The 57,413-nt window shown below is 72.5% G+C and carries 48 protein-coding genes (1 of these 48 running past the window's edge); 30 read left to right on the forward strand and 18 right to left on the reverse strand.

What is annotated here, in order from left to right; genetic code table 11:
* Positions 1 to 15 precede the first annotated feature (15 nt).
* The 5 genes from ACIQRW_RS14630 to ACIQRW_RS14650 all read left to right on the forward strand — a co-directional run bounded on the left by ACIQRW_RS14630 (position 16) and on the right by ACIQRW_RS14650 (position 6,046).
* A complete protein-coding gene (locus ACIQRW_RS14630; RefSeq protein ID WP_403759455.1) occupies positions 16 to 1,302 on the forward strand; it encodes an MFS transporter in 1,287 nt (428 codons plus the stop codon).
* A 287-nt stretch (positions 1,303 to 1,589) separates the two neighbouring features.
* Positions 1,590 to 2,072, forward strand: a complete 483-nt coding sequence (locus ACIQRW_RS14635) for a DUF6643 family protein (RefSeq protein WP_403759212.1) — start codon at positions 1,590 to 1,592, stop codon at positions 2,070 to 2,072.
* Between the two features lie 131 nt (positions 2,073 to 2,203).
* Positions 2,204 to 2,797 (forward strand): MOSC domain-containing protein, encoded by a 594-nt coding sequence (locus ACIQRW_RS14640; protein WP_403759215.1) that lies wholly within the window; start codon positions 2,204 to 2,206, stop codon positions 2,795 to 2,797.
* 45 nt (positions 2,798 to 2,842) lie between these two features.
* Positions 2,843 to 3,448, forward strand: a complete 606-nt coding sequence (locus ACIQRW_RS14645; protein WP_403759218.1) for a hypothetical protein — start codon at positions 2,843 to 2,845, stop codon at positions 3,446 to 3,448.
* Between the two features lie 168 nt (positions 3,449 to 3,616).
* Entirely contained in the window at positions 3,617 to 6,046 is a 2,430-nt protein-coding gene (locus ACIQRW_RS14650; RefSeq protein ID WP_403759221.1) for a right-handed parallel beta-helix repeat-containing protein, read from the forward strand.
* Here ACIQRW_RS14650 and ACIQRW_RS14655 read toward each other — a convergent pair.
* Positions 6,013 to 8,463: a hypothetical protein gene (locus ACIQRW_RS14655; RefSeq protein ID WP_403759224.1), complete on the reverse strand. Its 2,451-nt coding sequence runs from the start codon at positions 8,461 to 8,463 to the stop codon at positions 6,013 to 6,015. The genes ACIQRW_RS14650 and ACIQRW_RS14655 overlap by 34 nt on opposite strands.
* 265 nt (positions 8,464 to 8,728) lie before the next feature.
* On the opposite strand from ACIQRW_RS14655, the gene ACIQRW_RS14660 reads away from it, so the two are divergent.
* The 5 genes from ACIQRW_RS14660 (at position 8,729) to ACIQRW_RS14680 (ending at position 14,530) form a co-directional block, all read left to right on the forward strand.
* The gene (locus ACIQRW_RS14660) at positions 8,729 to 9,589 is read left to right on the forward strand and encodes a DeoR/GlpR family DNA-binding transcription regulator (RefSeq protein WP_403759227.1); all 861 of its coding nucleotides are present in this window, start codon (positions 8,729 to 8,731) and stop codon (positions 9,587 to 9,589) included.
* A gap of 65 nt (positions 9,590 to 9,654) precedes the next feature.
* Positions 9,655 to 10,101, forward strand: coding sequence for an SRPBCC family protein (locus tag ACIQRW_RS14665; protein ID WP_403759230.1), 447 nt, complete (start codon positions 9,655 to 9,657; stop codon positions 10,099 to 10,101).
* Between the two features lie 151 nt (positions 10,102 to 10,252).
* Positions 10,253 to 12,283 (forward strand): hypothetical protein, encoded by a 2,031-nt coding sequence (locus tag ACIQRW_RS14670; protein WP_403759233.1) that lies wholly within the window; start codon positions 10,253 to 10,255, stop codon positions 12,281 to 12,283.
* 104 nt (positions 12,284 to 12,387) lie between these two features.
* The gene (locus ACIQRW_RS14675; RefSeq protein WP_403759236.1) at positions 12,388 to 13,989 is read left to right on the forward strand and encodes an SDR family oxidoreductase; all 1,602 of its coding nucleotides are present in this window, start codon (positions 12,388 to 12,390) and stop codon (positions 13,987 to 13,989) included.
* Positions 13,990 to 14,050: 61 nt separating this feature from the next.
* Positions 14,051 to 14,530: an SRPBCC family protein gene (locus ACIQRW_RS14680; protein WP_403759239.1), complete on the forward strand. Its 480-nt coding sequence runs from the start codon at positions 14,051 to 14,053 to the stop codon at positions 14,528 to 14,530.
* A 21-nt stretch (positions 14,531 to 14,551) separates the two neighbouring features.
* Here ACIQRW_RS14680 and ACIQRW_RS14685 read toward each other — a convergent pair whose 3' ends face one another.
* Entirely contained in the window at positions 14,552 to 15,685 is a 1,134-nt protein-coding gene (locus tag ACIQRW_RS14685) for a PLP-dependent cysteine synthase family protein (protein ID WP_403759242.1), read from the reverse strand.
* A 235-nt stretch (positions 15,686 to 15,920) separates the two neighbouring features.
* Between ACIQRW_RS14685 and ACIQRW_RS14690 the strand changes: the two genes are divergently transcribed.
* Positions 15,921 to 16,238 (forward strand): hypothetical protein, encoded by a 318-nt coding sequence (locus ACIQRW_RS14690; RefSeq protein ID WP_026290322.1) that lies wholly within the window; start codon positions 15,921 to 15,923, stop codon positions 16,236 to 16,238.
* Between the two features lie 257 nt (positions 16,239 to 16,495).
* Positions 16,496 to 17,014 (forward strand): ATP-binding protein, encoded by a 519-nt coding sequence (locus ACIQRW_RS14695; RefSeq protein WP_403759245.1) that lies wholly within the window; start codon positions 16,496 to 16,498, stop codon positions 17,012 to 17,014.
* A 34-nt stretch (positions 17,015 to 17,048) separates the two neighbouring features.
* On the opposite strand, the gene ACIQRW_RS14700 is transcribed toward ACIQRW_RS14695, so the two are convergent.
* Both ACIQRW_RS14700 and ACIQRW_RS14705 read right to left on the reverse strand, forming a co-directional pair.
* Positions 17,049 to 17,342 carry an SHOCT domain-containing protein gene (locus ACIQRW_RS14700; protein ID WP_403759248.1) on the reverse strand — a complete coding sequence of 98 codons (294 nt, stop codon included), beginning with the start codon at positions 17,340 to 17,342 and terminating at the stop codon, positions 17,049 to 17,051.
* A 227-nt stretch (positions 17,343 to 17,569) separates the two neighbouring features.
* On the reverse strand, positions 17,570 to 18,784 hold the full coding sequence (locus tag ACIQRW_RS14705) for an ROK family protein (protein WP_403759251.1): 1,215 nt from the start codon (positions 18,782 to 18,784) through the stop codon (positions 17,570 to 17,572).
* 239 nt (positions 18,785 to 19,023) lie between these two features.
* Here ACIQRW_RS14705 and ACIQRW_RS14710 point away from each other — a divergent pair, with 239 nt between their 5' ends.
* From ACIQRW_RS14710 to ACIQRW_RS14720, 3 genes are all read left to right on the forward strand, one after another.
* Entirely contained in the window at positions 19,024 to 20,154 is a 1,131-nt protein-coding gene (locus ACIQRW_RS14710; protein WP_403759457.1) for an MFS transporter, read from the forward strand.
* A gap of 123 nt (positions 20,155 to 20,277) precedes the next feature.
* The gene (locus ACIQRW_RS14715; RefSeq protein ID WP_403759254.1) at positions 20,278 to 20,643 is read left to right on the forward strand and encodes an SCO4225 family membrane protein; all 366 of its coding nucleotides are present in this window, start codon (positions 20,278 to 20,280) and stop codon (positions 20,641 to 20,643) included.
* Positions 20,644 to 20,677: 34 nt separating this feature from the next.
* Positions 20,678 to 21,430 (forward strand): maleylpyruvate isomerase family mycothiol-dependent enzyme, encoded by a 753-nt coding sequence (locus tag ACIQRW_RS14720; protein ID WP_403759257.1) that lies wholly within the window; start codon positions 20,678 to 20,680, stop codon positions 21,428 to 21,430.
* A gap of 40 nt (positions 21,431 to 21,470) precedes the next feature.
* Here ACIQRW_RS14720 and ACIQRW_RS14725 read toward each other — a convergent pair whose 3' ends face one another.
* The 3 genes from ACIQRW_RS14725 to ACIQRW_RS14735 form a co-directional block, all read right to left on the reverse strand.
* Positions 21,471 to 22,136, reverse strand: a complete 666-nt coding sequence (locus tag ACIQRW_RS14725; protein WP_403759260.1) for a response regulator — start codon at positions 22,134 to 22,136, stop codon at positions 21,471 to 21,473.
* Complete coding sequence (locus ACIQRW_RS14730) at positions 22,133 to 23,443, reverse strand: sensor histidine kinase (RefSeq protein WP_403759263.1); 1,311 nt, start codon at positions 23,441 to 23,443, stop codon at positions 22,133 to 22,135. The genes ACIQRW_RS14725 and ACIQRW_RS14730 overlap by 4 nt, the downstream gene beginning before the upstream one ends.
* 96 nt (positions 23,444 to 23,539) lie before the next feature.
* Complete coding sequence (locus ACIQRW_RS14735; RefSeq protein ID WP_403759266.1) at positions 23,540 to 24,241, reverse strand: TetR/AcrR family transcriptional regulator; 702 nt, start codon at positions 24,239 to 24,241, stop codon at positions 23,540 to 23,542.
* Positions 24,242 to 24,387: 146 nt separating this feature from the next.
* On the opposite strand from ACIQRW_RS14735, the gene ACIQRW_RS14740 reads away from it, so the two are divergent.
* Positions 24,388 to 24,843 (forward strand): nitroreductase/quinone reductase family protein, encoded by a 456-nt coding sequence (locus tag ACIQRW_RS14740; protein WP_403759269.1) that lies wholly within the window; start codon positions 24,388 to 24,390, stop codon positions 24,841 to 24,843.
* A gap of 54 nt (positions 24,844 to 24,897) precedes the next feature.
* On the opposite strand, the gene ACIQRW_RS14745 is transcribed toward ACIQRW_RS14740, so the two are convergent.
* Complete coding sequence (locus tag ACIQRW_RS14745; RefSeq protein WP_403759272.1) at positions 24,898 to 26,112, reverse strand: geranylgeranyl reductase family protein; 1,215 nt, start codon at positions 26,110 to 26,112, stop codon at positions 24,898 to 24,900.
* Positions 26,113 to 26,307: 195 nt separating this feature from the next.
* Here ACIQRW_RS14745 and ACIQRW_RS14750 point away from each other — a divergent pair, with 195 nt between their 5' ends.
* Complete coding sequence (locus ACIQRW_RS14750; RefSeq protein ID WP_403759275.1) at positions 26,308 to 27,672, forward strand: dipeptidase; 1,365 nt, start codon at positions 26,308 to 26,310, stop codon at positions 27,670 to 27,672.
* Positions 27,673 to 27,781: 109 nt separating this feature from the next.
* Positions 27,782 to 28,471, forward strand: coding sequence for an MBL fold metallo-hydrolase (locus ACIQRW_RS14755; RefSeq protein WP_403759278.1), 690 nt, complete (start codon positions 27,782 to 27,784; stop codon positions 28,469 to 28,471).
* Between the two features lie 18 nt (positions 28,472 to 28,489).
* Here the strand turns inward: ACIQRW_RS14755 and ACIQRW_RS14760 are convergent, their stop codons facing one another.
* The 5 genes from ACIQRW_RS14760 to ACIQRW_RS14780 all read right to left on the reverse strand — a co-directional run bounded on the left by ACIQRW_RS14760 (position 28,490) and on the right by ACIQRW_RS14780 (position 34,665).
* A complete protein-coding gene (locus ACIQRW_RS14760; protein WP_403759460.1) occupies positions 28,490 to 29,527 on the reverse strand; it encodes an NUDIX domain-containing protein in 1,038 nt (345 codons plus the stop codon).
* A gap of 554 nt (positions 29,528 to 30,081) precedes the next feature.
* Positions 30,082 to 30,600: a pyridoxamine 5'-phosphate oxidase family protein gene (locus ACIQRW_RS14765; protein ID WP_403759281.1), complete on the reverse strand. Its 519-nt coding sequence runs from the start codon at positions 30,598 to 30,600 to the stop codon at positions 30,082 to 30,084.
* Positions 30,601 to 30,839: 239 nt separating this feature from the next.
* A complete protein-coding gene (locus ACIQRW_RS14770; protein WP_403759284.1) occupies positions 30,840 to 32,066 on the reverse strand; it encodes a putative PEP-binding protein in 1,227 nt (408 codons plus the stop codon).
* A complete protein-coding gene (locus ACIQRW_RS14775; RefSeq protein WP_403759286.1) occupies positions 32,067 to 33,968 on the reverse strand; it encodes an FAD/NAD(P)-binding protein in 1,902 nt (633 codons plus the stop codon). It lies immediately after the preceding gene.
* Positions 33,969 to 34,116: 148 nt separating this feature from the next.
* Positions 34,117 to 34,665 (reverse strand): carboxymuconolactone decarboxylase family protein, encoded by a 549-nt coding sequence (locus ACIQRW_RS14780; protein WP_403759289.1) that lies wholly within the window; start codon positions 34,663 to 34,665, stop codon positions 34,117 to 34,119.
* Positions 34,666 to 35,323: 658 nt separating this feature from the next.
* Between ACIQRW_RS14780 and ACIQRW_RS14785 the strand changes: the two genes are divergently transcribed.
* Positions 35,324 to 36,127, forward strand: a complete 804-nt coding sequence (locus ACIQRW_RS14785; protein ID WP_403759292.1) for a TIGR03084 family metal-binding protein — start codon at positions 35,324 to 35,326, stop codon at positions 36,125 to 36,127.
* A gap of 499 nt (positions 36,128 to 36,626) precedes the next feature.
* On the opposite strand, the gene ACIQRW_RS14790 is transcribed toward ACIQRW_RS14785, so the two are convergent.
* Together ACIQRW_RS14790 and ACIQRW_RS14795 are read right to left on the reverse strand one after the other, a co-directional pair.
* On the reverse strand, positions 36,627 to 38,282 hold the full coding sequence (locus ACIQRW_RS14790; protein WP_403759295.1) for an FAD-dependent oxidoreductase: 1,656 nt from the start codon (positions 38,280 to 38,282) through the stop codon (positions 36,627 to 36,629).
* Positions 38,279 to 38,869: a DUF5987 family protein gene (locus ACIQRW_RS14795; RefSeq protein WP_403759298.1), complete on the reverse strand. Its 591-nt coding sequence runs from the start codon at positions 38,867 to 38,869 to the stop codon at positions 38,279 to 38,281. Before ACIQRW_RS14795 ends, ACIQRW_RS14790 begins: the two co-directional genes overlap by 4 nt.
* Positions 38,870 to 39,179: 310 nt before the next feature.
* Between ACIQRW_RS14795 and ACIQRW_RS14800 the strand changes: the two genes are divergently transcribed.
* Positions 39,180 to 39,959 (forward strand): helix-turn-helix domain-containing protein, encoded by a 780-nt coding sequence (locus ACIQRW_RS14800; protein WP_403759301.1) that lies wholly within the window; start codon positions 39,180 to 39,182, stop codon positions 39,957 to 39,959.
* Between the two features lie 466 nt (positions 39,960 to 40,425).
* Here the strand turns inward: ACIQRW_RS14800 and ACIQRW_RS14805 are convergent, their stop codons facing one another.
* Positions 40,426 to 40,854 carry an SgcJ/EcaC family oxidoreductase gene (locus tag ACIQRW_RS14805; RefSeq protein WP_403759303.1) on the reverse strand — a complete coding sequence of 143 codons (429 nt, stop codon included), beginning with the start codon at positions 40,852 to 40,854 and terminating at the stop codon, positions 40,426 to 40,428.
* A 572-nt stretch (positions 40,855 to 41,426) separates the two neighbouring features.
* Between ACIQRW_RS14805 and ACIQRW_RS14810 the strand changes: the two genes are divergently transcribed.
* From ACIQRW_RS14810 to ACIQRW_RS14855, 10 genes are all read left to right on the forward strand, one after another.
* Positions 41,427 to 41,894, forward strand: coding sequence for a thioesterase family protein (locus ACIQRW_RS14810; protein ID WP_215103025.1), 468 nt, complete (start codon positions 41,427 to 41,429; stop codon positions 41,892 to 41,894).
* A 154-nt stretch (positions 41,895 to 42,048) separates the two neighbouring features.
* Positions 42,049 to 43,032, forward strand: a complete 984-nt coding sequence (locus tag ACIQRW_RS14815; protein WP_403759306.1) for a DUF1702 family protein — start codon at positions 42,049 to 42,051, stop codon at positions 43,030 to 43,032.
* A 91-nt stretch (positions 43,033 to 43,123) separates the two neighbouring features.
* Positions 43,124 to 44,092: a DUF1702 family protein gene (locus ACIQRW_RS14820; RefSeq protein WP_403759309.1), complete on the forward strand. Its 969-nt coding sequence runs from the start codon at positions 43,124 to 43,126 to the stop codon at positions 44,090 to 44,092.
* Between the two features lie 12 nt (positions 44,093 to 44,104).
* Positions 44,105 to 46,036, forward strand: coding sequence for a CRTAC1 family protein (locus ACIQRW_RS14825; protein ID WP_403759312.1), 1,932 nt, complete (start codon positions 44,105 to 44,107; stop codon positions 46,034 to 46,036).
* Positions 46,033 to 47,187 (forward strand): enediyne biosynthesis protein, encoded by a 1,155-nt coding sequence (locus tag ACIQRW_RS14830; protein ID WP_403759315.1) that lies wholly within the window; start codon positions 46,033 to 46,035, stop codon positions 47,185 to 47,187. Before ACIQRW_RS14825 ends, ACIQRW_RS14830 begins: the two co-directional genes overlap by 4 nt.
* Entirely contained in the window at positions 47,184 to 53,024 is a 5,841-nt protein-coding gene (locus ACIQRW_RS14835; protein ID WP_403759317.1) for a type I polyketide synthase, read from the forward strand. Before ACIQRW_RS14830 ends, ACIQRW_RS14835 begins: the two co-directional genes overlap by 4 nt.
* Positions 53,021 to 53,569, forward strand: coding sequence for an NADH-dependent FAD reductase SgcE6 (gene sgcE6, locus ACIQRW_RS14840; RefSeq protein WP_403759320.1), 549 nt, complete (start codon positions 53,021 to 53,023; stop codon positions 53,567 to 53,569). The genes ACIQRW_RS14835 and sgcE6 overlap by 4 nt, the downstream gene beginning before the upstream one ends.
* Positions 53,566 to 54,915, forward strand: coding sequence for a cytochrome P450 (locus ACIQRW_RS14845; RefSeq protein ID WP_403759323.1), 1,350 nt, complete (start codon positions 53,566 to 53,568; stop codon positions 54,913 to 54,915). The genes sgcE6 and ACIQRW_RS14845 overlap by 4 nt, the downstream gene beginning before the upstream one ends.
* Before the next feature lie 30 nt (positions 54,916 to 54,945).
* Positions 54,946 to 55,227 carry a hypothetical protein gene (locus tag ACIQRW_RS14850; protein ID WP_403759326.1) on the forward strand — a complete coding sequence of 94 codons (282 nt, stop codon included), beginning with the start codon at positions 54,946 to 54,948 and terminating at the stop codon, positions 55,225 to 55,227.
* Positions 55,228 to 55,249: 22 nt separating this feature from the next.
* The gene (locus tag ACIQRW_RS14855; RefSeq protein WP_403759329.1) at positions 55,250 to 56,287 is read left to right on the forward strand and encodes a carboxymuconolactone decarboxylase family protein; all 1,038 of its coding nucleotides are present in this window, start codon (positions 55,250 to 55,252) and stop codon (positions 56,285 to 56,287) included.
* A 70-nt stretch (positions 56,288 to 56,357) separates the two neighbouring features.
* On the opposite strand, the gene ACIQRW_RS14860 is transcribed toward ACIQRW_RS14855, so the two are convergent.
* Positions 56,358 to 57,278 carry an oxidoreductase gene (locus ACIQRW_RS14860; RefSeq protein WP_403759332.1) on the reverse strand — a complete coding sequence of 307 codons (921 nt, stop codon included), beginning with the start codon at positions 57,276 to 57,278 and terminating at the stop codon, positions 56,358 to 56,360.
* Between the two features lie 27 nt (positions 57,279 to 57,305).
* A protein-coding gene (locus ACIQRW_RS14865; RefSeq protein WP_403759335.1) for a carboxymuconolactone decarboxylase family protein crosses the window boundary here: on the reverse strand, positions 57,306 to 57,413 show its end. 444 nt of this gene lie beyond the right edge of the window; the window shows 108 of its 552 coding nt (coding positions 445-552); its start codon lies off the right edge, out of view — the gene reads right to left on this strand; its stop codon occupies positions 57,306 to 57,308.

Raw genomic sequence — 57,413 nt, forward strand, 5'->3', positions numbered from 1 at the left:
CGGCGCATTCTGGCCGTGCTGGTACTGGCCCAGATCATGAGTGGTGCCGGTCTCACCGCGGGGATAACCGTCGGGGCCCTGCTCGCCGAGGAGATGCTCGGCTCCACCGGCCTCGCGGGAGTACCGAGCGCGCTCTTCACCGCGGGGGCCGCACTCGGCGCGCTCGGCATCGGCCGGCTCTGCACCCGCTGGGGCCGGCGCCCCGGACTGGCGCTGGGCTACGCGACCGGGGCGCTCGGCAGCGTCGGTGTCGTGGTGGCCGCCGCCACCGGCAGCGTGGCGCTGCTCTTCCCGGCCCTCGTGGTGTACGGGATGGGTACGGCGACCGGCCTCATGGCGCGCTACGCCGGCGCGGACCTGGCCTCCCCCGCCCGCCGCGGCCGGGCCGTGAGCGCGGTGCTCTTCGCCACCACCCTGGGCGCGGTGACCGGGCCCATGCTGGTGACGCCGGCGGGTGAGGTCGCGCACGCCTGGGGCGTGCCGCGTCTCGCCGGGCCCTTCCTGCTGGCGGCCGCGGCGTTCGCCGCCACCGCGGTCGTCCTCGCCTGCCTGCTGCGGCCCGATCCGCTCCGGCTCGCCCAGGAGCTGGCCGTCCGGGCGGCGGGCGGCCCGGACGAGGGCGCGGACGCCGGCGAGGAGGGTGACGCGGGTACGGACGGGCCCCGCGCCGGGGCCGCGGCGCCCGCCGGGCGTCACGACATCGCCGTCGGCACCACCGTGATGGTCCTGGCCCAGGTCGTGATGATCGGGATCATGACGATGACGCCGGTGCACATGCTGGCGCACGGTCATAGCGCCCAGGCCGCGGGGCTCGTGATCTCCCTGCACGTCGGAGCGATGTTCCTGCCCTCCCCGCTCACCGGGCTGCTCGTCGATCGGATCGGCAGACGATGGGTGGCCCGCGCGTCCGGACCGCTGCTGCTGGCGGCAGGGGCACTGGCCGCCCTGTCACCCGCGGGCTCGACGCCCGCGCTCGGCGCCGCTCTCGTACTCCTCGGCCTGGGCTGGAACTTCGGGCTGATCAGCGGCACCGCGATCGTCACGGACGCCCTGCCCCCGGACCGGCGCGCCACGACCCAGGGGCTGGTGGACGTGGGGCTCGCGGCCGCCGGAGCGGCCGGAAGCCTGGCGTCCGGCCTGGTCGTCGCGTGGGACGACTACCCGGCACTGGCCCTGATGGGTGGGCTGGCAGCCCTGGTGGTGCTGCCGGTGGCCGGCCGGTCCCCTCGCCGCGCACCGCGCACGGCCGGTACCACCGGGCCGGGCGGGTGGGGGCAGTGCCAAAAGCCTTACGAGGGCTGAGGGAAGGCAGGGCCTTTCGGGCCGGCGGACGATCTCCGTGACGTCGAACCGTGCGCATCGCGCTTTGGCCAAACGCTATTCGCTTGCCTCCCGGATGCTTCGACGCCGTTCCCCTTCACGGTCGGGAGCGCGGGGCCGAAGCCCTCGCCCACCAGCGGAAAGGTCCCTCCTGTTAACGAAATCTTTAACGATGCTTTGGCGGGCCGGCCGCACAGAACCAGCGTAAAACGGATAACCCAAAGATTGGGGCTCCCCATACAGCACATCGTGGGCTTAACTTAGGTGGCATGACGTCCCCCCGCTCCACCTTCGGCGGCGGCTACTACGCCGCGTCGTTCCCCGACACTCCGATCTACGACTCCTTGGTCGCGGAGCGGGGAACCCCTCAGATCGCCCCCATCCGGGTTCCGGCCGCCTATGACACCGGCAACAGCTACCTGCCGGCCCTGCCGTCGGCGCTGCCCGCCCTGCCCGCGGCCCCGTCGCAGCAGACCGGTTACGGCTACCCGCAGCAGCAGCCGATGCCGCAGTACCAGCAGGCTCCGGCGCAGCACGCGCCGATGCAGCCCGCCCAGCTGCAGCACGCGCCCGCGCCGTACATCCCGCAGCAGCCCTCGGCGGTCCGCGGTTATCCGCAGCAGCCTCAGCAGCCTCGGCCCGCCCCCGCCACCGGGTACGAGTCGATGCGCCCGGCCTCGCCGCGGCCCGCGCCGGCGCAGTCGCCGTACGAGGACCCGTACAACCGTCCGTACCAGAGCCGGGGGTACTGAACCCGCGACTCCGTGCGACGAGGTGCGCCGGGGGACGCACCGGGTAGCAGCCGCATCCAAGGCATTTGGGTGTCAGTTGGTGCCCGAGAATCCACGCGTACGGGGTCAGAGGTTGCTGGCAGGATGGGCGCATGAGCTTTCCCGTGCTCCGTTCGGCCCACGTCTATCCGGTGAAGTCGCTTGCCGCCCGCGCCTGCGACCTGGTCGCCGTCGAGCCATGGGGACTCGACGGCGACCGCCGCTGGATGCTGGTCGACAAGGCGGCCAGGGCCGTCACACAGCGTCAGCAGCCGTCCATGGCACGGATCTCGGCCGCGCCGCTGCCGGGCGGCGGCGTGCTCCTGTCCGCGCCGGGCTTTCCGCCCCAGCGCGTCGAGGGGCCGGACCCCGGACGCATGATCACCGTGGAGCTGCACCGGGACACCGTGGTGGTGGAGGAGGCGCCGGGCGACGCCCATGACTGGCTGAGCGCGGTCCTCGGCACGGAGGTCCGGCGGATCGCCATCGGCGAGGTCGCCTTCACGGTGGCCAAGCCCTGCGGCCGCTGTGTGACCACGACGACCGACCAGCGCACCGCCGAGCGGGGCAGGGAACCGCTGCTCACGCTGGCCCGCCACCGGCGGTTCGGCAGGCAGTTGGTCTTCGGCCAGAATCTGGTTCCCGAGGGGACGGGAGTGATCAGGGTCGGGGACCCCGTCCGGATCCTCGACCTCCACGACGGATAGACGGACAGATCGACCCGATCGACAGAAGGGGCAGGGGGGACGGGCGTGTGGGTGCTGTGGGCACTGCTGCGCGGGCGGGGCAGTCCGCTGCGCCGTGCCACCGACCGCCGCGAGGCCTGGGTGGCGCTCGGGGCGCTGCTGCTCCTCGTGGTCGGCGCCCCGGCCGCGGGCTGGGCGGGCGGGACGGTGGCCGACGCCGCCCTCCAGCGGTCGGTGCGGGCCCAGCACGAGGAGCGTCACCCGGTCGACGCGGTCGTGGTGGGCCCGGCGGGGCGGGAACGGTTCACCGGTGATCCCGAGGGCGGCGTCGAACGGGCCGCGCGCACCTGGGTGGTGGCGTCCTGGGAGGCCCCGGACGGCAGTCCGCGCACCGGAAAGGTGGCCACCGAGTCACGGCCGGGCGGCCCGGGGTCCCCGGTGCGGATCTGGACGGACGCAGCGGGCCACCCGGTGCCGCCGCCGATGGACGGGCGCACCGCCCGGACCCACGCGGTGCTGGGCGGCATCGGCACGTTCCTGCTCGCCGCCGCGTGCGTCGAGGCGGGCCGCCGGCTGACCGTGCGACGCATGGTGCGGCGGCGGTACGCACGGCTGGACCGGGAGTGGGCCGCGGCCGGTCCGGACTGGGGCAGGGCCGGAAAGGGCGGCTGACCACGGCCTCCCCCGGCCGGGAGCGGACGGGGGGAGACATCGCTCCGCGGGGCGGACTCGTCAACTCCCGCCCCTCACGCGCGCTACGGTGGTCCGACCCCGTCCGCCTCCCCGGCGACGGACGGACCCGAGGCATCGCACAGCACGAGGTGGGGGCAGAGCAACGCCATGGCACAGGGCACGGTCCAGGTGACGCACACCGGCACATCGCGATGGCGCCGCCGCACGGGCGAGTACGCCTCCCTCTCCGCGGCCCTGGAGGCGGCAGCCGACGGCGACGTCCTCACCGTCGCGCCCGGGACCTATCGGGAGAACCTCGTCGTCCATCGCGCGGTGACGCTGCGCGGCCCCGAGGGTTCGGTCGGTTCCGTGCGGATCGCGCCGGTCGACGGCGTACCGCTGACCGTGCGCGCCTCCGCGGTCATCCAGGACCTCCATATCGAGGGCCAGGACTCGGCGGCCCCGGCGCTGCTGGTCGAGGACGGCACGGCGGAGCTGACGGACCTGCGGATCGTGACGCGGTCCGCCGCGGGCATCGAGGTGCGCGGCGCGGCCCGGCCCACCGTGCGACGCTGCACGGTCGACAATCCGGCCGGGGTCGGCATCGCCGTGCTGGACGGTGCGGGCGGCGTGTTCGAGGAGTGCGAGATCGTCTCCGCGGGCCAGTCCGGGGTCTCGGTCCGCGACGGGGGGCATCCGCGCCTGGACCGCTGCCGGATCCACCACGCGTCCGGGGCGGGGATCGGCGTCACCGGCGAGGGCAGCGGCCTGGAGGCGTTCGGCTGCGAGGTGTACGAGATCAAGGGCAGCGGCATCCAGGTCACCGCCCGTGCCTCGGCCCACCTGACCGACTGCACCGTGCACCGCACCTCCGCGGACGGCGTCACGCTGGACACGGACGCGGTGCTCACCCTCGCCGACTGCGACATCCACGACATCCCGGAGAACGCCGTCGACCTGCGGTCGCGTTCGGTGCTCACGCTGACCCGCTCCACCGTCCGCCGCTTCGGCCGCAACGGGCTCTCGGTCTGGGACCCGGGGACCCGGGTCGACGCCAACCAGTGCGAGATCCACGACAGTACGGGCGACTACCCGGCGGTCTGGGTCAGCGACGGCGCGACGGTGATACTGGACGCCTGCCGGGTGCACGACGTGCCCGACGCCCTCTTCGTCCTCGACCGGGGGTCGCGCGCCGATGTCGTGGACAGCGACCTCACCCAGATCCGCAACACCGCCGTCTCCGTGAGCGACGGGGCGACCGCCCAGCTGGACGACTGCCGGATCCGGGAGGCGTCCACGGGCGCCTGGTTCCGCGACCACGGCAGCGGCGGCACGCTGAACAACTGCACCATCGACGCGGCGCAGACCGGGGTCATCGTCACCAAGGGCGCGGACCCCACCATCGAGCGCTGCACGGTCACCTCGCCGGCCGAGGCCGGGTTCTACGTGTCGGCCGAGGGCCGGGGCACCTTCGACAGCTGCCGGGTGACGGGCAGCGAGGGCTACGGCTTCCACATCATGGACGGCTGCCGCACCACGCTCACCCGCTGCCGCACCGAGCGATGCGCCCGGGGCGGTTACGAATTCCCCGAGGGCGACAACGGCGCCGCGACCGGGCCGGTGGCCGAGAACTGCACGAGCGACGAGAGCGGTCTGCGTACGGCGTCGGCCCCGCCGCCCGCGGTGCTGACGGCCACCCAGGCGACCCCCGGTCTGCTGGGCGCACTGCCGGGGCAGCGCGCCGTCGAGCCCGCTCCGGAGCCGGTCGCCCCGGCCGAGCCGGCTCGGGACTCCTCGGCGGTCCTCGGTGAGCTGGACGCGCTGGTGGGCCTGGACAGCGTCAAGCGCGAGGTGCGGGCGCTGACCGACATGATCGAGGTGGGCCGCCGCCGCCAGGAGGCCGGGCTCAAGGCCGCGTCCGTCCGCCGGCACCTCGTCTTCACCGGCTCCCCCGGTACGGGCAAGACCACGGTCGCGCGGCTGTACGGGGAGATCCTGGCCTCGCTCGGGGTGCTGGAGCGCGGTCATCTGGTCGAGGTGTCCCGGGTGGACCTGGTCGGGGAGCACATCGGCTCGACGGCGATCCGGACCCAGGAGGCGTTCGACCGGGCGCGCGGCGGCGTGCTGTTCGTCGACGAGGCGTACGCCCTCTCCCCCGAGGACTCCGGCCGGGACTTCGGGCGTGAGGCCATCGACACGCTGGTGAAGCTGATGGAGGACCACCGGGACGCGGTGGTCGTGATCGTCGCGGGCTACACCCACGAGATGGAGCGGTTCCTCACCGTCAACCCCGGGGTGGCCTCGCGGTTCTCGCGGACCATCACCTTCCATGACTACCTCCCCGAGGAGCTGCTGCGGATCGTCGAGCAGCAGGCCGAGGAGCATGAGTACAGCCTGGCGGAGGGCACCGGGGAGGCGTTGCTGAAGTACTTCACGGAGCTGCCCAAGGGCCCCGCCTTCGGCAACGGCCGCACCGCCCGTCAGACCTTCGAGTCGATGGTGGAGCGGCACGCGGGCCGGGTCGCCCAGCTCGCCGAGACGAGCACGGACGACCTGACCCTGCTCTACCCGGAGGATCTCCCCGAGCTGCCCTTCTGAAGGCCCGCCTCCGCCTGCCGGGGGACGAGCGGGCCCAACTCCGCCAGGAGATCGGCCCGCGCCTCGGCGAAGACCGGGTCGGCCTGGTAGTCGGAGTGCCCGAGGATCGGTTCGGGCAGCGGGAGCTTCGTGGTCCGCCCGTAGGCCAGCGGGTCCTTCAAGGGGCCCCGGTCGACGCCCGGGTCGGGGTCGGCGCAGATGCGGACGGGGCCGCCGATCGGGTCGGTGTCCCGCCACAGATTGCGCCAGCAGTGCACCGAGCGGTGCAGCCCGAGCAGCGGCTCGGGGCCGAAGTAGGCCGGGAACCACCGCCCGTACAGCCGCTCCAGGGGTGAGCCGTAGGTGAGCAGCGCGACCCGGCGGCGGGTCGTGTCGGGCAGTTGCCAGACGGCGGACGCGGCGAGCACGCTGCCCTGTGAGTGGCCCGAGATGACGAGCCGGCCCCGGGGCGTGGTCGTCGTCCAGGCGGACATCCGGGAGGCGAGGTCGGGAACCGCGCGCTCGGCGTAGCACGGGGGTGCGAAGGGGTGGGCGGCGCGCGGCCAGAAGGTGCCCACGTCCCAGAGGATGCCGATGGTGCGGCGGGCCGAGGCGTCCTTGTAGGCGCGGCGGCCACCGGCGACGAACAGGACGAAGCCGAAGCCGATCAGCCAGGAGCCGGTCGACTGCGCGGCCTCGGCGAATGATTCGATGAGCGGCCAGCTCCCGTCGGCGGCCCGGCCCGGCACCTCGTCACTGCGCCAGGAGCCGACGATCGCGGCCGCCCCGAGCAGCAGGGTGGCCCCGGAGACCACGCCGACGATCCAGGGCGCCGAGTCGGTGAGGGCGGCGGTCGCGCGGATCCGCGCGATGCGGCGGGTACGGCCCTCGTCGGGGGGTTCGGGGGCGTACTCCGCCTCGATGAGCGGGCCCAGCAGGCGGGCGGTGCGCGTGGTGCGGACGATCAGCACCAGGACCGGGACGAGCAGGAGCAGCAGGAGCACCGGGATGACGGAGGCCTGCCAGCTCAGCAGGACGGGGGGCCCGGCGATGTCGGTGCCGTGGCCCATGCCCGGGCTCCCCGGGCCGTCGAGCCAGTCGGCGACGCGCTGGGCCACTCCGCCGGTCATCACTCCGCCGAGGGCGCAGGCGAGCATCGCGACCGCGGGGCCGCCGAGTCCGTGCAGGACGGTGCGCGGTTCGGGGGTGCGCCGGTGGAGACCCTGGGCGACCAGGGCGAGGGCGACGACGAGGACGCCTTGGCCGAGGGTGAGGAGCCGGAAGGCGGTCTCGCCGGGCAGACTGCCCGAGGACTGCCAGTCCGGGCGCGACCAGGAGGCGTACACGACGGCGAGGGCGAGCAGGGCGAGCGCGGAGCCGGGCAGATAGGTGATGAGGGCGGCGTCCAGCTTGGTGTCGCGGGTCCGTTCGCTGCGGCCCCGGCTGCAGACGACCCGGACGACGACGAGCGCGCACAGGACGATCCCGCCCTCGACGGCCGCGCCGAGGAACGGGGGCACCGGGCCGTCGGCGCTCCGGTCGTGTCGGGCGGCGGCGCCGGCGACGGCCGCGGCGACGGTCAGGAACCCGGCCGCCGTGTGGGCGGCGCGGAGCCGGGCGACGATGCGGCGGCCGTACCAGAAGCCGGGCCTGCCGAGCGCGGGGCGGATCGGGGCGGGCGGGCGCGGGGCCCCGTCGGTGTCCGGGTCGGGTGCGTCGGGACCGTGGGCCTCGTGCACCCCTTCGGGGTCGTGGGCGTCGACGTCGATGTCACCTTGGTCCAGGGGGCGTTGGGACTCGTACGCGCTCCAGGTCCGGTTGGACAGGTACCACAGGAGCCCCACCAGGGCCGATGGCACGACGGCGGCCAGGGCGAGGCGGCGGCCGGGCTGCGACCACCAGCCACCCTGCTGGGCCGACAGGAAGCCGAGCCAGGAACGGCGTTCGGAGCAGGCCTCGGCGCCCGCGCACTGCCAGGCCAGCAGGTCCAGGGCGACTTCGCAGGCGGCCGCCGTGAGCAGCACGGTGAGGCTGAGCGCGACGAGCCGCACCAGCACGCCGTACAGCCGGACCGCGCGGGTGCGGCCGGTGGCGGTGGGGCGCATCCAGTGGGCGAGGTTGACCACCATGAACGGCAGGAGCAGCAGCCACAGGGCGCGGGAGCCGTTGCCGGAGGTGAGGCCGGACCAGCAGTACGCCTCGGCGACGGGCTCGTCCCGGTAGCGCTCGGGGTGCTTCTCGCCGTGGGCGTCCTCGGTGCGCCGGTACACGGCCGCGGTCTCGTCCCCGGTGACCCGGACGGTACGGGGGTCGCCCAGCATCTCCTGCGGGGTGGCGCCGCCGACGCCGTGGACGAGCAGTTCCAGTGCGGCCCCGGTGTGCTGCGCGGACGGGGAGGAGGGCGGGGACGGGGGCGGGGGCAGGGCGGCAGGAGCCAAGGGGGAACTCTCTCTCGGGCGCGTCGGCCTCGCGGCCGACGGAGACGTGCTCAGGAGCGGATGGTGCGGGGCCGGGACGCCGTGCGCTCCGGGCGTGGTGTCCCGCCGGTCGCGAAGTCCCAAGGATTCCGGGCGCGGGGCGGGTGCGTGAAGCGGTCTCACGGAATCTCCCCAGGTGATACGCCGGACATGCCTGCGTGGCAGGATGAGCGTGTCGCGCAGACCGCTGCGGACCGTACGGCAGAGGGAAGGACCGGACCCGGCGTTGAGCGAGAATCAGAACCTGCTCGCGGAGCAGCGACGTGCGCTGATCCTCGACGAGGTGCGCAGGCGTGGTGGGGTCCGGGTCAACGAGCTGACCCGCAAGCTGAACGTCTCCGACATGACGATCCGCCGGGACCTGGACGCGCTGGACCGCCAGGGCGTGATCGAGAAGGTCCACGGCGGCGCGGTCCCGGTCGTCGAGGCGAGTACGCACGAGCCCGGGTTCGAGGCGAAGTCGGCGCTGGAGCTGAGCGCCAAGGAGGACATCGCGCGGGCGGCGGCGGCGCTGGCGGTGCCCGGCAGCGCGATCGCGCTCTCGGGCGGGACGACGACCTTCGCGCTGGCCCGGCATCTGCTGGACGTGCCGGATCTGACGGTGGTGACCAACTCGGTGCGGGTGGCCGACGTGTTCCACGACGCGCAGCGTCCGGCCGGGGGGCGCGGCGCGCGGCCCGGGGCGGCGACGGTGGTGCTGACGGGCGGGGTGCGCACTCCCTCGGACTCGTTGGTCGGGCCGGTCGCTGACCGGGCCATCGGCTCCCTCCACTTCGATGTGCTGTTCCTCGGCGTGCACGGGATCTCGGCCGAGGCCGGGCTCTCGACGCCCAACCTCGCGGAGGCGGAGACCAACCGCCGTTTCGTCCGGGCGGCGCGCCGGATCGTGGTCGTGGCCGATCACACCAAGTGGGGCACGGTGGGCCTGAGTTCCTTCGCGGCGCTGGAGGAGGTCGACACGTTCGTCACGGACGCCGGTCTGGCTCCACGGACGCGCGCGGAGATCGAAGAACATCTGCCGGGTCTGCTGGTGGCGGGCGACCCTCCCGCCGGGGCCGCCGACGCTTCGCCCGCCACCGAGGGCTGAGGCGGGGCGCCCCGGATTCCGTTCGGCTCGGCGCGGGTCCGCCGGACACCCCATAGGATCGTGGTGTGGCCGTCTTCCGGATCGAGCGCTTCTCCCCTCTCCCCGCAGCCGAGGCCTGGCGCCGGGTGACCGACTGGGAACGGCACGGCGCGCAGGTGCCGTTGACCGCGATCTCGGTCCCGACCGGACTGCCCACGCAGCTCGGGACGGTCTTCGTGGCGCGTACGGGGCTGGGCCCACTGGCGTTCGACGATCCGATGGAAGTGGTGCGGTGGACGCCGCCCGCCGGGGGCCGGGCCGGGGTCTGCCGACTGGAGAAGCGGGGGGCCGTGGTGCTGGGCCGGGCCTCGATCGACGTGCTTCCCACGGATTCCGGTTCCCATGTGGTCTGGGTCGAGGAACTGCGGGTGCGGCTGGTGCCCCGGTGGGGTGATCCGCTGCTCGCCTCCACCGGACGGCGGATGTTCGGCAAGGTCCTGGACGCCCTGCTCGCCTCCCCCGGCGACCGGTAGGACCGCCTGGCCGGAGCAGGCGGACCTCGGCTTCTCCGCGAAGATCGCCAACGACCGGGTGGCCGATTCGGTACGGGTGATGTGACCGTCACACGATTGACTCGTTTGTCGGTATGACATCCCCGCCACGGCCCCGGAAGGCACCCATTTCATGCCGATCCATCAACCGCAGCAGCGGACCGACGCACACCCCGACCGCACGGGCGTGCAGCAGGCCGAGGCCGCCCTCGTGGAGCACTATCCCCGCCTGGTGCGGCTGGCCTACGTCGTCCTGCCGCCGGCGCTCGGGCGGCACCGCCGGGTCCTGGCGGCGCACGCCGTCGTCCAGCGGGCCCTGCCCGCCGCCGGGAGCCGCGTGCGGAACCCGCGCGTACCCGCCCAGTCCCGCCGGTCGGACGCTCCGGAGGACACGGAGCCCGCGCCGGAGGACGTCGGGCCGGAACAGGGCCCCTCGGGCGCCGCGTACGGGTGGATGCGGCTGCGGGTGCTGCGAGCGGCGCTGGCCCACGAGCGGCGGCCCCCCTGGTGGCCCGGAAGGCTCCCGGCTCCGGCCGCGCTGCGTCCGGCCGTGCCGGTGGTCTGGGGGCTGCGGCTCTTCCCCCGGGCGGGCGGTGTCGATGAACTGGCCCTGGACCGGGCCCTGTCCAAGGTGCCCGGGGCGGTCCGGGCGGCGTTCGCCCTGCAGCTGCTGGAGGGGCTCGACGAGTCCGGCGCGCGGGAGCTGCTGGCCGGAGCGGCGGTGGCGGATCCGGCGGACGCGGTGCGCCGGGCGGCCCGGCTGGGGAGGCCGGACCGGGCCCTTGCGCAGGCGATGCTCAGGTCCGGCGAGTTCGACCCGTGCACGGTCCAGACCCGCCCGAGCGACCTGCTGCGGCGCAGGCACCGGGTGCGGGCGGTGGCGGTGGCCGCGGCGCTGTGCGCGGTGGCGGGAGGCCTGACGTTCGCCGTCGACGCGGGGACGCGGCCCACGGGCGACGACCGGAACCCGGCCGGCGCCGCGGCCCCGGCGCTCGATCCGGCAGGGCTGCTGCGGACGTCGTCGGAGCGGTGGGCGGACACCTCGCGCGTCGACTTCACCGCCTGGCCCGCCCGGGGCGGGCGCACGGGCGACGGCGAGCTGCTGGGCCGGGCGCTGCGGACCTGGTCCCGTCCGCCGGGCACGGTCCGGGTGTCCACCACGCCGGGCACGGTCGCGCTCCCGCCCGCGCAGCCGCCCCGGCTGCTGTTCGCGGGTGAGGTGGACGGGGCGGCCGTGGTGCTGTTCCACGACGGCGGGGTCCGGGTGGTGAGGTACGCGGAGCCGTTGTCCGGGTCCGGCGGAGCGGCGCTCGACTTCGCGCGGACCGACGACGCGGACGTGACGACGGGCGCGGCCGTCGTCGTCAGCCGTACGGGCGACAGCGCGCGGTTCCTGCTCGCCCCCTGGATCGCCGGGTCCACCACCCGGGACCTGCTCGCGCCGAACACCCCCGGGCAGCCGCTGGAGGTCGGGCGGGACGGGGTCACCGCCCCGGTGCCCCGGCCCGCCGCGGGCGGCGCGTGCGACTCCTGGCCGGTGCTCCAACTGCGTTCATCCGGACGGATCGTGGAGAAGCACGCCTTCCTGGTGACGGATCTGGGCGACCTGGCTCCGGCGCATCTGACGTACACCCCGAAGCCCGGCCGGGGCGCCCCGGCCCGGCAGCCGCGCGAGGCGACGGGCGCCGATGCGCTGCTCGCCTGGGCGCGTACGGCGTGTTCCCTGCGGACCCTGTCGGGTTCCGGTGTGCGGGCGGTCAACAACTGGGCCTTCGCCGAGCAGAAGCTGCCCGAGGGCGGGGCTTCGGCCGGCTGGCTGTGCACCCGGGCCGACACCTGGCGGGGCCCCGGCCGGGTGCTGGTGCAGTTCCTCGGCCCCGCGGCCTCGCCCACGGACCCGGCCGCGGTGGTCGCCGACCGCGACGACACGGCCCTGTGCAGCAGGTTCGGGCAGCACGTCCTGGCGGGCACCCACTGGAAGGCGGCCTCCGGCCGGTGGTACGTCCTGGCGGCGGGAAGCCGGGCGGTGACCCGGATCGAGGCGACCGGGGCGGTGCGGGGAGCGGCGGGCGGGCCGACGTTCGCGGTGCGGGCGCCCCGTGACGCCGATGTCGAGCTGACGGCGTCGCTGCGCGGGGGCGAAACGCTGGCGGCGGTGCGCTGAGCGGGTGCGAGGGCCGGGGGCCGTCGCCGTACCGATGGCGTCGATGCCGCCGTACGGAGCCCCCCGACCGGTCGTACCGGCCGTCCGGTGCCAGACTCGGACAGGTGACGGATCTTGACGACGCCTCTGACGGCGGCTCCGGCGACCTGAATCCCTCCGATGGCCCGGACGGCCCCGGCGGCCCCGAGAGCGCGCGTCCGCGCGCTCTGGTGACCGGGGCGACCGGTTACATCGGCGGCCGGCTGGTGCCCGCCCTGCTCGATGCGGGGCACCGGGTGCGCGCCCTCGCCAGAACGCCGCAGAAGCTGCGCGACTACTCCTGGGCGGACCGGGTCGAGGTGGTGCGCGGCGATGTGACCGACGCCGCGTCCCTGGCGGAGGCGATGCGGGGCGTCGATGTGGCGTACTACCTGGTGCACGCGCTCGGTTCCGGTTCGGACTTCGAGGAGACCGACCGCAGGGCGGCCCGGACCTTCGGCGAACAGGCGCGGGCGGCCGGGGTGCGCCGGATCGTGTACCTGGGTGGGCTCACGCCGGCCGGGGTGCCGGAGAAGAACCTGTCGCCGCATCTGCGCTCGCGGGCCGAGGTGGGGCACATCCTGCTGGACTCCGGGGTGCCGACGGCGGTGCTGCGCGCGGCGATCGTGATCGGCTCGGGGTCCGCCTCGTTCGAGATGCTGCGGTATCTCACCGAGCGGTTGCCGCTGATGATCACCCCGAGCTGGGTGCGGACCCGGATCCAGCCGGTGGCCGTACGGGATGTCGTCAGGTATCTGGTGGGGAGCGCGAAGCTGCCCGAGGAGGTGAACCGGGCCTTCGACATCGGGGGCCCGGACGTCATGACGTACCGGGACATGATGCAGCGCTACGCCCGGGTGGCGGGGCTGCGGCGACGGCTGATCCTGCCGGTGCCGGTGCTCACCCCGACGCTCTCCAGCCGCTGGGTCGGTCTGGTCACCCCGGTGCCCAGCTCCATCGCCCGGCCGCTCACGGAATCGCTGCGTCACGAGGTGGTGTGCCGGGAGCACGACATCAAGGAGTACGTCCCCGATCCGCCGGACGGGCCCATCGGCTTCGACCGGGCGTTGCGCCTGGCCCTGAAGCGGATCCAGGAGGCGCGGGTCGACACCCGCTGGTCCAACGCCTCGGTGCCCGGCGCGCCGAGCGACCCGCTGCCCACCGACCCCGACTGGGCGGGCGGCAGCCTCTACCGCGACGAGCGGGAGATGGCCGTGCCGGTCGGGCCCGAGGCACTGTGGCGGGTGATCGAGGGCATCGGCGGGGAGAACGGCTGGTACTCCTTCCCCCTGGCCTGGGCGGTACGCGGCTGGCTCGACCGGCTCGTCGGCGGGGTGGGGCTGCGGCGCGGCCGCCGGGACGCCCAGCGGCTGCGGGTGGGCGACTCGCTGGACTTCTGGCGGGTGGAGGAGATCCTGCCGGGCGAACTGCTGCGACTGCGGGCCGAGATGCGGGTGCCGGGCCTGGCCTGGCTGGAGCTGTCGGTGCGCCGCGACGACCGGGGCCGGACGGTGTACGGGCAGCGCGCCCTGTTCCATCCGCGCGGGCTGTTCGGCCACGCGTACTGGTGGAGCGTGTGGCCCTTCCATTCGGTGGTGTTCGGCGGGATGGCTCGCAACATCGCCGAGGCGGCCGCGGCCGAGGAGGAACGGCGTGCGTCGATGGCCGACAGTGGTACAGACAGCTGACGGTCCTGCCGCTAGGGTGTGCCCGGCCCAACACGCCGCAGACCGCCGGGAGGTGCACGCGATGGCACGCCTACTCCGTACGGTGGGGCGGGAGTTCGTCGATTCCGCGCCGATTCGTCTGGTGTTCGCCGCCGAGGTGTCCGCGCCGGTGGGCGTGGTGTACCGCGCGCTCGCCGAGGATGTCGCGTCCTGGCCGTCCTGGTTCACCGCCGTCACCCTGGCAACGCCCACCCGTGAGGGGGCGGGCCGCGAGGTGCGGCTGCGGGGCGGGGTCCGGTTCCGCGAGACGATCGTGGCCGCCGAACCGGACACGTGCTACGCCTACCGGGCCGACGAGTCCAACGCACCGGGGCTCCGGGCCCTGTTGGAGGAGTGGCGGCTCACTCCGGAGGGGTCCGGCACCCGGGTGCAGTGGACCTTCGCCGCCGACGGAACGGGGCTGTTCCGTCTGGTGCTGAGCCTCGGGCGGGCGGGGGTGGGCCGGTCCTTCCGGGACGCCGTGCGCCGCCTGGACGCGCGGCTGGCGACGACGGCGCCCTGAGCTGCGCGGCCGGGGCCGGCCTCAGCAGGGCCAGGTTCCGGTGGTGAGGAAGTCATCGATGGCGGCGGTGTACGGGGCGATGTCCAGGCCCTGTTCCTCCAGCCACGAGTCGGAGTAGTACTTGTCCAGGTAGCGGTCACCCGGGTCGCACAGCAGCGTGACGACGCTCCCGCGCTCACCCTGCCCCACCATCTCGGCGATCAGTTTGAACGCGCTCCACAGTCCGGTGCCCGTCGACCCGCCCGCCTTCCGGCCGATGGCGCGCTCCAGGGCGCGGACGGCGGCGACGCTGGCGGCGTCGGGCACCTTCATCATGCGGTCGATGGCGCCGGGCACGAAGCTGGGCTCCATACGCGGGCGGCCGATGCCCTCGATGCGCGAGCCGCAGTCGCTGGTGGCGAGCGGGTCGTGGTTGGTCCAGCCGTCGAAGAAACAGGAGTTCTCCGGGTCGGGCACACAGATGCGGGTGTCGTGCTGGAGGTAGTGGACGTAGCGGGCGATGGTCGCCGAGGTGCCACCGGTCCCGGCGGTGGCGACGATCCAGGCGGGCTCCGGGTAGCGCTCCAGGCGCAGCTGCTGGTAGATCGACTCCGCGATGTTGTTGTTGCCGCGCCAGTCGGTGGCGCGCTCCGCGTAGGTGAACTGGTCCATGTAGTGCCCGCCGGTCTCGGCGGCGAGGGCCGCGGACTGTTCGTACATGGTGCGCGAGTCGTCCACGAAGTGGCACCGCCCGCCGTGGAATTCGATGAGCCGGGTCTTCTCCGGGCTGGTGGTGCGCGGCATCACGGCGATGAAGGGGACGCCGATCAGTTTGGCGAAGTACGCCTCCGACACGGCCGTCGAGCCGCTGGACGCCTCGATGACCGGCTTGTCGGGCCGGATCCAGCCGTTGCAGAGCCCGTACAGGAAGAGCGAGCGGGCGAGGCGGTGCTTGAGGCTGCCGGTGGGGTGCGTCGACTCGTCCTTGAGGTAGAGGTCGATGCCCCACGCCTCGGGCAGCGGGAAGCGCAGCAGGTGGGTGTCGGCGGAACGGTTCGCGTCGGCCTGGACCTTGCGGACGGCCTCCTTCAGCCAGGCCCGGTACTCCGGGTCGCTGCGGTCGACGTCCACGGTCGCCCTGGCCCCGTGCCCGGCTGCGTGCTCACTGGTGTCCATGGGCCTGCTCCTGTTGGTCGTCGATCCGATGCTCGCGCCCCCACGATATGCACCTCACCTGCGCAAACGGTCACTTTGATGGTCCATAGCGCTGCCTTTGACCACCGCCTGCGGGGGCGGCGGCGACGGGCGGTGCGGGTGGGGGCCCGTCGTGTTTCCGGGCCCTCTGGCGGTCCGGCCCGCGCCGGGGCACACTGCACAGCAGGGAGTGGTGTCGAAGGGGGGCGAATCCGCCATGACGGACGTCGAGTTCAGTGCTTCGGGGGTCAGGATCGAGCGGTTCACCAGGTCCCTGACCAGGGCTGGTCAGGTGGTGGTGAAGGACGGGCGGCTGTCGCTGCTCACGAGCAACGGGCGGGAGATCGACAGCGCCCCGGTGGGCTCGGTCAGCGCCCGCAAATGGTGGTTCATCGCGGCGGATTCCGTCATCGCCCGGGTGAACGGGGTGCGCTACCGGTTGACGATGGGGCAGCGCAGCCGCAGACGCGACGGGGCGGCTCCACTGCGGCGCTTCCTGGAGGCTCTGCGCCACGCGCGCGGCCGCCGGGACTGACCGGGCCGGCACGGGCCCGGCGGGCCGGTTCGCCGGCCGCCGGGCTCCGCCGCGAGTTGCGGAGCCGTATCCCCTGGGCCACGCTGGTCCCATGTCACTGAAGGTGCACCCTCGGTGACAGAGTGATCCGCTCCACGGATCGGATCGCGCGACACGAGCAGACACGACAAGAGCAGAGCGGGTTCGGCAGTCAGTCGTCCGCCGGCTCCGTTCGTTTCTCTTCTCTTCTTCCGGACCTATTTCGGGGAGTCGCAGCCGTGATCAGCGAGCCAAGCAGGCACTGCACGGTGGAGCTCCAGGCCCTGCCGTCGCGGATCGGTCAGGTCCGCAGAATCATTTCGGCGCAACTGCGCTACTGGCATCTCGATCCTCTGATCGACCAGGCGGCCCTGGGCGTCACCGAGCTTCTCACCAATGTTCACCGGCACGCACAGCCGGACAAGTCATGCACCGTCGACATCGAGCTGCTGCTCGACCGTCTGACGGTCTCCGTCCACGACCACGATCCGCGCCTGCCCACGGTGAACGAGGCGGACTCGTTCGCCACGTCGGGCCGGGGTCTGGCCCTGATCGCCGCCGTCAGCGAGAGCTGGGGCGTGCGGCCGATCGGCTCGGCCGGGAAGGCCGTCTGGTTCACCCTGCCCGCGGCCACCGGCGCCTCGACCCTGCCACCGCTCGCGGTCTACGGGTCGATGACCGACGGACCGTTCGGGGCCGTGACCATCACCCCCGACAACATCGTGGCCGTGCCCGCCCGGTCGGCCGTCGTCGGCTGACCGGGCTAACCGGGCGGGGCGGGGCGGAAAAAGGTCACGCCCTGCCGCCGCCCGCGGCCGGGCCGAACTGTTCGTCCAGCACCGACATCCGGCGCCAGTACTCGTCCTCGTCGATCTCCCCCGCGGCGAAGCGGCGGCCGAGCAGCGCGATCGGTGAGGATGCGCCGGGGCCGCCCCGCGCAGCACGGTCGGCCGCCCACGGGCCTCGGCGTCCGCGCCACACGGTGCGGCGCAGCAGGGTGACGATCCCGATGACGACCGCCGCCCATACGAGCGGGAAGAGCAGGACCCAGGGACCGGGTCCGCCGGAGTGCGCCAGGGTGTTCATCTCGGTCAGCTCCCTCGTTCACGGAAGGGCACGGTGCCTTTCCGGTCACTTTCGAGCCTGCCCGAGCACGGTGCTCCGGGGCGTCGTCCCCCCGGCGGCCGTACGCGTACTCCCTCGGGAGCAGCCGGAGCCCGTGCCGCGCCCGGCCTCCAGCAGCAGGCCGGGATGGCAGCGGCAGCGGCAGCGGCAGCGGTGAACGGTGCGCCGACGGCGGGGACCTGCGGGCGTCAGACCAACGCCGCGAGCGGGTCGTCGAGGACCGGCTGCCAGGCCAGTTCGGCGGCGCCCACCAGGCTGTTGTGGGCCAGGGTGCACGGCAGGATCGGCACGCTGCCGCTGCGCCCCCACAGGCTCCGGTCGGCGACGACGGCGCGCAGCCGCTCCGGGTCCGCCTCCAGCAGGTCGCGGTGGAGCCCGCCGAGGATGATCCGGTCCGGGTTGAGGATGTTGACCAGTCCGGCCAGCCCCAGGCCCAGGCGGTCGATCAGCGCTTCGGCGGCGTGCCGTACGGCAGGGTCGCCGTACTCCGTACGGAGCAGGTTTCCGGCCTGCTTGAGGAGGGACTCCTCGGGACCCGGTTCGCGGCGGGCGGTGGTGAGGAAGGCCAGCGGGTCGGTCTCCACGTCGAGGCAGCCGCGCCCGCCGCAGTGGCAGGGCCGCCCCTCGGGGTTCACGGTGAGATGCCCGACCTCCAGCGCGAGACCCGAACTCCCGCTGTGGAGGCGGCCGTCGAGGACGAGGGCCCCGCCGACGCCCCGGTGGCCGGTGGCCACGCACAGGAGGTGCTGGGCGCCGCGGCCCGCGCCGTGCCGGTGCTCGGCCAGCGCGGTGAGGTTGACGTCGTTGCCGGTGAACGCGGGTCCGGTGATGCCCGCTTCGCGTACGCAGGCGGCGAAGATGTCGCGGACCGGGGAGCCCGCGGGCCAGGCGATGTGCAGCGGATTGAGGGCGGTGCCCTCCGGCTCGGCGACCGCGGAGGGCACCGCGAGCCCGGCTCCGACGCAGCGCAGCCCGCTCTCGCGCAGCAGCCCCGCCCCCGCTTCCACGACCTCGCCGAGCACCTGTGCGGGGTCGGCCATCACCGCGACGCAGCCCGGCGAGGTGGCGACGATCCGGCCGCCGAGCCCGACGAGCGCGGCCCGGAAGCCGTCGGCGTGCACCTGGGCGGCGAGGACGACGGGGCCGGTCTCCAGGACGGACAGCCGGTGCGAGGGTCGGCCCTGGGATCCGGCCGCCGACCCGGGGCTGGAGTCGACCCGGATCAGCCCGAGTGCCTCCAGTTCCGCGGCGACCGCCCCGGCGGTGGCGCGGGTGACGCCGAGTTCGGAGGTGAGCACGGCCCGGGTGGGGGCGCGTCCGGTGTGGACCAGTTCCAGGGCGGGCCCGAGCGCACTGCGGCCCCTCTCCAACTTCGTCCGGGTGGTGGTCGCCTTGCCGTTCATGGGGGCGAGTCTCCCATGATCCGAAGGCGCCCCGGACGCCCAGGGCCTGCCCGGGGATCCCGTCCCGGCCACGGCCGGGCCCCCGCGACGTAAGGCGTGCGGCGGTGTTGCGCCCGTCGCCGGAGCGCCCCTATGCTGAGTTTGTGCCGCAACTAAACAAACTGCGGACGGCCCTTCCGGGGGGACCTGGCGGAGACACCGCCCCACCCTCGTCGGCCCGCCTCCGTACCGCGCTGACCGTGTTCTTCGCCCTCGACGGGTTCCTCTTCGCCGGCTGGGTGGTCCGTATCCCGGCCATCAAGCAGCAGACCGGAGCCTCCGCCTCCACCCTCGGCCTCGCCCTGCTCGGCGTCTCCGCCGGGGCGGTCATCACCATGATGCTCACCGGCCGGCTGTGCCGCCGTTACGGCAGCCATGCCGTCACCGTGGTCTGCGGCGTCCTGCTTCCCCTGAGCATCGCCCTGCCCGCCCAGACCCACTCGGCGCTCTCCCTCGGCCTCGTGCTGCTGGTGTTCGGAGCGGCGTACGGCGGGATGAACGTGGCGATGAACAGCGCCGCCGTCGACCTGGTCGCCGAACTGCGCCGGCCCGTGATGCCGAGCTTCCACGCGGCGTTCAGCCTGGGCGGCATGGTCGGCGCCGGGCTCGGCGGGCTGGTCGCGGGGGGCCTGGCCGCCTCCACGCACCTCTTCCTGCTGGCCGGGACCGGTCTGCTCGTCACCGCCTTCGCCGGACCGGCCCTGCTGCGCCACCGTCCGACCCCCGCCGCTCCGCAGCCCGTCGACCGGAGAGCGCCGAAGCAGCGGCTGTCGCCCCGGGCCCGCCGTGTCGTCGTGCTCTTCGGCGTGATCGCCCTGTGCACGGCGTACGGGGAAGGGGCCCTCGCCGACTGGGGCGCGCTGCACCTGGAACAGGACCTGGGCGCGCACCCCGGGCTCGCCGCCGCCGGCTACGCGCTGTTCGCCCTGACGATGACGGCGGGCCGGCTGACCGGGACCATGCTCCTGGAACGGCTCGGCCAGACCCGCACCCTCGTCCTCGGCGGCGCGACGGCCTCGGCCGGAATGCTGCTGGGCTCTCTGGCGCCGACCACCTGGCTGGCGCTGGCCGGGTTCGCGGTCACCGGCCTCGGGCTCGCCAACATCTTCCCCGTCGCGGTGGGGCGTGCGGGCGAACTCGCGGGACCGAGCGGAGTCGCCGCGGCGTCGACGCTCGGCTACGGCGGGATGCTGCTCGGCCCGCCCGCGATCGGCTTCCTCGCCGACTGGTTCTCGCTGCCGCTGGCCCTGACGACGGTCGCCCTGCTGGCCGCGGCGGCGGCCGCCCTGGGCTACGGAGCGCGCAACGCGACGACGGACGCGCACACCTGATCACCCGCACACCTGGTCGATTGAGTAGCCGTACTCAAACAGGACCCGCTCCCCCGGCGCACGATGGAAGCCTCGACCGAGCAGGATGCAGAGCGAGCAGCAGCAGCAGCGGGGGAGCACACCATGAAGCGCCTGACCGACCACCCGCACCTGAACACCCTGGTCCGGCTGACCTTCCGCAACCCCGCTTCCCTGATCTACCTCGGGCTGGTGCTCGCGGCGACGCTGTTCGTCGCCGCGGACACCCTGTTCGTCGCCCACGAGGACGCCTCGTTCTCCGGCGTCTGGCTGTTCCTCCTCGCGGCCCCGACCATCTTCCTGTTCTTCCTCGGCGGCTCCCTGGCGGGCGCCGAGGCCGGCGGGCCCGCGTGGTTCCTGGTGCTCGGCCTGGTGGTCTCGGTCCTCGTCCAGTCGCTGGCCCTGGGCTGGTTCGTCCGCCTGGTGCGCCGGGCCGGGTCGGCCGGTTCCGCGCACCCGCAGGGCGTCTGAGGGCCGAACAGGGGGGCCTGGCACAATCGCCGCCATGCAGATCGCCGAGCACATCGCGTCGTTGTCCGAGGAAGGGCGGCTGCTCGCGGCCGCCGCCGAGCGGGCCGGATCGGGAGCATCGGTACCGACCTGTCCCGGCTGGCAGATACGTCATCTCCTGCGGCACACCGGCATGGTGCACCGCTGGGCGGCGGCGTTCATCACGGAGGGCCACACCACCTACCGGCCGGACGGCGGCGAACCCGCCCTCGACGGCACCGAACTCCTGGACTGGTTCCGCGAGGGGCACCGCCATCTGGTCAGGTCCCTGGAGGAAGCCCCCGCCGACCTGGACTGCTGGACCTTCATGCCGGCCCCCTCGCCCCTGGCGTTCTGGTCCCGCCGCCAGCTCAACGAGACGACCGTGCACCGCGTGGACGCCGAGTCGGCGCTCGGCGGTCCGCTGACCCCGGTGTCCGCGGACCGGGCGGTCGACGGCATCGACGAGCTCCTCACCGGGTTCCACGCCCGGCCCAAGAGCAAGGTGCGTTCCGAGAAGCCCCGGACGCTGCGGGTGCGGGCCGTGGACACGGAGGCGACCTGGACGGTACGGATCTCCCAGGATCCGCCCCAGGCCGTGCGGTCGGAGACCGGGACCGAGCCGGGCGACAGCTTCGACTGCGAGCTGAGCGGTACGGCGGAGGGGCTCTACCTCACCCTCTGGAACCGGTTGCCGCTCAGCGCCGTCACCCTGCGCGGCGACCGCTCGGTGGCCCGGATCTGGACGGACAACTCCGCCGTCACCTGATCGGCGCCGCCGGGCCGAGAGGCCGGGTGCGCCTCTCGGCTCAGCCGAGCCAGCCGGGGCGCACCAGCCCCGATTCGTAGGCGAGGACGACGAGTTGGGCCCGGTCGCGGGCACCGAGCTTGACCATGGTGCGGCTGACGTGGGTCTTCGCGGTGAGCGGGCTGACGACCAGTCTGCGGGCGATCTCCTCGTTCGACAGGCCGATGCCGACCAGTGCCATCACCTCCCGCTCCCGTTCGGTGAGCCGGGCGAGCGAGGCGGCGGCCGTCGGCACCTTGGAGCGGGCCGCGAACTCCGCGATCAGCCGGCGCGTCACGCCGGGCGAGAGCAGCGCGTCCCCGCCGACCACCGCCCGCACCGCGCGCAGCAGTTCCTCCGGCTCGGTGTCCTTGACCAGGAAGCCCGACGCCCCGTTGCGGATGGCCTCGAAGACGTACTCGTCGAGTTCGAAGGTGGTGAGCATGACCACCTTCACCTCGTTCAGGTCCGGGTCGCCGGTGATCCGCCGGGTGGCGGCCAGTCCGTCCAGGCGCGGCATGCGGATGTCCATCAGCACGATGTCGGGGCGCAGTTCACGCACCAGGCGGACCGCCTCCTCGCCGTCGGCGGCCTCCCCCACGACCTCGATGTCCGGCTGCGCGTCCAACAGTGCGCGGAAGCCCGCCCGTACGAGCAGTTGGTCGTCGGCGAGCGTTACGCGGATCACGGTGTCTCCTCGGAGGGCTCCGGCGGGTTCCGGCGGCGTCGGTCGCGGTCCGGTGGGGTGAACGGCAGTTCCGCGAGGACCCGGAAGCCGCCGTCCGGGCGGGGTCCCGCCTCGATCGTGCCACCGAGGGCGGCGGCCCGCTCCCGCATCCCGACGAGTCCGTTGCCGCCTCCGCCCGCGTCGTCCCCGGTGGCGGGTCCCTCGTCGTCGACGCGGAGCCGGACGCGCCCGGAGCCGTAGCCGATGTGCACCAGGGCGGTGCGGGAGCCGGAGTGGCGGACGACGTTGGTCAGGGCCTCCTGGACGATGCGGAAGGCGGCGAGACCGGCGCCGGGCGGGACGGCGGCCGCATCGCCCTCGCTCTCCACGGTGACGGTGAGCCCGGCGGACGCCGCCTGTTCGACGAGCTCGGGAAGCCGGTCCAGGCCGGGGGCCGGGGAGGTGGGGGCGTCGCCGGGCGTCCGGAGGTTGGCGAGCACCTGACGTACCTCGTCGAGCGCCTCCTTGCTGGCCCCCTTGATCGTGGTGAGGGCGGTCCGGGCCTGTTCCGGGTCGGAGTCGAGGAGCGCGAGCCCGACCCCGGCCTGCACGTTGATGACGGAGATGGAGTGGGCCAGCACGTCGTGGAGCTCGCGGGCCATGCGCAACCGTTCCTCGTCGGCCCGCCGCCGCTCCGCCGCCTCGCGCTCCGCACGGGCGGCGGCCCACTGCTCACGGCGCACCCGCAGCAGTTCGGCGGCGGCCACGACGGCCAGGACCCACGCGGTGATGAACCCCTGCTGCGTCCAGGGCGCGGCTTCGTCGCCGCCCGGCGGCAGCCACCGGTACAGCCAGTGGGAGACCAGAACGTGCCCGGCCCACAGCCCGCCCAGCGACCACCAGGCGGCCTTCCGGTACCCGGCGACGATCGCGCTGAAGCATCCGACGGCGACGGCGACGAACACCGGCCCGTACGGATAGCCCGCCGCGAGATAGACCAGCGTCGCCGCGCAGGTGGTGGCCACGGCGGCCACGGGGCGGCGGTGGCGGAAGAGCAGCACGACGACCGCGACGAACAGCAACAGCCGGGCGGCCACGTCCAGGGGCCGGCGGTCCTGCCCGTGCTCGGCGAAGCCCGTGCCGACCATGACGAACACCAGCAGCGCGGCCGTCGACACCCAGGGCAGCCCGGCGGCCGTCCGGGAACGCGCGCCGGACAGCCACGCCGGTGGGCCGCCGCCCCGCCGGTCCGGCCGTCCGGGAGGCCGGCGGCCCGGGAAGCCGCAGGGGTGACCGCCGCCCCGGTCCGGCGGTTGCTGTTCGTCCATGGCGGCCACGCTAGACGGCGGACGGGTGCGGGGGCGTCCGCCGTGCGTGGTGATCACCCGTACTCCGTGGGGAGTACGCAGCCGGGGAAGGCGGCCCTAGGGAGAGTCCGCGCGCAGGCCGACCGAGCGGGCCAGGTCGCCCACGGCCTGCCGGAACAGCGGCTCGCGCGCCTCGACGACCCGGTTGAACTGGCCGAACAGCTCGAAGGAGATCAGGCCGAACAGCTGGGCCCAGGCGGCGACCAGGGCCGCCACGGCGGCCGGAGGCACGTCCGGGGCGAACTCGGCGGCCATCCGCTCCGCGTCGGACCGCAGCTCCGGGGCGAGGGAGGGTACGGCGAGGTCCTCGGTACGGGACGCGGTACGGACGATGTCGATGAAGACCAGGCCCACCCGGGACGCGGGCCCCACCGTGTCCATCGGGGCGATGTAGCCGGGGACGGGCGAACCGTAGATCAGCGCGTACTCATAGGGGTGGGCGAGTCCCCACTCCCGTACGGCACAGGCCACCGCGATCCAGCGTTCGGCGGGCGGGACCGTCCCCGCCCGCTCCCCCGCCGCCTGCTCCGCGACCGCGCCGATCGCGTCGAACGCGTCGACGATCAGCGCGGTGAGCAGGTCGTCGCGGCTGGGGAAGTAGCGGTAGAGCGCGGAGGAGACCATGCCCAGCTCCCGGGCCACGGCCCGCAGCGAGAGCTTCGCCGCGCCCTCCTCCGCGAGCTGCTTCCTGGCCTCGTCCTTGATGGCCGCGGTCACTTCGATGCGGGCGCGTTCCCTGGCCCCTCGGATGGTGCTCATGCGATCAGTCTGCCACGCGTGGGGAGCACCGACCAGAAACGAGAGCGAGCATCAACGATGAGAGCAGTGCTCTTGCATCGAGTGGCAATCCAGCGCACACTGCTCTCAAGCGAGAGCACCGCTCTCCTATGTCCTCGGGAGTCCCCATGCCGCAGCAGGCCTACTACCTCCGGGCGAGCTCCGCCGCCCACCGCTTCAACAGAATCGTCGGATGGCTGGCCCGGCACGGCATCAGCCTGATGGGCTCGGCCGAGCTGTCGGTGCGCGGGCGAAAAAGCGGCCGACTGCAGCGCATCCCGGTCAACGCGCACGCCTTCGAGGGCGAGCGGTACATCGTCTCGGCCCGGGGGCACTCGCAGTGGGTGCGCAACATGCGCGTCGCGGGTGGCGGAGAGCTGCGGCTGGGGCGCAAGGTCAGCGGCTTCACCGCCGTGGAGATCGCCGACGACGCACAGAAGGCCCGGATCATCCGGGCCTATCTGGAGCGGTGGGGCTGGGAGGTCAACCAGTACTTCCAGGGGATCACGGCGAAGTCCACGGACGCCGAACTGCTGGCGGCCTGCCCCGACCACCCGGTCTTCCGCATCACGGTCGAGGCATGACCGCGCCCCCGTGGCCGTACGAGCGATGGGGGCGCGGTCGCGACGAACGGGGCGCTAGCGATCCATCGCGGACAGCGCCCGCTGCGCCAGCGGGTGCGTACGGACCAGCTCGGCCAGCGACGTCGTTCCCCGGGTGATCCCGGCGAACGCCTTCCACGCCGGGCGGAAGCCGGTCAGCACCGCGTGCAGCATCCCCGGGCGGCGCTCGAACAGCTTGAGCATGCGGCGGCCGACGCTCATCTCCACGCCGAGACCGGCCTTGATGGCGAAGGCGTAGTTGAGGGCCTGACGGCGGGCGTCCACCGCGTCGTGCGACTCGGCGATCCTGACCGCCCACTCCCCCGCGAGCCGGCCCGAGCGCAGCGCGAAGGAGATGCCCTCACGGGTCCACGGCTCCAGCAGTCCGGCCGCGTCCCCGCAGACCACGACCCGGCCGCGGGAGAGCGGCGAGTCGTCGCTGCGGCAGCGGGTGAGATGCCCCGAGGAGACGGCCGGCTCGAACCCGGCGAGGCCGAGGCGGGCGATGAAGTCCTCCAGATACCGCTTGGTGCCCGCGCCGTCGCCGCGCGCCGAGATGACGCCCACGGTGAGGGTGTCCCCCTTGGGGAACACCCAGCCGTAACTGCCCGGCATCGGTCCCCAGTCGATGAGGACCCGGCCCGCCCAGTCCTCCGCGACGGTGACCGGAACCGGGATCTCCGCCTCCAGGCCGAGGTCGACCTGGTCGAGCTTCACCCCGACATGGGCTCCTATCCGGCCCGCGCTGCCGTCCGCGCCGACGACCGCCCGCGCGAGCACCGTCTCGCCGTCGGCCAGCACCACGGCGACCGTCCGCCGGTCGGGCACGGCGGGACCGTGCTGCTCGACCCGCACCACCGACGCCCCGGTGCGCAGTTCGGCCCCGGCCTTCTGCGCCTCCTCGACCAGACCGGCGTCGAACTCCGCGCGGTTGATGAGCCCGAAGAGCATGCGTCGGGAGCGGCGGGTGCGCGACAGCTTGCCGTTGAGCGAGAAGGTGACCGCGTGGATGCGGTCCTTCAGGGGCAGTTCGAACCCCGGCGGCAGGGAGTCCCGCGAGAACCCGATGATTCCCCCGCCGCAGGTCTTGTAGCGCGGCAGTTCCGCTTTCTCCAGCAGCAGGACTCTCCGGCCCGCCACGGCTGCCGCGTACGCCGCCGATGCGCCGGCCGGTCCGGCGCCGACCACGACGACATCCCACACGGACGACTCTTCCGGCTCACGTCCGGCGTCTGCGTTCTCGCTGCTCACGATGTGCTTCTGCTCCTGATCCGACCAGTGGCCCCAAGCTGCTCACGGCATCCTACGGCGCGTTCCGGCCAAGCCCTCCTGTGGGAGGATCGGCCATGATTTCGTCGTACATGCGTCGCCTCACAGACGGCGTCGCACACGGTCGCGTACACACCGCGCCCTACCCATAACGTCGCACCCACGAGGAGCGTGCCCATGACCGCCCGTCCGATTCCCGAGACCGTCGCCTCGCTGATGCCCCGCGCCCGGGAGGAGCTGGCCGAACTGGTGGCGTTCCAGTCGGTGGCGGACCCGGCGGTGTTCCCCAGGAGCGAGTGCGAGGGCGCGGCGAACTGGGTCGCCGACGCCCTGCGCGCCGAGGAGTTCACGGACGTCGCCCTGCTGGACACCCCTGACGGCACGCAGTCCGTCTACGGGTTCCTGCCCGGTCCGGCCGGGGCTCCGACCGTGCTGCTCTACGCGCACTACGACGTGCAGCCGCCGCTGGACGAGTCGGCGTGGATCTCCCCGCCGTTCGAGCTCACCGAGCGCGACGGCCGCTGGTTCGGCCGGGGCGCGGCCGACTGCAAGGGCGGGTTCATCATGCACCTGCTCGCGCTGCGCGCCCTCAAGGCGGACGGCGGCGTACCGGTCTCGGTGAAGGTGATCGCCGAGGGCTCCGAGGAGCAGGGCACCGGCGGTCTGGAGCGGTACGCGGAAGCGCACCCGGAACTGCTCGCGGCCGACACGATCGTCATCGGCGACACCGGGAACTTCCGGGTCGGGCTGCCTACGGTCACCGCGACGCTGCGCGGGATGACGATGCTGCGGGTGCGGTTGGACACCCTTGAGGGGAACCTGCACTCGGGGCAGTTCGGCGGCGCGGCCCCGGACGCGCTGGCCGCGATGATCCAGCTGCTGGCCTCGCTGCGCGCCGAGGACGGGACGACCACGGTCGACGGGCTGACCGGCGACGCCGACTGGGACGGGCTCCAGTACCCGGAGGCGGAGTTCCGGCAGGACGCCAAGGTGCTGGACGGGGTGGAGCTGATCGGCACGGGCACGGTCGCGGACCGGATCTGGGCCCGTCCCGCCGTCACCGTCATCGGCATCGACTGCCCGCCGGTCGTCGGCGCGACGCCGTCCGTGCAGGCGAGCGCGCGGGCGCAGATCAGTCTGCGGGTGCCGCCGGGCCAGGACGCCGCCGAGGCGACGAAGCTGCTCACCGCCCACCTGGAGTCCCGCGCCCCCTGGGGTGCGCGGGTGCGGGTGGAACAGGTGGGCCAGGGCCAGCCGTTCCGCGCGGACATGACCAGCCCGGCGTACACGGCGATGGCGGACGCGATGCGGGACGCGTACCCGGGCCAGGAGATGCAGTCCTCCGGGATGGGCGGCTCCATTCCGCTGTGCAACACGCTGGCGGGCCTCTACCCGGAGGCGGAGATCCTGCTGATCGGGCTGAGCGAGCCCGAGGCGCAGATCCACGCGGTGAACGAGAGCGTGTCGCCCGAGGAGCTGGAGCGGATGTCGGTCGCCGAGGCGCTGTTCCTGCGAAACTACGCGGAGTCGAAGAAGGTCTGACCTGCTGAGGCCGCCCCCGGGGCGGCCCGGATCGCCGCTATGCCCTCGGCGAAGTCGCCCGAAGCGTAGATCCGTGCGGCGGACGTCCGCCGCTGCGTACGTTCGCCGCATGGATCTCGTCGAGGTACTCCCCCAGTTGCACATGTTCCGCTTCCGGATCGGTCAGGCCTATCTCTGGCGCGACGGGACGGAGCTGACCCTGATCGACGCGGGTGACGTCGACTCGGCCGCCGCGGTCGAGGACGCGATCCGCACGCTCGGCCTCGACCCGGCCGGGATCCGGCGCATCGTCATCACCCATGGCCACCGCGACCACTACGGGGCCGCGCAGGGGCTGGCGGACCGGCACGGCGCCGAGATCATCGCCCACGCGCTGGACGCCCCGGTGGTACGGGGCGAACGCCCCGTACCGGAGCCGGACCTGCTGGACTGGGAACTGCCGCTGTGGGAGCACGGGCTGACGTGCCCCGAGGCCCCGCCCACCCGGGTCGACCGCGAGGTGACCGGCGGCGAGGTGCTGCTGTTCGGGGACGGGGCACGCGTGGTCCACGCCCCCGGTCACACGGCGGGCTCCATCGCCCTTCATCTGCCGCGCCACGGCGTGCTGTTCACCGGGGACACCGTCGCCTCCGTGGAGCGGCGGGTGATGCTCGGCGTGTTCAACGTGGACCGGGCCGGGGCGGCGGCCACGTTCCGGCGACTGGCCGCGCTCGCGCCCCGAACCGTCTGCTTCGGTCACGGCGACCCGCTCACCGAGAACGCGGCCGCGGCGATGGACGCGGCGGCGAACGGCGTGTGAGCGGCGCCCGGGCGCCGCTCAGCCCACCGGCACCCCTGCCTCCAGGTTCAGCACCGTCGACCGCTCGCGCGCCCGAAGGGCCCAGCGCAGCCGCTCGTACCGGGTGGGCGGCAGCATCCCCGCGGCCTCCTCCTCGGTGACGAAGCGCCAGCCGCGCAGCTCGGAGCCGGGCAGCAGCAGCCGGCCGGCGTCCTCGGAGCGCAACAGTCCGCCGTCGAAGAGGAAGCGCAGCCCGCCGTAGCCGGGCGGGCGGGGCGACTCCCAGTCGACGAGCAGCAGGGTAGGAGCCCGGTCGAGGTGGAGGCCTATCTCCTCGGCGACCTCACGGATCCCGGCCTGCGCGGGAGCCTCGCCCGCCTCCACCACCCCGCCGGGGAACTCCCACCCCGGTTTGTACGTGGGGTCGACGAGCAGCACCCGGTCCTGCTCGTCGAAGAGCAGCACTCCGGCGGCCACCGTCTCGCCGGTCGGCTCCGGGCTCTGGACGATCGGGCACGGCGCGGCGTTCCCGGTGCGCACGGCGTCCGCGATCCGCTCGGCGGTCTCACGGGGCGTGAGGGCGCTGTTGTCGACCACGTGCGCGTCCTCGGTGATCCAGTCGAGGGCGTCGCGGTACGGGCCGATGTGCTCGTACGCCCACAGGCGCACCCGCTCGCTCTGCTCCTCGTCGCCGGGGAACTCCTCGCGGCCCGCGATCCGGCTGCGCAGGATCGTTTCCTCAGGTGAGAGCGCCACATGCCGCACGGGAATGCGCCGGGAGGCGAGCCCTCCGAAGATCTCGTCGCGGTACTCCTGCCGCATCAGGGTCATGGGCACCACCAGCACCCCGGGCACCTCGGCGAGCAGCGCCGCCGCCGTGTCCACCACGAGCCGCCGCCAGATCGGCAGGTCCTGGAAGTCGGTGACCTCGGCGAGCCTCTTCTGCGGCAGCAGACTGCGCAGCCCCGCGCCGGTGACCTCCGGGTCGTACAGCGTGCTGTTCGGGATCAGATCGATCAGTTCGCCCGCGGCGCTGGTCTTGCCCGCACTGAACGCACCGTTGATCCAGACGACAATCACTAGTACTCCAGGATGGGAAGGCCGCTGAACAGCGGCGGATCGGGTTTCGCCGGTTCGTCCGGGAGAGGCAGGGGGAATGAGGGTGTCCACAGCCCGGCTGCCACCACCCACTTCTCCCAGACTCCCTGGAGATACCCAACGATCCGCTCTTTCCATCGCGAGGGTCACCCCGGGGCGTCCGCGATGTCGGTGGGGAGCCCGGAGGGCGGCTACGCTCCGCCTGGTGCGTGTGATCGCAAGGCGCTGGGATGGTCGCGCAGTGGAGCTGCCAGGGCGTTGCGGCAACGCCGCCAGTGCGCCGGACGCTGCGCGGCAGACGGCAATGCGACGGGCGACGCGGGTGACCGCGACCGTCGGCAACGCCGCGAGAGTGCGTGCCAGGCGTGGCGGGCCGGACGAGACCTTGCGGACACGACCTGGGTCGGTCGGGGAGGCGCGGAGTCATCAGGCACGCTAGCAGCGTACGTGCAGCGGTCTGCGGAGACTCCGGCCCCCGCGCCGCTACAGCTCGGTCGCGCCGGACAGACCATCCATAACCGCTGTTCAGGAGATCAGTGCTGAAAGCGATAGCGGGTCTGGCTGTACAACTCACCCTTCCCGAAAGCGAATCCGACCGCCGGGTCGATGCGGTACAGCTGGACGTCGCCGGCGCGAATGGTGTCACCGAGGCCGTGCCAGGTGCCGTCGGGGCTCGTCAGCAGGTCACCGTACTTGCCCTCGTAGGCGTCCGCGGCGGTGCCGCGCTCCGCCGGATCGCTCACCAGCTCGGCCCGTCCTTCGACAGTGATGTCGAGACCGTCCAGGACGTTCGTACCCGTGGTCATGACGCAATGGTGGTTGCCCTGGAGATTGCGCGCCTTGCGCTCCTGGTCACCGGTCGCGAAGTACAGAGCCCCGCCGTGCCAGACGGCCAGGAGCGGTGTCACGTGGGGCCGGCCGTCGGGGCGGACGGTGGACAGCCAGAACAGGCGCGCCTGCTCCAGCTCACGCAGCGCGGTCTCCCAGGGGGTCGCGTCGGCGCGCGCGTCGCTGAAAGGTCCGATCTCGGCAATGGGGTCACGGTCGGTCATGGAAGCTCCTCAAGGGGTCAGGCGGATAGCGGTCGGTCACGATCCGCCGACGACGCCGAACGCGGTCCGATGACCGGGAACCAGCGTATGCGGCGCGGCGGTCCCGGGCCGGGATGCGCGTGCCCGGCGACGACGCCGTTGGAGACGGCTACGCCGAGGGCGGTGCCAACCGCACCGGCGCCTCGCGCGGCGCGGCGGCCTGACGGCAGTCGATATCCGGCTTGCGTCGGTTGTCGCGGTCAGGTGCGGGTCTGGGACCGCAGGAGCAGTTGCCGGAGTTCGGCGGTGCACATCATGTAGCCGTCGGGGGTCGGCAGGTTCTCGAGGTAGTGGTCGAGATCGGATGCCAGGGAGAAGACCCGCACCGGGGTGCCCGCGGCGCGGGCGGATTCCACGACCCTGCGCACCCCGTCCATGACGGCCGGGTGGCGGGTGTTGTAGGAGTCGGCGACCAAGTGGTTGCCACGGTCCGCCGCCAGGTAGAACTGCACCAGGTCCTTGATGCCGACGAACAGTTCGCTGACGCCCGCGGCGCACATCGCCGGGGTGGCGTGAACGGCGGAGGGCGTCTCGATGAACGCGGACAGGGGCACGCCGTGCGGCAGGTCGAGGTGTGCTCGGAGCTGGGCGAACTCGGTCTCGTCGCGGACGAACGGCACCGAGAGCGCCACCCTGTCGGCTTGATCGCCGAGGTGTTTGCGCAGCGTGGACAGGACGACGTGCAGGGCGTCGCGGTAGGCGACGGAGCGCAGCAGCCAGCGTGCGCCGTGCAGTCCCATCTCGGGATTCGGCTCGACCGCGACCTGGGCGATCTCGCTGACCTCGGCCGCGTGGTCGGAGCGCAGGTCGAGCATCCGCAGGATCAGTCGCTGGCCGGGCAGGAGCGCTTCGACGAAGCCGCAGAGCCGCCCTCCGATGGCCTGTCCGTAGGCGGTGATGCCGGAGGTGCCGCCGGCCATGGCGTCGAGCGGGCTCAGGCCCAGCGCGAGGCAGAGGAACTCCTCGCGGATGAAGAAGGACTCGACCCGTTCGGCGTTCGGCCCGGAGGCGTTGATGGTGGTGATGTCCTGCAGGTCGGCGATGACGGCGCACGCCGAGCCCAGGTCGTCCATCGGGGACCTCCCGGTGCCGGGCCGCGCGGATGTCTCCGGTCCGACGACGATCGACGCACTCTCCAGGTACAGCGTCACCTCGCCGACCAGGTCGGCGAGGTCCGCCTCGTCGACGCGGAGGACCGGTATCCCCCTGCCGCGGCACAGGGACTGCATGTGGCCGGTCAGTCCGCCGGATCCGCAGACCACCGCGCGTGCGGCCACGATGGCGTCGTACATGCCCGCTTCGAGGAAGGGGGTGACGAGGATGCTGCCCTCGTGTGGAACTCTTGTCCGATTACAGGTGCCCCGCAGCACGTTCTCGGTGCCGCCGACCAGAAGAAACCCCAGAATCCGTCGCCTGTTCCCGTTCAACTAGCCCTCCGGATTGTCGACGTTCCCGATCCCCAGTTGTCGACGTAGCTGCCGTGGCGTCACGGAGACGTCGTTGAGCCGTTCCGCGGCGACCCGGTTGACGACCGCGCGCATCAGGCGGTCGGGCCGGGACACAGCTGTCGGGAGTGCCGGAAGACCGCCCATGGAGAGGATGCTCGCGGTCAAGTGGGAGTCGAGTGCTTCTCTCTCCCCGCGTTCGCGCGTGGCCAGCCTCCGTACCTCCAGTACCACAGCCTCCTCCAAGGCCGCCCGGTCCGCTTCCTCCGTATTGCTGGCATAGCTGCGGTAGTGGGGGTGCAGGGCCGCGATGTCGCTCAGACCCTCCTGCCGCAGTTCCACCTGCTCCGTCACATGGGCCGCGACGGAGACCGAGTGGTTCTTGATGGCGGCGAGGTTGAACGCGAACGCGCCCGTCCGGCCGTGTCGGACGATCTCGTCGCCTTCCCGCAGTACGCCGATCGCGGAGACCGGGCCGGACGGTCGCCCGTCGGCGCCCAGCAGCGTCCCGCACGCGTCGACCTTCAGGCCGCGCCCGGTGCGCTCGTGAGGGGTCGCGATACCTTTCCGCAGAAGTGCCCGCCACAGCGGCTGTCCGACCTTGGAGTAGTCGGACTCCCTGGCGAAGTTGGACACCACGAGATCGGCCTCGACGCCGTGGCTGCCGTGCTGCCCCGCGACCGAGACCAGCAGCCGCCCCGACCCGGTGGGAGTGATGGCCCGCACCTTGCCGACGACCAGTTCCAGCGGCCCGTCCGGTGACCGCAGCGCGTGCTCGATGACCGCCATCGTGTACTCCACGGCGCCGACGCGCAGTGCCGCGATGGTGGTGGCGAACTCGTCCAGCAGGCAGCGCAGTTCCTCATCGGGGATACGCTCGATGATCTCGGGGAGGTGCGGCTCCCATGCCTTGGCGACACGTTCGGAGACGATGGCGGAGGCGATGCCGGGGTGCCTCTCGCGGACCGTCGAGCACGCCGTCCGCCACGCGGCCCTGCCCCGTGCCAGGAACTCCTCGCGGTCGCGGTAGGGCTCCATCAGAAGCTCCGGGCGGGGCAGGCTCACGACGGCGTGTTCGTGCGTGCTGGGATAGGTGCGGAAGATCGTTCCGGACTGGGAGATGAGGTGGATCCGCCCGGTGTGGCCGTTGCGCAGCAGCAGTCCTGCCGAGTCGTACGCGCTCAGTACGGATCCGACGATGGCGACGGTGGCGTCGGGCGGGAGCTGGAAGAGCGTGCGGATTCCGGCCGCGGAGTACGGGTTGCGTACGAAGGAGGGATGTCCGGAGACCTCGGCGGCGAAGGGCGGATCCTTGAGTTCGAGGCCGGTGGCGAGGACCACGTGGTCCGCGCCGATCACCTTCGTGTCCGGGAGCGGACCGGAACGCAGGCCGTCGAGCCCGGCCCCGGAGAGGCCGCGCACGGTCAGCTCGTAGCCCCGGTCGCACGCCTCCATGTCGAGTGCCTCGCCGTCCGCTTCGACGAGGACGACGCCGGGGCAGGACTCCCTGCTCGCTTCGGCCAGCCGGTCGTCGAGGTAGTCCTGGAAGATGCGGCGGGGCGCCGGGCCCTGCTCGGTGAATGTCTGCCCGACCCAGTGCCGCGGCCAGTCCCGGCGATCGGCCTCCTCATTGGCCCAGCCGATGAAGTCGAGGACGTCCTCGCGGAATACGGACATCCGGCCGGCTTGGATGTTGAAGACGTGGTCCCAGGGGTTGCCGTCACGGTGGTAGGCGACTCCGGCGGAGCGGTAGTCGGGGCGGCGTTCCAGCAGCACGATCTCGAGCGGTCTTCGCGCGAAGTGGAGCAGCCGGATCGCCGTCGCGGTGCCGGCCAGGCCGGCACCCACGACGAGCACTCTGGGGCGCGCGCCCGTTCGATTCATGTGGCCTCCCCGCTGAACCGGGGGCGCCCGGCGGTGCCGTCCCCCACCGGTGCCGTGTGCTGACCGGATGTCGTGCGACAGAACGTGGACGCGACCGTGCGAACGGCCGCGCCCCCGGGCCGGCCCGAGCCGGCGGCCGGTGGTGTCGTCAGCCGTCGATACCGGGGGCTGCCGGGACGTCGAGTTCCGTACCCGCGTAGTGGTTGAAGTAGTTGGTGTAGAGGTTCACCGCCACGTGGGCGAACACCTCGGTCAGCTGGGTGTCCGTCCACCCCTGGGCCACAGCCTCGTCCCATGCCGCGTCGGACGCCTCGCCGATCTCGCCGGCGACCTCCCTCGCGACCTGGACCAGGGCGTCGAGCCTCGGATCGTCGCCGCGCACTCCGCGGCGGATCGCCACGGTCTGCTCCTCCGTGAAACCCGCTGCTCTCGCCGACACGGTATGTGCGGACTGGCAGTACGCGCAGGCGTCGACCGCTCCCACCGCCAGAGCTATCGCCTCGCGGGTGCGGGCGTCGAAGGTGCCGTGCTCGGCGATGGCCGTGCTCATCGCCGCGTAGGTCTCCAGGACCACGGGCGAGTGGGCCATCCCTCCGTGGATGTTGAGCACCCTCCCGAATCGCTTCTCCAGGCGGCGCAGAGTCTGACCGCCGGGCGCGGGCGCGCTGTCGACGGTGTGGACAGGAATCCGCGGCATGGGAATGCCTCTCCTCGCAGTGGTGGGAGTTCCTCGTCGGCGCAGTCTGCCGAAGCGGCGGAACCGGCGGGCGATCACGGCTGACTTTCGGCCACACCCTTGGCCCTCCGGGCGGCCCGACTCGGTGAGGAGTGGGCCGAGCAGCCGGCCCTCCGTGGGGGTGCCGAGGGCGTGGCCGGGGGGTGGCGAACGCGCCGATCGACCCGACGGGGCGCGTACGGCGGGAGGAGGCGAGGTCTCGGCCGCTGCTTCCAGGGTCGCGTGACGTCCCTTACGGGTTGGGCATGTTGACGGAAACACACCCCTGCCCGGCGGCGTTCGGAGGCCGCCGCCGTCCTGGCGGAGGGGCTTCCGGGCTGGTCGCGGGGGCTGCTCGCCGACGCGGTCGCCGGAGGGCGGTGGACGGCTTCCCCCGGCGTGCCCCACCGGTGGATGTCTTCGGGCCACGCCCTCGTGTCGCTGCCGCGCCGACCGACTCCGGATTCTGCCTTCTCCCACTGGGCGCTCGGGCCTCCTCGCACCGGCCCTCGCGGTGACCGCGACCGCACGTCACCGCGCTCAGCACGCTGGGAGAAGACACCGAATCCCCGCTGGACCAGGCTGGATCCAGTATCCGCGACACTGATCGCAGACCCCCGAGCAGAGACGAGAGCGAGCGATGTCCGACTTGGCGAACGTGCTCAAGGACCTGGCGGCGGCGGGAGACGAGACCGACCGAATGGTGGCCGACCTCGACGACACCCAATGGGCGCTGGACACCCCGGCCCCCGGCTGGACGGTCACCGACCAGATAGCCCACCTCGTCTTCGTCTATCGGCTCGCCGGTACGGCGGCGGCCGACCCGGAGGCGTTCCGGGTCATGACCGAGAAGGCTTCCGGCGACTTCGACGGAGCGGTCAACGCCGCACTGGCCGCCTACACCTCCGACAGCCCGCAGGCTCTCCTCGAACGCTGGCGCGCCGAGCGCGCGGCCACCATCGAGGCGCTCGCCGCCGTCCCCCCGGGACAGGTGGTGCCGTGGCTGGTCAACCCGCTGCCGCCGGCCGTGCTCGCCTGCGCCGGCCTCATGGAGACCTTCGCCCACGGTCAGGACATCGCCGACACCATCGGCGTGCGCCGCGATCCGGCCCCGTGGCTGCGCCATGTGGCCGGATTCGCCGTGCTGACCCAGGCCTTCGGCTACCAGGCACGGGGCCTGACCCCACCCACCGAGCCCTTCCGGTTCGAACTCACCTCTCCGACCGGCGAGCTGTGGGAGTTCGGTCCCGCTGAGGCGACCCATCGGATCACCGGTCCTGCCCATGACTTCTGCCTGCTCGTCACCCGGCGTCGCCACCGCGACGACCTTGCCCTCGCTGCCACCAAGGGTGAGGCGGACCACTGGCTCGACATCGCGCAGGCCTACAGGGGCCCGGCCGGAGAGGGCCGCAGGCCCGGCCAGTTCTCCGACACGTCCCGGTGAGAGCCGGGGGCCCGTGACGGCCCCGTCGAACAGGGGTAAGTGAAACAGCTCCCCCTCGACGCCCCCGCCGAGAATGCCGCGTGCCCGGTCCCGTAGCGGCTATGGGACCGGGCCCGCCTGCGTCGTCTCCGCCCCCCGTGCTCCCGTCGAGCGGCTCCCGCCCCGACCGCACTCCCCCGTGCTCCCGTCGAGCGGCTCCCGCCCCGACCGCACTCCCCTTGTCGGCCGTCCGCCGCAGAGCCCGTCCGGGGAGAGCGTCCGCTCCTCCGCAAGGGGCCACGGGCCGAGGACTTCTCATGGCGTGCTCGACACCGTGCCGGGACAACGACCACATGGTGGCCGTTGTCCCGGCACGGTTCCGGGGGGGGGCGGTCTCTGCCACCGGGCGGAACCCCTGTCAGAGCGTCGGCAGGCGCTCGTCGATGGGGCACCGTGTCGTGCGGCCGGGGTGGGGGGTGGCCGGTACGGCATCGTTCTGCTGTCCGTCTCCCGGGCAACGCTATTTGCGCGTGAGGAAGGGCAGTTGCGTTCGTACGCCGGCCCGGCCGGAGGCGTCTCCGTCCGGGGTGGGGGCGCCGTAGGTGACGTCGACGCCCCGGTCGCGGGCCGCCTGGACGATGCCGGGGATGGCCCGTTCGGCGAGCGCGGAGATGGTGAGCGCCGGATTGACGGTGAGGGCGCCCGGCACCGCGGAGCCGTCCGTCACGAAGATGCCGGGGTGGCCTCGCAGTTCGTGCCGGTCGTCCAGGGCGGAGGTGTGCGGGTCGTCGCCGATGCGGCAGGAGGCGAGCGGGTGGACGGTGTAGGCGCCCACCACATCGTTGGTCCAAGGCGTCACGCGGGCCAGTCCGTCACGTTCCAGGATGTCCTTGACGACCGCGTCGGACTCGTCCCAGCCGCGCAGGGTGTTGGCGGTGGGCCGGTAGGAGATGGGGCCGCGGCCGAGCATCTGCTGGGAGATCCGGACGGCGTTCCCGGTCGGCGGCGGCGGGCCGAAGACGCCTTCGTTGTCGTCCTCGATCATCGTGAAGATGGTGAGCCAGGAGCGCCAGCGCCGGACCATCTCGGTCTTCTCCGCACCGAACCAGCTGGGTCCCTCGGCGTCGGGCACCTGGGCCAGGATGGTGCCGAAGCCCGGCGGGAAGTAGAGCTGTTCGAGGGAGAACCGGGAGTGCTCGGGCAGATTGCCGTCGAGGTTGTCCCAGCTCGCCACGACCGGGCCCTTGCCGATCTGGTTGGCGAGATAGGCGGTGCCGTCGCCGCGGTCCAGGCCCAGCAGGTCCCGGGCGCGCTCTTCGTTGATCACGGCGTTGTTGAGCCGCTCGCCGTTGCCGGAGAAGTAGCGTCCGACGGCGTGCGGCATCACGCCGAGGTCGTCGGCGGAGCGCTGCAGGATGACCGGAGTGGCGCCGGCCCCCGCGGCCAGGATGACGATCTTCGCGTCGATGACGCCGCTGCCGTTGCTCAGGCGGTAGTCCGTGTCGTCGATGGTGTTGAAGTGCACCCGGTAGCCGCCCCCGTCCGTGCGGGTCAGCTTCTGCACCTCGTGCAGCGGCCGCACCTCGGCACCGTGGGCACGTGCGGCAGGCAGGTAGTTCAGCAGGAGCGAGCGTTTCGCGTCGAAGCGGCAGCCGGCCATCATCCAGTTGCAGTTGGTGCATTTGGAGTTGTCCACGGCGGTGGGCACGGGATTGGCGGTCCGGCCGGCGTGGTCGCACGCCGCGGCGAACAGACCGCCGGCGTAGCTGACGTCGTCCCAGCTCTGGGTGGATATCGGCAGCGCCTCGCTGACCACGTCGTACCAGGGGTCGAGGGTGTCACGGCTGATCGCCGCCGGCCACATCCGGCGGCCGATGCTGCCGGTTCGGTCGAACACGAAGCGGGGGGCGCGGGGCATCGCGGCGAAGTAGACGACGCTGCCTCCGCCGACGCAGTTGCCGCCGAGCAGGCTCATGCCGTCACCAACGGTGAAATCGAAGATCCGGGTGTAGGAGGAGCCGAGGAGGAAGTCGTGCTCGAAGTCGTTGGATTCCAGCCACGGTCCCCTTTCCAGCACGGTCACCTTGGCCCCGCCCGCGGCCAGGTGGTAGGCCGCGATGGCTCCGCCGAATCCGCTGCCCACAATCAGGACGTCGGTCTGCTCGATAGCGTTCACGCCAGGCTCCCGGAGGGGGTGGTGTCGGGGTGGAGCCGGGCGAGGGGGCGGCCGTAGGAGAACTCGGAGAAGCGCCACTGCCCGTCATCGGAGGGAGGTGCGAAGCCCAGGGCGGCCAGTCCCGGGTGCCCGTCGGCGATCGCGTCGGCGGTGTGCAGGTGGGCACCGGTGTCAAAGGCCATGTTGCTGAACAGGGCGAGGCTGACCCACAGGTCGCGTTCGGGGTGGCCGGGTGCGGTCAGGATGACCACCAGTCGGGTGCGCTCGGCGTAGGAGAGTGCCACGAAGGGCGGGACCTCGGGGTCCGGCTCGGCCGGCTCCCCGGCGGCGTCCGGCCGGCTCTGGGCCTGGAGGGCCGCGGCGTGCGCGTTGAGGGCGTCGGCGAAGTCGTCCAGGGATTCGGACATCCCGGTGGCGGCGGTACGGAGCAGTTCGAGGGCTCCGGCCGCCACAGCCCCGGGCCCCGGTACGACGCCGGCCACGGCCCGGTCCTCCTCGTTCCGTTTCGCTCCGGGAACTATGGTGTCGGCGAAGGCCTCCAGTGTGCTGCTTTTGTCCTGATTTAACTTTGGCTGGTTAGAAGGCATTCCTTCTCCATTTCGGCGTGCGGGCCAGGCGTGAACTCGGCGGAGACGCGGCGAGCAAGGGAACCTCTCCGTGCATCGATCCTCGACTGCCGGGATGATCAAAGCATCTCCGACATTGCTGCAACTCCGCACACCTAAAGGATTCCGCATATGCCCATGGGCCGTTCACGGCAAACATCGATCGCATGGTTGCCCAGCCCCAGACCCGTCGCTAATACTGTTCGATGGAGCCGAACGATTTCGCTTGGCTTGATGCGATCGGCCCCGGGGGCTTGACCGGTAGATATCCATCTCGGCGTCGGAGGATGAAATGCACAGTGCACAGTGCACAGTGACAGGGATCGAGAGGGCCGTGGAGCAGTCGATCCGCATCATGCGGAGCAAGCTCTCGGAGCCCTTAAGCATCGATGACATGGCACGATTCGCCATGTACAGCAAGTTTCACTTCTCGCGCGAATTCCATCGGATCACCGGGATCTCGCCCAGGCGTTTCCTCTCCGCTCTGCGAATACAGGAGGCGAAACGCCTTCTGTTAACCACCGGCATGACGGTCACGGATATCAGCTGTAGCGTCGGCTACAGCAGCGTCGGAACTTTCAGCTCGCGCTTCGCGAACAGCGTCGGACTTCCCCCTTCGATGTACCGCCAGGTCGGTGGATACACGAAGCAGATAAGCGTCGCGCAAAACGTAAGCGCAGGGGAGCGTGTGCGAGGTTTCGTCACCGCCCCGACCGTCGCCGAATTAGGGCTGATCTTCTTGGGAATCTTTCCGACGAGAGTGCCCGAGGGGCAACCCATCAGCTGCACGGTCCTCCGTACGCCCGGACCGTTCGAGATGCAGAACGTGCCGCCCGGCGTCTGGTATCTGCTGGGCCACTCGGTGCCGGCCAGTACGCACGAGGCGCTGACGGACGGACTGCCGATCCACGTGGGATCGCTCGGCCCCCTGGAGATCCGTCCGCGAGTGGCGCACCCCGACGTCGAATTCCCGCTGCGAGGCGTGCGCGTTCTCGACCCGCCGGTACTGATGGCGCTCCAGAAGGTACGGTCGGCCGCCTTCGAGAACAATCTGGTGCGGCCCACCGGGTGACCGCCAAGTGGGGACGCCGCCGGAACGCCCTCGGGCGACCGGGCCGGTCCATCCAGTGCGGACCGCACACACCGAGTCGGTACCCCAGGCCCTGCCCATAATCCCCTCCCCCTGCTCTCCGGCTACCCAGGCCATCATCGAGGGCGCGATGCCGCCGGTGCTTCTTCGCCGTTGCGCCCGGGGGCCTGTGCCCCACCGCAGCACGGTCGAAGAACGAAGCCGGCCCTCGCCCCCCTGACCGGCCCCACAACGCGGCTGCCTGTCGGCATGTCACGACACGTGACGACACGTGTCAGTGAGTGTCGGCAGGGCGAAGGTTCCGTTCCGGCGGCCCGCTCCGTTCCCCGGCCCTGCCGGACGGCCGATGGCCGGGCACGCCGACGGGGGCCGCCCGAACGATGTGTCCGGGCGGCCCCCGCCTTCGCGTCGCGTCCGGTGGACCCGAGGGTCGGACGCGACCCGTGGGTCAGGACGCGTCGAACGGGCTGTTCTGATAGGCGGCCAGAGACCACACGCCGTCCTTGCCCCGCACCGCGACCCAGGACGCGCGCACCCTGCGCTCGGGCCTGAGCGTGTCCTCGCCCGGTGCGCGGACGCCGCCCTCGGTGACCAGGACGGCCGCTTCGTCGCCCAGGAAGTTCACGGCGACCGGTGCGCCGACGACCTGGGTACCCCGGTACGGGCCCTCGAAGGCCGCCGCCATGAACGACCGGATGGCCTCCCTGCCCTGGCAGTGGACGCCGGGCATCACCATGCTGCCGTTCTCGGTGAAGATCTCCGCGAAGGCGGCGGAGTCATGGGCGGCCCACGCCGCCATGACGCGCTCCGGCAGGCCGGCGACGCCCTGCTCCCTCTCGTCGGCCGTGGTCGTGGTCGTGGTGTCAGTGGAGTTCATCGGATTCCTTGCCTCCGTGATGTGAGCACGATGCCGAGGGAGCCGGACGGACACGCATCCGGCTCGCTCAACTGTCGGGTGGGCGACGGCGGTTGCCGAGTAGGCCGTCTGGACCGCCCGGCCGGGCTGGGCCGACAGCGGCCCCGCCGTCGCCCGGTGCGGCGGCCGCCGTACGGTCCGGGCGGCCGACCGTTGGCGATCCGGCCGCCGGGACTACCTTGATGCTCGCCCGCCGTCTCGGTCGCTTACCACTCCGGGATTGCTCTGCGTCCTTCGAGCGTGCCCCGGGCGGTGCGGTTGCCCGGAGCCGAGATCCCTTAGCAAGCCGGGAGATGCCGACCGCTGGGCGATCCCCAATCGTGTCTGTGGGGTCCCATTCCCTGAACCGGGCCAACCCCGGTGGATCGACCCGATCGTGTCGTCACCCGCCCTCGCGGCGCGTGAGCCGGTCGCCGACCCCGGCGAAGAGCGGCCTCCTGGCGGTTCCCGCCCGGCCGCCGCCGGTGCCCCGTGCGCAAGAAGCAGGCTCGACCGGTGGCGCCTGCCCTGATGACGAAGGAAAGGGAAAGCCGATGGCCGACGCGCGGCCCTACTACGAACTGCGTCATCTCGTCGGATTCGAGGAGACCAACCTGGTCGGCAACGTCTACTACGTCAACTACGTGCGCTGGCAGGGCCGGTGCCGGGAGATGTTCCTGCTGGACATGGCTCCCGAGGTGCTCGACGACATCCGCGACGACCTGAAACTGTTCACCGTCTCGGTGGGGTGCGAGTTCTTCGCCGAGATCACCGCCTTCGACCAGCTCTCGATCCGGATGCGGCTGGAGGAGCTGACCCAGACGCAGATCGTCTTCACCTTCGACTACCTGCGGCTGCACGAGGACACCGAGAACCTGGTGGCCCGTGGCCGGCAACGGGTCGCCTGCATGCGCGGCCCCAACGGCGACACCCGTCCCACCAGGGTGCCCGAAGCGCTGCGGCAGGCCCTGGAACCGTACGCCGCACGGGTGTCGGCCTCGGTTCCCGCGAGCGGCGGCTGAGGCGGCGGGCACGTCCCGGCCGCCCGTCGAGCCCGACGTCAGCGGCCGGACCGTGCGCACCGGCGTTGCGCATTCCCGAAGATGCCCGGTCTTCACCGCAGTCCGACGATGAAACTCTCGCCACCCCCCTGGTGGCTGCCCGAGGAGGCACCGCGTGGCAACGGCAATGGGTTCTCTGCGCAGACTTCTGATGGCTCCGTCCCTGCGTGAGGTGAGCTTCGCCGGACGCGGGTTCCCGGTGGCCGAGACCGCTGCCACCAGACAGCTGGAGACCATCCCGCAGACCGTGGTGACCGGCTTCGAATGGGGCATCGAGTCCAAGGAGCTGTGGGAGACCGAGCGGCGGCTGTCGCTGGTCGACCCGGAGGTGCGGGGCTTCGCCTACGAGGGCGCGGTCATGGCCTCGGTCATCCGGGACGCGATGCCCGGCCGCGGCGGGCGCACCCGGGCACTGCTCCAGGGCGCCGGGCGGCGGCACATCTTCCTCAACTACATCGGTATCGGCTTCGCCATGGCCAAGCTGCCCCGGCCGCTGTGGAAGAAGGTCATGCCGGACGATCTCGACGGCGCGGAGTTCTACCCGCCGATGAGCTGGCTCGCCGTCGACGGGTACGGCTTCGACCGCGCCTACTTCGACCGTGCCCGCTGGGTCGACGCCCAGCGTCCGGACACTCCCTACGCGTGGGAGGGGCATCCGCACTACTTCCAGCGGGCGGTGGACCAGGGCATCGGACGGGCCCTGTGGTTCATCCACGGTGCGCGCGTCGGGCAGGTCGGCGCCGCCGTGCGCGGCTTCGCCTCCGGGCGTGCGCCGGACCTGTGGGCGGGGGTGGGGCTCGCCGCCACCTTCGCGGGCTGCTCCACGGGCGACGAACTGGCCGCGCTGCGCGCCGAGTCCGGGGAGCTGAGCGGCCATGCGGCGCAGGGCTCCGTCTTCGCGGCGAAGGCCCGCCACTTCTCCGGCGTCGTGCCCGAGCACACCCGGACCGCGCTCCACGCGCTGGCCGGGATCACCGTCGAGGCCGCGGCCGCGCTCGCCGACGACACCGCGCCCGCGCCGGGATCGGCGGGCGATGTCCCGACCTATGAACTCTGGCGCCGCGCGGTGCGTGAAAACCTCCTCGTGCACAACGATTGAGCATTCCTGGAGTAGCCGCACGGGTAGCCGTATCAAATATCTTCGTCCAACGAACGGGAAATTCCGGCAAAGGATAGAGGGGCGGCCTTTAATGTCCATCTTGCGTGCGATGAGGCGCCGAGTCCTCACGCCCAATGTTCGGGAAACGAAACTGGAAAAGCGCGGGTTTCACGTCAAGAACGCGGCGGCGAAACACCAGTTGGAAACGGTCGGGACGAGCTTCCTCCAGGGGTACGCCTACGCGGTCGAGGCGCGCACCGCGGAACAGGCGACCGACTGGCTGGAGACGGTTCCCCGGGCCTTCCGCGGGTTCGCGTACGAGGGTGCCGGCATGGGCGCCGTCATGCTCGACTCGCTGACGGGCGGCGACAAGCGGCTGACCGGCATCCTGGAGGGCAGGGGCCGGCAGCACAACTACATGATCTACGTCGGCGTCGGCTGGGCGATGGCCAGGCTACCGAGGTTCATGTGGCCCGACGTGAGCGGTACCGACCCGGTGCTGCGCTGGCTGCTCCTGGACGGGTACGGCTTCCACCAGGCGTACTTCAGGACCGACGCCTATGTCCGCGACCCCGGCCGGGAACACCCCTTCACCTGGAAGGGCGGGCCGGACGCCTACAGTGCCCGTGTGATCGACCAGGGCATCGGCCGCGCCCTGTGGTTCGTCGGCGGTACCGACCCCGACGTCGTCGCCGAACTCATCGAGGCCTACCCCGCCCACCGCCACGGCGACATGTACGCCGGCGCCGGACTCGCCTGTACCTACGCGGGCAGCGCCGACGAGGACGAACTGCGGCGCTTCGCCAAACACGCGGGCGAGCACCTGCCGAACCTGGCGCAGGGCTCCGCGTTCGCCTGCGAGGCCCGCGAACGGGCGGGCACGACGATCACCCACACCCATCTCGCCGCCCGCGTCCTGTGCGGCGGCCGGACACCCGGGGAGGCGGCCCGGGTGTGCACCGACGCGGCGCCCGCGGGCTGTGACGGCGGCGAAATCCCGGCTTTCGAAATCTGGCGGCAGCACATCGCCGCAGAGATCACTTCCGTTCCGCACGCGTAGAAAGGCGCTGGCATGACACACCCGATTTCCTGGCTGCGGAAGCAGGCGCCCGGAGTCATCGCACTCGCTCTCATGGTCAGCACCTTTTATGTGGTGAAGCCGTACGAGTCGAGTGCTGCCGACAAAGCGGAGCTGGCGGAGAAGTTCACCTTCGAGCCGATGGCGATAGCCATGCCGGGCGGATACAAGAAACAGAGTGTCCGCAAGGTGAACAAGGCCTACAAGCACATCGAGGCGTGGATCTCCTCGGTCGGCGCGGGCGTCGCCATGAACGACATCGACGGCGACGGCCTGCCCAACGACCTGTGCGTCACCGACCCGCAGATCGACCAGGCGGTGGTCACCCCCGCACCGGCGCCCGGCCGCGAGAGCGCCTCGTACGCGCCGTTCACCCTCGATATGTCTCCGCTGCCCCAGAGCGACATCATGGCTCCGATCGGCTGCGTCCCCGGTGACTACAACGAGGACGGCGCGATGGACCTGCTCGTGTACTACTGGGGCCGTACCCCGGTGATCTTCCAGGCGAAGAAGGAGCCCGGCAAGGACACCACGACCATGGACCCGAAGTGCTTCGAGCCCGTCGAGCTCGTCCCCGGCAACGGCAGCGGCGGGAAGTACGACGGACCGCTGTGGAACTCCAACGCCGCGACGGTCGCCGACTTCGACGGTGACGGGCACAACGACATCTACATCGGGAACTACTTCCCCGACAGCCCCGTCCTGGACGACACCGTGCACGGCGGTGTGACGATGAACGACTCGCTGTCCCACGCCCAGAACGGCGGCGGCGGTCACTTCTTCCGCTGGACGCCCTCCGGCTACGAACAGGTCGAGGACGTCCTGCCGAAGGGCATCGACCAGGGCTGGACCCTGGCGGTCTCGGCCACCGACCTGGACGGGGACCAGCGCCCCGAGATGTACCTCGCACACGACTTCGGGACGTCGGCCCTCCTCTACAACAGGTCGACCCCCGGCGCGTTCAAGTTCAGCGAGGTCAAGGCCAAGCACACCGCGACCACTCCGAAGTCCAAGGAGATCGGCCGCAGCTCCTTCAAGGGCATGGGCGTCGACTTCGGCGATCTGGACAACGACGGCCTCTACGACGCCTTCGTCTCCAACATCACCACCTCCTTCGGCATCCAGGAGTCCAACTTCGCCTTCATCGGCACGGCCCGTGACAAGGCCGACCTGCGCGCCAAGCTCCGCGACGGCGTCGCCCCCTACAAGGACGAGAGCGCACCGCTCAACCTCGCCTGGTCCGGATGGGGCTGGGACGTGAAGATGGGCGACTTCGACAACGACGGAATCCAGGAGATCACCCAGGCCGTCGGCTTCGTCAAGGGCAAGCGCAACCGCTGGGCCCAGCTCCAGGAGCTCGCCACCGCCAACGACGCGCTGGTCAAGCACCCCCGCTTCTGGCCCCGCGTGGAGGAGGGTGACGACCTCGCCGGCGACCAGCACCTGCGCTTCTTCGTCCAGGAGAAGGACGGCGAGGCCTACAGCGACCTGTCCAAGCAGCTCGGTCTGGCCGTACCGGTGCCCAGCCGGGGCATCGCCACGGGCGACGCCGACGGCGACGGACGCCTCGACATGGTCGTGGCACGCCAGTGGGAGGACCCCGTCTTCTACTGCAACATGAGCAAGGAGACCGGCGGCCACCTCAACCTCAGCCTCACCGACGAGGCCGGCTCGCCCGTGGTCGGCGCCCAGGTCACCGTGACCCTCTCCGACGGCAGCACCCGTCTGGGCCGGGTCGACGGCGGCAGCGGCCACTCCGGCAAGCGCAGCCAGGACGTGCACATCGGCCTCGGCCAGGAGGCCGATGGGCCGATGCAGACCCGCCTGACCTGGCGTGACCGCACCGGGCAGGTGCGCAACAAGGATCTCCAGCTGACCCCCGGCCGGCACGCGCTGGAACTCGGCTCCGACGTGAAGGAGAAGTGACCGTGCCCGAAACCAAGACGCGCGCGGCCGCCGCGCCGCGGCACGACGTGAAGGTCGTCACCGCCCTGCGTCGGTTCGCGATCTCGATCTCGGTCCTCAACATCGCCGGGTACACCTTCCTCGGCTTCGAACAGCCCTGGCTGTGGCCGTTCATCGCGGTCCTCACCGCCTACACGGTGGAGATCGCGCTGGAGGCCGTCAGCGCCCGCGGCGAGAAGCGGGCCCCCCGCTACGCGGGCGGCGGCTTCAAGGGCATGGTCGAGTTCCTCTTCCCCGCGCACATCACCGGCCTCGCCGTGAACATGCTGACCTACGTCAACGACCGCGTCTGGGTCATGGTCTTCGGCGTCGTCGTGGCCGTCGGCACCAAGTGGGTGCTCCGCGCCCCGCTCAAGGGCCGCATGCGGCACTACATGAACCCGTCGAACTTCGGCATCGCGATCATCCTGCTGCTCTTCCCCTGGGCCAGCATCGCCCCGCCCTACCACTTCACCGAGTACCTGTACGGCCCCGCCGACTGGGTCCTCCCGGCGATCATCCTGGTCCTGGGCACCATGCTGAACGCGAAGCTGACGGACCGCATGTGGCTGATCGGCGCCTGGCTGATCGGGTTCGTCCTCCAGGCGGTCATCCGCGGCCTGGTGATGGGGACCTCCATCCCGGCGGCGCTCGGCATGATGACCGGAGTGGCCTTCGTCCTCTTCACGAACTACATGGTCACCGACCCCGGCACCTCCCCCTCCAAGCGCTCCTCCCAGATCGCCTTCGGCGGCGGCGTCGCCGCGATGTACGGGGTGCTGACGGCGCTCGGCATCGCGTACGGCATCTTCTTCGCCACCGCCCTGGTCTGCCTGATCCGCGGCGGCTACCTGTGGGGCCTTCACTTCAAGGCCAAGCAGGCTCCCGCCGGGGCCGAACCGGTACAGCGGGCACCGGCGGCACCACGGACCCAGGCGCAGCCCGCGGAGCAGACCGCCGCCGCCTCCGCTCCCCCTCCCACGACCACTCCCGCCCCCGAGCCGGCTCACGCGGCCACGGTCGCGGCCGCCCGCACCGGTGACCCGTGCCGGGACGGTACCTGCCTCCACGGCAAGTGCGCGTCCATGCGGGCGGCGGCACAGCAGCGGAAAGAGATGGCGGTGCCCGTATGAGCCGTATCGCGATCGTCGGTGTGTCGTGCAGCTACCCCGACGCCACCACCCCGCACGAACTCTGGGAGAACGCGGTCGCCGGGCGGCGGGCCTTCCGCCGGCTGCCCGACGTGCGCATGCGCCTGGACGACTACTACGACCCGGACCCCACGGTCCCCGACAGGTTCTACGCCCGCAACGCCGCCGTGCTGGAGGGGTGGGAGTTCGACCGCGTCGCCCACCGCATCGCGGGCGGCACCTACCGTTCCACCGACCTCACGCACTGGCTCGCCCTCGACACCGCGACCCGGGCGCTGGCCGACGCGGGATTTCCCGCCGGCGAGGGACTCCCCAGGGAGCGCACCGGCGTCGTCGTCGGCAACACCCTGACCGGTGAGTTCGCCCGCGCCAACGTGATGCGGCTGCGCTGGCCGTACGTACGCCGGGTGCTCGCCGACGCCCTCAAGGGGCAGGACTGGGGCGACGAACGCCTCGGTGAGTTCCTGGCGGGGGTGGAGGACTCCTACAAGCAGCCGTTCCCCGCCATCGACGAGGACACCCTCGCGGGCGGCCTGTCCAACACCATCGCCGGCCGGATCTGCAACCACTTCGACCTGAACGGCGGCGGATACACCGTCGACGGCGCGTGCTCGTCCTCGCTCCTGTCGGTCACCACCGCCTCCGCCTCCCTGCTGAACGGAGACCTCGACGTCGCCGTCGCCGGAGGCGTCGACCTGTCCATCGACCCCTTCGAGATCATCGGTTTCGCCAAGACCGGAGCGCTCGCCAGGACGGAGATGCGGCTCTACGACCGCGGCTCCAACGGCTTCTGGCCGGGCGAGGGCTGCGGCATGGTCGTCCTCATGCGCGAGGAGGACGCCCTCGCCGCCGGACACCGTGTCTACGCCTCGATCGCCGGCTGGGGCGTCTCCTCCGACGGGCAGGGCGGCATCACCCGCCCCGAAGTCAGCGGCTACCAGCTCGCCCTGGCCCGCGCCTACGAACGGGCCGGTTTCGGCATCGACACCGTCCCGCTCTTCGAGGGCCACGGCACCGGCACCGCCGTCGGCGACGCGACCGAGCTCAGGGCCATCATGGGCGCCCGTGCCCAGGCCGACCCGAGCGCTCCCAGTGCCGTCATCAGCTCCGTCAAGGGCATGATCGGCCACACCAAGGCCGCCGCCGGAATCGCCGGGCTGATCAAGGCGACGATGGCCCTGGACGCCGCGATGCTGCCGCCCGCCATCGGCTGCGTCGACCCGCACGAGCTGCTCACCGACGAGTCGGCCAACCTGCGGGTACTGCGCCGGGCCGAGGCCTGGCCGAGCGGGACACCCCTGCGCGCCGGGATCACGGCCATGGGGTTCGGCGGGATCAACACCCACGTCGTCCTCGACAAGGCCCTCCCCGCGGGACGCCGGGCCCTCAGCCGACGCTCCACCACCCTGGCCAACTCGCTCCAGGACGCCGAACTGCTGCTCCTGGACGCCGCGTCACCGCAGGCGCTCAGGGAACGCCTCACCCAGGTCGCCGACTTCGCCGTCACGGTCTCCTACGCCCAGCTCGCCGACCTGGCCGCCACCCTCCAGCGCGAACTGCGCGAACTCCCCCACCGGGCGGCCGTCGTCGTCACCTCGCCGGAGGACGCCGAACTACGGCTGCGACGGCTGGCGGAGGCGCCGGACACGGACGGGGGCATCACGCTCTCCCCCGACGGCCGTGCCGTCATCGGCCGGGCGAAGGACGCCGCCCGCATCGGGTTCCTCTTCCCGGGTCAGGGCTCGGGCACCTCGACCGGCGGCGGTGCACTCGCCCGCCGCTTCACCGAGGCCGCCGACGTGTACCGGCGCGCCCAACTGCCCACCACGGGCGACATGGTCGCCACCGACGTGGCCCAGCCCCGCATCGTCACCGGCTCCACCGCCGGGCTGCGCGTGCTGGACGCGCTCGGCATCGAGGCCGACGTCGCCGTCGGCCACAGCCTCGGCGAACTCTCCGCCCTGCACTGGGCGGGCGCCCTGGACTCCACCGCCCTGCTGGAGGCCGCCCGGGTCCGGGGAGCGGCCATGGCCGAGCACAGCGCCTCGGGCACCATGGCCTCGCTGGCCGCCGCACCCGAGGAGGTCGGGGAGCTCATCGTGGATCTGCCGGTCGTCGTCTCCGGTTACAACGGTCCCCGGCAGACCGTCGTCGCCGGAACCGTCGAGGCCATCGCCACGGTCACCGAACGGGCCGAGCGAGCCGGTGTCTCCTGCACCGGCCTCGCGGTCTCGCACGCGTTCCACTCGCCCCTCGTCGCTCCGGCCGCCGACAGCTTCGGCGACTGGCTCGCCGGAGTGCGTCTGGACGAGGTGGGCCGCCGGGTCGTCTCCACCGTCACCGGCGGAGAGCTGGAGAGCGATACCGACCTGTCCAAGCTGCTGCGGCAGCAGATCACCGACCCGGTGCTGTTCACCCAGGCGGTCCGGTCGGCCGCCCCCGACGTCGACCTGTTCGTCGAGGTCGGCCCCGGCCGGGTGCTCACCGGCATGGCGGCGGCCACCGCCGACGTACCGGCGCTCGCCCTCAACACGGACGACGAGTCCCTGCGCGGACTGCTCCAGGTCGTCGGTGCCGCCTATGTCCTGGGCGCCCCGCTCATCCACGAACGGCTCTTCAACGACCGGCTGACCCGGCCGCTGGAGGTCGGCGCCGAGTTCAGCTTCCTGGCCAACCCCTGCGAACAGGCGCCCGACGTCGCTCTGCCCGCCACGCGCGCCCGCCGGGCGGAGGGCTCCGGCGACGGCGTCGCCGCGGGGGCCGGCGGCTCGGCCGGGGAGTCGGCGCTCGACGTGCTGCGCGCCCTGGTCGCCGAACGGACTGAGCTGCCGCCCGAACTGGTCGACGACGGCAGCAACCTCCTGGACGACCTGCACATGAGCTCGATCACGGTCGGCCAGATCGTCAACCAGGCCGCCGTCCAGCTCGGCCTCACCGCCGCTCACGTACCGACCAACTTCGCCACCGCCACGATGGCCGAACTGGCCGAGGCGCTCACCACGCTCGCCGAGACGGGCGACGGCGACGCCCCGGCACCCGTCGTGGCGGGCGCCGCCGCATGGGCTCGCCCCTTCGCCGTCGATCTCGACGAGGTCCCGTTGCCCGCACCCGTGTCGGGCGACGGCAACGGGTCCTGGGAGCTGTTCACCGCCCAGGACCACCCCTTCGCCCAGGACGTGCGCAGCGCCCTGGAGAAGGCCGCGGTGGGCTCCGGGGTGCTGGTCTGCCTGCCGCCCGACTGCTCCCGGGAGCAGATCGAGCACGCGTTGAAGGGGGCCAAGGCCGCCCTCGCCGGCGACCGCGAGCGCCGTTTCGTCCTGGTGCAGCACGGCCGGGGGGCGGCCGGACTGGCCAAGACCCTCCACCTGGAGGCGTCCCACCTGCGGACGACCGTCGTCCACACCCCGGTCTGCGACGGCGCCGCGGGCCGGGTGGCCGCCGAGGTCGCCGCGACCGCCCGCTTCAGCGAGGTCCATCTCACCGCGGACGGCACCCGCCGCGTCCCGGTACTGCGCGCCCTGCCGATCCGCGCCGAGCGCACCGAACAGGTCCTGGAGGACTCCGACGTCCTGCTCGTCACCGGCGGCGGCAAGGGCATCACCGCCGAGTGCGCGCTGGCCGTGGCACGGCGGACCGGCGTCAAGCTGGCCGTCCTGGGCCGGTCGGATCCCGCCCTGGACGAGGACCTCGCCGCGAACCTGCGGCGGATGGCGGACAGCGGGGCCACGGTGCGCTACACCAGCGCCGACGTCACCGACCCGGCCCGCGTCGCGGCGGCCATCGCCGAACTCACCGAGGCTCTCGGGCCCGTCCGCGCCGTACTCCACGGGGCGGGCCGCAACGAGCCCGCCCCCCTCACCGGTCTCGGTATGGACGACTTCCACGCCACGTTTGCCCCCAAGGTCGACGGTCTGAACGTCGTCCTGGACGCCGTCGGCGAGGAGAACCTGAAACTCCTCGTCACCTTCGGCAGCATCATCGGCCGGTCCGGGCTGCGCGGCGAGGCGCACTACGCCACCGCCAACGAGTGGCTGGCCGACCGGACCGAGCAGGTTGCCCGCGACCATCCGGGCTGCCGGGCCCTGTGCATGGAGTGGTCCGTGTGGTCCGGGATCGGCATGGGCGAGAAGCTCTCCGTCGTCGAGTCGCTGTCCCGTGAGGGCATCGTCCCGGTCTCGCCCGACCAGGGCGTCGAGATCCTGCTGCGGCTGATCTCCGACCCGGACGCCCCCGTGGTGACGGTGATCAGCGGACGGACCGAAGGCATCAGAACGGTACGCCGCGACCTCCCGCCGATGCCGCTGCTGCGGTTCACCGGGACCCCGCTGGTGCGCTATCACGGCGTCGAACTCGTCACCGAGGCCGAACTGAACGCGGGGACCGACCTCTACCTCGCCGACCATCTCCTGGACGGCAATCTGCTGATGCCCGCCGTGATCGGCATGGAGGCCATGGTGCAGGTGGCGTCCGCGCTCACCGGACGCGACGACGTACCGGTCATCGAGGGGGCGCGGTTCCTGCGGCCCATCGTGGTGCCGCCCGCGGGGACCACCCGCATCCGGATCGCCGCGACCGTCACCGACACCGACACGGTGGACGTGGCCGTGCACGCGCAGGACACCGGGTTCGTCGCCGAGCACTTCCGGGCCAGGCTGGTCTACTCCGGGGCCGCGGTCCCGGACGGGCCACCGGCCCAGGTGGGCCCGGAGGTGCCGGCCGCCCCGCTGGACCCGGCGGCCGACCTGTACGGCGGTGTCCTCTTCCAGGGCGAGCGGTTCCAGCGGCTGCGCCGCTTCCACCGGGCCGCCGCCCGGCACGTCGACGCCGATGTGGCGATCGCCGCGCCGTCCGGCTGGTTCGCCGGCTTCCTGCCGGACACCCTGCTGCTGGCCGACCCGGGGATGCGGGACGCCCTGATGCACGGCAACCAGGTGTGCGTCCCCGACGCGACCCTGTTGCCGTCCGGTATCGAGCGGCTCTACCCCATGTCCGCCGGCACCGGCCTGCCGGCGGAGGTGCGCTACTGCGCCACCGAGCGCCACCGGGACGGCGACACCTATGTGTACGACATCGCGGTACGCACCGCCGACGGCACGGTCGTCGAGCGGTGGGAGGGGCTCACCCTCCACGCCGTGCGCAAGACGGACGGCTCCGGGCCGTGGGTCGCCCCGCTGCTCGGCTCCTACCTGGAGCGGGCGGTGGAGGAGGTGCTCGGCACCCACCTCGACATCGCCGTCGAACCGGACCTGCCCCGTGCCGGGGAGTCCGCCGGCGAGCGTCGCGCGGCCACCGCACGGGCCGTTCAGCGGGCGCTGGGCGAGAGCGCCGAGGTCCGCTACCGGCCCGACGGACGCCCCGAACTCGCCGACGGCCGGCAGATCTCGGCGGCCCACGGCCTGGGCGTGACTCTCGGGGTCGCCGCCGCACGGACCGTGGCCTGCGACATCGAGGCGGTCTGCGTCCGCGACGCCGACACCTGGGCGGGGCTGCTCGGTGAACACGCCGGGCTGGCCGCTCAGGTCGCCGAACAGACGGGCGAGGCCCCGGACACCGCGGCGACTCGCGTGTGGGGCGCCGTCGAATGTCTCAGGAAGGCCGGGCTGATGGCCGGGGCGCCGCTCACCCTGACTCCGCCGGACCGGGACAACTGGGTGGTCCTCGCCTCGGGCGGTCTGCGGATCGCCACGTTCGTCACGACGCTGCGTGACGTCCTGGAGCCGGCGGTCGTCGCCTTTCTCGCACCGATCCCCGATGCGCCGGCACCGGCGTCGGCATCCTCCGCGGCCGGGCCCCGGCCGCCGACAGGGAGGCAGACATGAACCCGACCACCGTTTCTTCCATGGAGCTCGTCGACCTGGAGGACCGCAAGCAACTGCGGGGCGTGTTCGGCGCGTTCCCCACCGGGGTCACCGTGGTGACCGTCGGCGGGGACTCCCCCAGGGGCATGACGGCCAGCTCGTTCACCTCCGTCTCCCTCACCCCGCCCCTGGTGCTCGTCTGCGTCGGCAAGGACGCGGTGATGCACGGCAACCTCGACCGTTCGCAGACGTTCTCGGTGTCGGTGCTCGACATCGGCCAGGAGGCCGTCGCACGCCACTTCGCCGACCACTCGCGCCCCGTGGGAGCCGGCCAGTTCGACGCCGTCGGCTGGCAGCCCGGACGGAAGTCCGGCGCACCGCTGATCGCCGGCGCCGTGGCACATCTGGAGTGCGAGAAGAAGATGCTGTACGAGGGCGGTGACCACACGATCTTCGTCGGCGAGGTGGTCTCGGCGGTGCGCTGGCCGTTCCGTGAGGCCCTGCTGTTCTCCGGCGGGCGCTTCCGGCGGTTCGCGCCCGAGCATCGCGAAGGCCACGTGGCATGAGGATCGACCCGCCGGGCCCGCCGGTCAGCGCCCTGCCGGGGCTGCTGAGGAAGTTGGCGGTGGACCGCCTGGGGATGATGAAGGACGCGGCCGCCCTGGGAGACGCCGTACGGGTCTCCATGGGGCCCAAGAAGCTGTACGTCTTCAACCGGCCCGACTACGCCAAGCACGTCCTGGCCGACAACAGCGACAACTACCACAAGGGCATCGGCCTCGTGCAGTCCCGCCGGGTCCTGGGCGACGGCCTGCTGACCAGCGACGGTGAGGTGTGGCGGGCCCAGCGCCAGACGGTGCAGCCCGCGTTCAAACCGGGGCGCATCAACCGGCAGGCGGAGGCGGTCGCGGAGGAGGGCGCCAAGCTGGTCGCCCTCCTGCGTGCCCACGAGGGGGGCGGCCCGGTCGATGTCCTCCAGGAGGTCACCGGACTCACCCTCGGTGTCCTCGGCCGCACGCTGCTCGACTCCGACCTCTCCTCGCAGGACACCCTCGCGCCCTCCTTCGAGGAGGTGCAGGACCAGGCGATGCTGGAGATGGTCTCCCAGGGCATGGTGCCCGGTTGGCTCCCGCTGCCTCCGCAGGCCCGCTTCCGCCGGGCCCGCCGCGAGCTGTACAGGGTGGCGGACCTGCTGGTGGCCGACCGCAGCGCGCGGATGGCCGACGGCGAGCCCGGCGACGACGCCCTGTCCCGCATCATCGAGGCCGCCGGGCGGGGCAACAGGCCGCCGGGGCAGGTCCGCGGAAAGCTCCGGGAGGAGCTGGTCACCCTGCTCCTCGCGGGGCACGAGACGACGGCCAGTACGCTCGGCTGGACGCTGCACCTGCTGGAGCGTCATCCCGGGGCCCGCGCCGCCGTCCGCGAGGAGGCCAGGAGCGTCCTGGGCGAACGTCTCCCGGACGTCGGCGACCTGCACCGGCTGACCTGGACGACCAAGGTCGTCCAGGAGGCCATGCGGCTCTACCCGCCGGTGTGGGTCCTGCCCCGGGTGGCCCAGCGGAAGGACGAGGTCGGCGGATACACGGTGTCGGCCAAGGCCGACGTCCTGATATGCCCATACATCATGCACCGCAACCCACGCCTCTGGGAGGACCCCGAGCGCTTCGACCCGGAGCGCTTCGACCCTCAGGCGGTGGCCAGCCGCCCGCGGTACGCCTACATCCCCTTCGGCGCGGGGCCTCGCTTCTGCGTCGGCAGCAACCTCGGCATGATGGAGGCGGTCTTCGTGACCGCGCTGATCACCCGCGACCTCGACCTGCGCACCGTCCCCGGGCACCGGGCGGTCCCCGAGCCGATGCTGTCGCTGCGGATGCGGGGCGGACTGCCGATGACGGTCAGCGCGGCGGGCTGATGGACGCCCGCCCCTGTGAGGAGGCAGCCCATGAGCGACACCGACCACGCGTCCCGGACCCCGGACGGGGCGGCACCCACCGTGGGGCCGCCGACGGGCCCGGACCCCGGCACGGCGGCGGCCCCGCCCGCCGCGTACAACGCGTCCACCGCGCAGGAGTCGGCCACCTCGCTGGTCCGGCTGCTGATGGAGCAGATGGGGTTCGGCCCCGACGACATCGCACCGGGGGACCCGGGCCCGGCCGACGAGCCGGTGCGCCCGCCGCGGGCGGCCGAAGAGCTGCCGGGGACGCGACGCGGGGAGGCTCCATGAGACGGGAGAGGGAGGAGTGGCGATGAGACCGCTCGTACGGGCCGTACTGCGGGGTTCGCTCCGGCAGGTGCGGTACGTGGACGTGATCGCCCCGCACCGCGCCCGGGGCCTGGTGGCCCAGGTGTACCGGGCGACGGAGCGGGACTTCGGAGTGCTCGCGCCGCCGGTGGCCCTCCACTCGCCGGCCGCCGCGTCGCTGGCCGCGACGTGGCTGATGCTGCGTGAGGTCCTGCTGGTCGACGGCCGGGTGAGCCGCGCGGTGAAGGAGACCGTCGCCACCGAGGTCTCACGCGCCAACGACTGCCCCTACTGCGTCCATGTGCACCAGGCGGTTCTCAAGACGCTGCCGCCGGACAGGACGGTCTCCCGGATCGCCGAATGGGCCGCGGCGGCCGGACGGCACCCCCCGGGAGACCCGGCCGGGAACGTCCCACCCCCGTGCACGGAGGCACAGCTGCCGGAACTCTGCGGCGTCGTGGTGACGTTCCACTACATCAACCGCATGGTGAGCGTCTTCCTGGCCGACTCCCCCATGCCCGCCCTGACACCGGCGCCCCTGCGCGGCCCGATCATGCGGACCACCGCCCTGGCCATGCGCCCGGTCATGCCGGGCTCGCCGGCGCCGGGCGCCTCGCTGGATCTCCTGCCCCCGGCCCCCCTGCCCCCGGGCCTGGAGTGGGCCCTGGGCAGTCCTGGCGTGGCCGAGGCCTTCGGGCGGGCCTTCGCCGCAGTGGACCAGGGGGCGCGCTGGGTACCAAAACCGGTACGGGAGAGGCTGCGCTCACGCCTGGACCGGTGGGACGGGTCCGCTCCGGGACTCGGCCGGGGCTGGCTCGACGAGGCCGCATCGACGCTGCCGGCCGAGGACGTGCCCGCCGCCCGGCTCGCCCTGCTGACCGCCTTCGCGCCGTACCAGACCCTCCCGGAGGACGTCGCGGCGTTCAGAAAGCGGTTCCCCACCGACCGCGAGCTCGTCGAGCTGACGTCCTGGGCCGCGCTGAGCACCGCGGTACGGATCGGCGGCAGGCTCTCCCCGTCCGGCCCCGCCCGGCCGGCGTGAGACGGGGCCCGGGCGCAGACCGGGCACGGGATCAGCAGGCAGGGCACCGCGCGGACGAGGGCGGGCGGGATCAGAAGAGGGGGTGCACTCCGGTGAGGCGCTCGGACTCGTCCCACAGACGGCGCCGGACCTCCGGGTCACGGGCCGCCCTGCCCGGACGGACGAGTCCGGGCGCGCCCCGTGTCTCGGTCACGCCGAGCGGCCCGTAGAACTCACCGCCCCGCGCCCCGGGGTCGGTGGCGGCACGGAGCCCGGGCAGCATCCCCATGGCCGCGGGCTGGAGGAACAGCGGAGCGAACACCGAGCCGAACCTGCGCACGGGGGCCGGGAAGTCCCGGCCCAGACCGGTCGCGGCCAGCCCCGGGTGAGCGGCGAGCGAGACCAGGCCCGAGCCCGACTCCGCCAGTCTGCGGTGGAGTTCGAGCGCGAACATCAAGTTCGCCAGTTTGGACTGGTTGTAGGCCCGGTACCGGCTGTAGCGGTGTTCGGCGTCCAGGTCGCGGAAATCTATGCGCCCCAGCCTGTGGAGGTAGCTGCTGATCGTCACCACCCGTGCGCCGGGTGCGGCCCGCAGGGTGTCCAGGAGCAGACCGGTGAGGGCGAAGTGACCGAGGTGGTTCGTGGCGAACTGGAGTTCGTGTCCGTCCTTGGTGCGGGCCCGGCCGGTCCACATCACACCCGCGTTGTTGACCAGCAGGTCGATACGCGAGAACCGGGCGCGCAGTTCCTCCGCCCCGGCCCGCACCGAGGCGAGGTTCGCCAGGTCCAGCTCCTGGACCGTCAGGGTGGCCGCCGGCACGCCGGCCCGGACCCGGGCCGCCGCGGCGGCCCCGCGCTCCGGGTCGCGCACGGCGAGCACCACGTGGGCGCCCCGCCGGGCGAGTTCCTCCGCCAGGTGCAGTCCGATACCGGAACTCGCGCCGGTGACCACTGCGACGGTCCCCGTCCGGTCCGGAACATCGGCCGTGCCCCACCTGCGCCGGATGCTCATGAAACGCCCCTTCCTGGGGTGGTCGGGTCACTCGCCGCGGACGATCCCGCCCCGGTAGCCGTCGGCCACGATCCGCCGGGCGGAGTGCTCGTAGTACGCCTCGTCCTTGGGCTGCTCGGTGGCGAGGCCGCTGAC

Source organism: Streptomyces sp. NPDC091287 (assembly GCF_044768525.1).
GTDB lineage: Bacteria > Actinomycetota > Actinomycetes > Streptomycetales > Streptomycetaceae > Streptomyces.

Excerpts from the sequence above, each read along its gene's own strand:
- ACIQRW_RS14635 (WP_403759212.1), top strand. The coding sequence starts at position 1,590 with ATGACGTCCCCCCGCTCCACCTTCGGCGGCGGCTACTACGCCGCGTCG.
- ACIQRW_RS14640 (WP_403759215.1), top strand. The coding sequence starts at position 2,204 with ATGAGCTTTCCCGTGCTCCGTTCGGCCCACGTCTATCCGGTGAAGTCG.
- ACIQRW_RS14650 (WP_403759221.1), top strand. The coding sequence starts at position 3,617 with ATGGCACAGGGCACGGTCCAGGTGACGCACACCGGCACATCGCGATGG.
- ACIQRW_RS14670 (WP_403759233.1), top strand. The coding sequence starts at position 10,253 with ATGCCGATCCATCAACCGCAGCAGCGGACCGACGCACACCCCGACCGC.
- ACIQRW_RS14680 (WP_403759239.1), top strand. The coding sequence starts at position 14,051 with ATGGCACGCCTACTCCGTACGGTGGGGCGGGAGTTCGTCGATTCCGCG.
- ACIQRW_RS14685 (WP_403759242.1), bottom strand. The coding sequence starts at position 15,685 with ATGGACACCAGTGAGCACGCAGCCGGGCACGGGGCCAGGGCGACCGTG.
- ACIQRW_RS14690 (WP_026290322.1), top strand. The coding sequence starts at position 15,921 with ATGACGGACGTCGAGTTCAGTGCTTCGGGGGTCAGGATCGAGCGGTTC.
- ACIQRW_RS14700 (WP_403759248.1), bottom strand. The coding sequence starts at position 17,342 with ATGAACACCCTGGCGCACTCCGGCGGACCCGGTCCCTGGGTCCTGCTC.
- ACIQRW_RS14705 (WP_403759251.1), bottom strand. The coding sequence starts at position 18,784 with ATGAACGGCAAGGCGACCACCACCCGGACGAAGTTGGAGAGGGGCCGC.
- ACIQRW_RS14715 (WP_403759254.1), top strand. The coding sequence starts at position 20,278 with ATGAAGCGCCTGACCGACCACCCGCACCTGAACACCCTGGTCCGGCTG.
- ACIQRW_RS14720 (WP_403759257.1), top strand. The coding sequence starts at position 20,678 with ATGCAGATCGCCGAGCACATCGCGTCGTTGTCCGAGGAAGGGCGGCTG.
- ACIQRW_RS14730 (WP_403759263.1), bottom strand. The coding sequence starts at position 23,443 with ATGGACGAACAGCAACCGCCGGACCGGGGCGGCGGTCACCCCTGCGGC.
- ACIQRW_RS14735 (WP_403759266.1), bottom strand. The coding sequence starts at position 24,241 with ATGAGCACCATCCGAGGGGCCAGGGAACGCGCCCGCATCGAAGTGACC.
- ACIQRW_RS14740 (WP_403759269.1), top strand. The coding sequence starts at position 24,388 with ATGCCGCAGCAGGCCTACTACCTCCGGGCGAGCTCCGCCGCCCACCGC.
- ACIQRW_RS14750 (WP_403759275.1), top strand. The coding sequence starts at position 26,308 with ATGACCGCCCGTCCGATTCCCGAGACCGTCGCCTCGCTGATGCCCCGC.
- ACIQRW_RS14755 (WP_403759278.1), top strand. The coding sequence starts at position 27,782 with ATGGATCTCGTCGAGGTACTCCCCCAGTTGCACATGTTCCGCTTCCGG.
- ACIQRW_RS14765 (WP_403759281.1), bottom strand. The coding sequence starts at position 30,600 with ATGACCGACCGTGACCCCATTGCCGAGATCGGACCTTTCAGCGACGCG.
- ACIQRW_RS14775 (WP_403759286.1), bottom strand. The coding sequence starts at position 33,968 with ATGAATCGAACGGGCGCGCGCCCCAGAGTGCTCGTCGTGGGTGCCGGC.
- ACIQRW_RS14780 (WP_403759289.1), bottom strand. The coding sequence starts at position 34,665 with ATGCCGCGGATTCCTGTCCACACCGTCGACAGCGCGCCCGCGCCCGGC.
- ACIQRW_RS14785 (WP_403759292.1), top strand. The coding sequence starts at position 35,324 with ATGTCCGACTTGGCGAACGTGCTCAAGGACCTGGCGGCGGCGGGAGAC.
- ACIQRW_RS14795 (WP_403759298.1), bottom strand. The coding sequence starts at position 38,869 with ATGCCTTCTAACCAGCCAAAGTTAAATCAGGACAAAAGCAGCACACTG.
- ACIQRW_RS14800 (WP_403759301.1), top strand. The coding sequence starts at position 39,180 with ATGCACAGTGCACAGTGCACAGTGACAGGGATCGAGAGGGCCGTGGAG.
- ACIQRW_RS14805 (WP_403759303.1), bottom strand. The coding sequence starts at position 40,854 with ATGAACTCCACTGACACCACGACCACGACCACGGCCGACGAGAGGGAG.
- ACIQRW_RS14810 (WP_215103025.1), top strand. The coding sequence starts at position 41,427 with ATGGCCGACGCGCGGCCCTACTACGAACTGCGTCATCTCGTCGGATTC.
- ACIQRW_RS14820 (WP_403759309.1), top strand. The coding sequence starts at position 43,124 with ATGTCCATCTTGCGTGCGATGAGGCGCCGAGTCCTCACGCCCAATGTT.
- ACIQRW_RS14825 (WP_403759312.1), top strand. The coding sequence starts at position 44,105 with ATGACACACCCGATTTCCTGGCTGCGGAAGCAGGCGCCCGGAGTCATC.
- ACIQRW_RS14835 (WP_403759317.1), top strand. The coding sequence starts at position 47,184 with ATGAGCCGTATCGCGATCGTCGGTGTGTCGTGCAGCTACCCCGACGCC.
- sgcE6 (WP_403759320.1), top strand. The coding sequence starts at position 53,021 with ATGAACCCGACCACCGTTTCTTCCATGGAGCTCGTCGACCTGGAGGAC.
- ACIQRW_RS14845 (WP_403759323.1), top strand. The coding sequence starts at position 53,566 with ATGAGGATCGACCCGCCGGGCCCGCCGGTCAGCGCCCTGCCGGGGCTG.
- ACIQRW_RS14850 (WP_403759326.1), top strand. The coding sequence starts at position 54,946 with ATGAGCGACACCGACCACGCGTCCCGGACCCCGGACGGGGCGGCACCC.
- ACIQRW_RS14855 (WP_403759329.1), top strand. The coding sequence starts at position 55,250 with ATGAGACCGCTCGTACGGGCCGTACTGCGGGGTTCGCTCCGGCAGGTG.
- ACIQRW_RS14860 (WP_403759332.1), bottom strand. The coding sequence starts at position 57,278 with ATGAGCATCCGGCGCAGGTGGGGCACGGCCGATGTTCCGGACCGGACG.